Origin of the sequence: Methylobacterium hispanicum (assembly GCF_022179285.1) — a bacterium.
Lineage (GTDB): Bacteria > Pseudomonadota > Alphaproteobacteria > Rhizobiales > Beijerinckiaceae > Methylobacterium > Methylobacterium hispanicum.
The window spans coordinates 1-52,552 of record NZ_BPQO01000018.1 but is presented as its reverse complement, the minus strand read 5'-3'; the positions used below and the strand labels follow the sequence as shown (position 1 = coordinate 52,552).

61 protein-coding genes, 1 tRNA gene and 1 pseudogene are annotated in these 52,552 nt (G+C 70.4%); 37 read left to right on the top strand and 26 right to left on the bottom strand.

Translation table 11 applies throughout. The features are described from left to right. Positions 1-570 precede the first annotated feature (570 nt). Positions 571-1,509: a pirin family protein gene (locus tag MFF56_RS19650; RefSeq protein ID WP_066926647.1), complete on the top strand. Its 939-nt coding sequence runs from the start codon at positions 571-573 to the stop codon at positions 1,507-1,509. A gap of 120 nt (positions 1,510-1,629) precedes the next feature. Beyond that, a complete protein-coding gene (locus MFF56_RS19645; RefSeq protein ID WP_066926601.1) occupies positions 1,630-3,393 on the top strand; it encodes a monovalent cation:proton antiporter-2 (CPA2) family protein in 1,764 nt (587 codons plus the stop codon). Positions 3,394-3,589: 196 nt separating this feature from the next. On the opposite strand, the gene MFF56_RS19640 is transcribed toward MFF56_RS19645, so the two are convergent. Both MFF56_RS19640 and MFF56_RS19635 read right to left on the bottom strand, forming a co-directional pair. Beyond that, on the bottom strand, positions 3,590-6,034 hold the full coding sequence (locus tag MFF56_RS19640) for a putative bifunctional diguanylate cyclase/phosphodiesterase (protein WP_066926599.1): 2,445 nt from the start codon (positions 6,032-6,034) through the stop codon (positions 3,590-3,592). Beyond that, positions 6,024-7,421 carry a cytochrome P450 gene (locus tag MFF56_RS19635; RefSeq protein WP_066926606.1) on the bottom strand — a complete coding sequence of 466 codons (1,398 nt, stop codon included), beginning with the start codon at positions 7,419-7,421 and terminating at the stop codon, positions 6,024-6,026. Before MFF56_RS19635 ends, MFF56_RS19640 begins: the two co-directional genes overlap by 11 nt. Here MFF56_RS19635 and MFF56_RS19630 point away from each other — a divergent pair. Then, complete coding sequence (locus MFF56_RS19630) at positions 7,420-7,812, top strand: hypothetical protein (protein WP_156453971.1); 393 nt, start codon at positions 7,420-7,422, stop codon at positions 7,810-7,812. The two genes, MFF56_RS19635 and MFF56_RS19630, sit on opposite strands and share 2 nt — an antisense overlap. Here the strand turns inward: MFF56_RS19630 and MFF56_RS19625 are convergent. Beyond that, positions 7,803-8,153, bottom strand: a complete 351-nt coding sequence (locus tag MFF56_RS19625; protein WP_238230624.1) for a hypothetical protein — start codon at positions 8,151-8,153, stop codon at positions 7,803-7,805. The two genes, MFF56_RS19630 and MFF56_RS19625, sit on opposite strands and share 10 nt — an antisense overlap. A 303-nt stretch (positions 8,154-8,456) precedes the next feature. Between MFF56_RS19625 and MFF56_RS19620 the strand changes: the two genes are divergently transcribed. Next, positions 8,457-9,125: a helix-turn-helix domain-containing protein gene (locus MFF56_RS19620; protein ID WP_156453972.1), complete on the top strand. Its 669-nt coding sequence runs from the start codon at positions 8,457-8,459 to the stop codon at positions 9,123-9,125. Between the two features lie 297 nt (positions 9,126-9,422). Here the strand turns inward: MFF56_RS19620 and MFF56_RS19615 are convergent, their stop codons facing one another. After that, the gene (locus MFF56_RS19615; protein ID WP_066926085.1) at positions 9,423-10,292 is read right to left on the bottom strand and encodes a universal stress protein; all 870 of its coding nucleotides are present in this window, start codon (positions 10,290-10,292) and stop codon (positions 9,423-9,425) included. A gap of 190 nt (positions 10,293-10,482) precedes the next feature. Between MFF56_RS19615 and MFF56_RS19610 the strand changes: the two genes are divergently transcribed. The 4 genes from MFF56_RS19610 (at position 10,483) to MFF56_RS19595 (ending at position 12,783) form a co-directional block, all read left to right on the top strand. Continuing rightward, positions 10,483-10,821, top strand: a complete 339-nt coding sequence (locus MFF56_RS19610) for a DUF1476 domain-containing protein (RefSeq protein ID WP_066926082.1) — start codon at positions 10,483-10,485, stop codon at positions 10,819-10,821. Between the two features lie 54 nt (positions 10,822-10,875). Beyond that, the gene (locus MFF56_RS19605; RefSeq protein WP_066926079.1) at positions 10,876-11,526 is read left to right on the top strand and encodes a BON domain-containing protein; all 651 of its coding nucleotides are present in this window, start codon (positions 10,876-10,878) and stop codon (positions 11,524-11,526) included. 11 nt (positions 11,527-11,537) lie between these two features. After that, a complete protein-coding gene (locus MFF56_RS19600; RefSeq protein WP_066926076.1) occupies positions 11,538-11,981 on the top strand; it encodes a hypothetical protein in 444 nt (147 codons plus the stop codon). 64 nt (positions 11,982-12,045) lie between these two features. Beyond that, positions 12,046-12,783, top strand: a complete 738-nt coding sequence (locus MFF56_RS19595) for a Crp/Fnr family transcriptional regulator (protein ID WP_066926073.1) — start codon at positions 12,046-12,048, stop codon at positions 12,781-12,783. Here MFF56_RS19595 and MFF56_RS19590 read toward each other — a convergent pair. Continuing rightward, the gene (locus MFF56_RS19590) at positions 12,725-15,301 is read right to left on the bottom strand and encodes a phosphoketolase family protein (RefSeq protein ID WP_082773286.1); all 2,577 of its coding nucleotides are present in this window, start codon (positions 15,299-15,301) and stop codon (positions 12,725-12,727) included. The two genes, MFF56_RS19595 and MFF56_RS19590, sit on opposite strands and share 59 nt — an antisense overlap. Positions 15,302-15,506: 205 nt before the next feature. Between MFF56_RS19590 and MFF56_RS19585 the strand changes: the two genes are divergently transcribed. From MFF56_RS19585 to MFF56_RS19560, 6 genes are all read left to right on the top strand, one after another. Further along, positions 15,507-15,707 carry a hypothetical protein gene (locus MFF56_RS19585; RefSeq protein ID WP_066926071.1) on the top strand — a complete coding sequence of 67 codons (201 nt, stop codon included), beginning with the start codon at positions 15,507-15,509 and terminating at the stop codon, positions 15,705-15,707. 123 nt (positions 15,708-15,830) lie between these two features. After that, the gene (locus MFF56_RS19580) at positions 15,831-16,475 is read left to right on the top strand and encodes a BON domain-containing protein (RefSeq protein WP_066926069.1); all 645 of its coding nucleotides are present in this window, start codon (positions 15,831-15,833) and stop codon (positions 16,473-16,475) included. A 19-nt stretch (positions 16,476-16,494) separates the two neighbouring features. After that, the gene (locus tag MFF56_RS19575; RefSeq protein ID WP_066926066.1) at positions 16,495-17,478 is read left to right on the top strand and encodes a zinc-binding alcohol dehydrogenase family protein; all 984 of its coding nucleotides are present in this window, start codon (positions 16,495-16,497) and stop codon (positions 17,476-17,478) included. A 139-nt stretch (positions 17,479-17,617) separates the two neighbouring features. After that, positions 17,618-18,427, top strand: coding sequence for a universal stress protein (locus tag MFF56_RS19570; protein ID WP_066926063.1), 810 nt, complete (start codon positions 17,618-17,620; stop codon positions 18,425-18,427). Then, positions 18,427-18,771, top strand: coding sequence for a c-type cytochrome (locus tag MFF56_RS19565; RefSeq protein WP_066926060.1), 345 nt, complete (start codon positions 18,427-18,429; stop codon positions 18,769-18,771). Before MFF56_RS19570 ends, MFF56_RS19565 begins: the two co-directional genes overlap by 1 nt. 15 nt (positions 18,772-18,786) lie before the next feature. Continuing rightward, positions 18,787-19,647: a universal stress protein gene (locus tag MFF56_RS19560; RefSeq protein WP_066926057.1), complete on the top strand. Its 861-nt coding sequence runs from the start codon at positions 18,787-18,789 to the stop codon at positions 19,645-19,647. Positions 19,648-19,973: 326 nt separating this feature from the next. Here the strand turns inward: MFF56_RS19560 and MFF56_RS19555 are convergent, their stop codons facing one another. The 8 genes from MFF56_RS19555 to MFF56_RS19520 form a co-directional block, all read right to left on the bottom strand. Continuing rightward, complete coding sequence (locus tag MFF56_RS19555) at positions 19,974-20,420, bottom strand: host attachment protein (RefSeq protein WP_066923911.1); 447 nt, start codon at positions 20,418-20,420, stop codon at positions 19,974-19,976. Between the two features lie 47 nt (positions 20,421-20,467). Beyond that, the gene (locus MFF56_RS19550) at positions 20,468-21,280 is read right to left on the bottom strand and encodes a universal stress protein (RefSeq protein ID WP_066923909.1); all 813 of its coding nucleotides are present in this window, start codon (positions 21,278-21,280) and stop codon (positions 20,468-20,470) included. Between the two features lie 39 nt (positions 21,281-21,319). Next, positions 21,320-21,967, bottom strand: a complete 648-nt coding sequence (locus MFF56_RS19545; protein WP_066923907.1) for a BON domain-containing protein — start codon at positions 21,965-21,967, stop codon at positions 21,320-21,322. 46 nt (positions 21,968-22,013) lie between these two features. After that, positions 22,014-22,406, bottom strand: a complete 393-nt coding sequence (locus tag MFF56_RS19540; protein WP_238230655.1) for a response regulator — start codon at positions 22,404-22,406, stop codon at positions 22,014-22,016. 136 nt (positions 22,407-22,542) lie between these two features. After that, complete coding sequence (locus MFF56_RS19535) at positions 22,543-23,871, bottom strand: NRAMP family divalent metal transporter (RefSeq protein ID WP_066923903.1); 1,329 nt, start codon at positions 23,869-23,871, stop codon at positions 22,543-22,545. Then, positions 23,868-24,140: a hypothetical protein gene (locus MFF56_RS19530; protein ID WP_066923900.1), complete on the bottom strand. Its 273-nt coding sequence runs from the start codon at positions 24,138-24,140 to the stop codon at positions 23,868-23,870. Before MFF56_RS19530 ends, MFF56_RS19535 begins: the two co-directional genes overlap by 4 nt. Positions 24,141-24,150: 10 nt before the next feature. Further along, positions 24,151-24,369 carry a hypothetical protein gene (locus tag MFF56_RS19525; protein ID WP_066923898.1) on the bottom strand — a complete coding sequence of 73 codons (219 nt, stop codon included), beginning with the start codon at positions 24,367-24,369 and terminating at the stop codon, positions 24,151-24,153. An 85-nt stretch (positions 24,370-24,454) separates the two neighbouring features. After that, the gene (locus MFF56_RS19520; RefSeq protein ID WP_066923896.1) at positions 24,455-24,973 is read right to left on the bottom strand and encodes an ion channel; all 519 of its coding nucleotides are present in this window, start codon (positions 24,971-24,973) and stop codon (positions 24,455-24,457) included. A 196-nt stretch (positions 24,974-25,169) separates the two neighbouring features. On the opposite strand from MFF56_RS19520, the gene MFF56_RS19515 reads away from it, so the two are divergent. Together MFF56_RS19515 and MFF56_RS19510 are read left to right on the top strand one after the other, a co-directional pair. Beyond that, positions 25,170-25,409, top strand: coding sequence for a biotin/lipoyl-containing protein (locus MFF56_RS19515; RefSeq protein WP_066923913.1), 240 nt, complete (start codon positions 25,170-25,172; stop codon positions 25,407-25,409). 30 nt (positions 25,410-25,439) lie between these two features. Continuing rightward, a complete protein-coding gene (locus MFF56_RS19510) occupies positions 25,440-25,817 on the top strand; it encodes an SPW repeat domain-containing protein (protein ID WP_066923894.1) in 378 nt (125 codons plus the stop codon). 125 nt (positions 25,818-25,942) lie between these two features. Here the strand turns inward: MFF56_RS19510 and MFF56_RS19505 are convergent, their stop codons facing one another. Beyond that, a complete protein-coding gene (locus MFF56_RS19505) occupies positions 25,943-27,772 on the bottom strand; it encodes a sigma 54-interacting transcriptional regulator (protein ID WP_238230653.1) in 1,830 nt (609 codons plus the stop codon). 351 nt (positions 27,773-28,123) lie between these two features. On the opposite strand from MFF56_RS19505, the gene cynS reads away from it, so the two are divergent. Further along, on the top strand, positions 28,124-28,612 hold the full coding sequence (gene cynS / locus MFF56_RS19500) for a cyanase (RefSeq protein ID WP_156453832.1): 489 nt from the start codon (positions 28,124-28,126) through the stop codon (positions 28,610-28,612). 738 nt (positions 28,613-29,350) lie between these two features. Here cynS and MFF56_RS19490 read toward each other — a convergent pair. The 3 genes from MFF56_RS19490 to MFF56_RS19480 all read right to left on the bottom strand — a co-directional run bounded on the left by MFF56_RS19490 (position 29,351) and on the right by MFF56_RS19480 (position 30,484). Next, positions 29,351-29,719 carry a hypothetical protein gene (locus MFF56_RS19490; RefSeq protein ID WP_082773134.1) on the bottom strand — a complete coding sequence of 123 codons (369 nt, stop codon included), beginning with the start codon at positions 29,717-29,719 and terminating at the stop codon, positions 29,351-29,353. A 141-nt stretch (positions 29,720-29,860) separates the two neighbouring features. Further along, on the bottom strand, positions 29,861-30,184 hold the full coding sequence (locus MFF56_RS19485) for a hypothetical protein (RefSeq protein WP_156453826.1): 324 nt from the start codon (positions 30,182-30,184) through the stop codon (positions 29,861-29,863). Positions 30,185-30,235: 51 nt separating this feature from the next. Then, positions 30,236-30,484 (bottom strand): DUF6522 family protein, encoded by a 249-nt coding sequence (locus MFF56_RS19480; RefSeq protein ID WP_238230622.1) that lies wholly within the window; start codon positions 30,482-30,484, stop codon positions 30,236-30,238. Between the two features lie 322 nt (positions 30,485-30,806). On the opposite strand from MFF56_RS19480, the gene MFF56_RS19475 reads away from it, so the two are divergent. Both MFF56_RS19475 and MFF56_RS19470 read left to right on the top strand, forming a co-directional pair. Further along, complete coding sequence (locus MFF56_RS19475; protein WP_066924069.1) at positions 30,807-31,004, top strand: hypothetical protein; 198 nt, start codon at positions 30,807-30,809, stop codon at positions 31,002-31,004. A gap of 147 nt (positions 31,005-31,151) precedes the next feature. After that, positions 31,152-31,409 carry a hypothetical protein gene (locus tag MFF56_RS19470; RefSeq protein WP_066924071.1) on the top strand — a complete coding sequence of 86 codons (258 nt, stop codon included), beginning with the start codon at positions 31,152-31,154 and terminating at the stop codon, positions 31,407-31,409. 81 nt (positions 31,410-31,490) lie between these two features. Here MFF56_RS19470 and MFF56_RS19465 read toward each other — a convergent pair whose 3' ends face one another. From MFF56_RS19465 to MFF56_RS19455, 3 genes are all read right to left on the bottom strand, one after another. Then, positions 31,491-31,805 carry a GCG_CRPN prefix-to-repeats domain-containing protein gene (locus MFF56_RS19465; RefSeq protein WP_082773135.1) on the bottom strand — a complete coding sequence of 105 codons (315 nt, stop codon included), beginning with the start codon at positions 31,803-31,805 and terminating at the stop codon, positions 31,491-31,493. Positions 31,806-31,937: 132 nt separating this feature from the next. Next, positions 31,938-32,171, bottom strand: a complete 234-nt coding sequence (locus MFF56_RS19460) for a hypothetical protein (protein WP_066924103.1) — start codon at positions 32,169-32,171, stop codon at positions 31,938-31,940. Positions 32,172-33,274: 1,103 nt separating this feature from the next. Further along, complete coding sequence (locus MFF56_RS19455) at positions 33,275-33,475, bottom strand: hypothetical protein (RefSeq protein ID WP_156453827.1); 201 nt, start codon at positions 33,473-33,475, stop codon at positions 33,275-33,277. 455 nt (positions 33,476-33,930) lie between these two features. Between MFF56_RS19455 and MFF56_RS19450 the strand changes: the two genes are divergently transcribed. From MFF56_RS19450 to MFF56_RS19415, 9 genes and pseudogenes are all read left to right on the top strand, one after another. Next, on the top strand, positions 33,931-34,209 hold the full coding sequence (locus tag MFF56_RS19450; protein WP_066924073.1) for a hypothetical protein: 279 nt from the start codon (positions 33,931-33,933) through the stop codon (positions 34,207-34,209). A gap of 43 nt (positions 34,210-34,252) precedes the next feature. After that, positions 34,253-34,384, top strand: a complete 132-nt coding sequence (locus MFF56_RS32145) for a hypothetical protein (protein WP_280949091.1) — start codon at positions 34,253-34,255, stop codon at positions 34,382-34,384. Between the two features lie 75 nt (positions 34,385-34,459). Continuing rightward, on the top strand, positions 34,460-34,660 hold the full coding sequence (locus MFF56_RS19445) for a hypothetical protein (RefSeq protein ID WP_238230619.1): 201 nt from the start codon (positions 34,460-34,462) through the stop codon (positions 34,658-34,660). A gap of 27 nt (positions 34,661-34,687) precedes the next feature. After that, a complete protein-coding gene (locus MFF56_RS19440) occupies positions 34,688-35,116 on the top strand; it encodes a hypothetical protein (protein ID WP_156453828.1) in 429 nt (142 codons plus the stop codon). After that, positions 35,073-35,582, top strand: a complete 510-nt coding sequence (locus MFF56_RS19435; protein WP_156453829.1) for a hypothetical protein — start codon at positions 35,073-35,075, stop codon at positions 35,580-35,582. The genes MFF56_RS19440 and MFF56_RS19435 overlap by 44 nt, the downstream gene beginning before the upstream one ends. Positions 35,583-36,854: 1,272 nt before the next feature. Then, positions 36,855-37,442 carry a hypothetical protein gene (locus MFF56_RS19430; RefSeq protein ID WP_066924077.1) on the top strand — a complete coding sequence of 196 codons (588 nt, stop codon included), beginning with the start codon at positions 36,855-36,857 and terminating at the stop codon, positions 37,440-37,442. A gap of 67 nt (positions 37,443-37,509) precedes the next feature. After that, on the top strand, positions 37,510-38,481 hold the full coding sequence (locus MFF56_RS19425) for an alpha/beta fold hydrolase (protein ID WP_066924079.1): 972 nt from the start codon (positions 37,510-37,512) through the stop codon (positions 38,479-38,481). 10 nt (positions 38,482-38,491) lie between these two features. Next, positions 38,492-38,824: pseudogene (locus MFF56_RS19420) on the top strand (HAD family hydrolase); the annotation flags it as partial. A gap of 7 nt (positions 38,825-38,831) precedes the next feature. Beyond that, on the top strand, positions 38,832-39,440 hold the full coding sequence (locus MFF56_RS19415; RefSeq protein WP_238230617.1) for a tyrosine-type recombinase/integrase: 609 nt from the start codon (positions 38,832-38,834) through the stop codon (positions 39,438-39,440). 22 nt (positions 39,441-39,462) lie between these two features. Here MFF56_RS19415 and MFF56_RS19410 read toward each other — a convergent pair. Then, a tRNA-Leu gene (locus MFF56_RS19410) sits at positions 39,463-39,547 on the bottom strand. A 334-nt stretch (positions 39,548-39,881) separates the two neighbouring features. Between MFF56_RS19410 and MFF56_RS19405 the strand changes: the two genes are divergently transcribed. The 3 genes from MFF56_RS19405 (at position 39,882) to MFF56_RS19395 (ending at position 42,716) form a co-directional block, all read left to right on the top strand. Continuing rightward, positions 39,882-40,403: an ankyrin repeat domain-containing protein gene (locus tag MFF56_RS19405; protein WP_066924083.1), complete on the top strand. Its 522-nt coding sequence runs from the start codon at positions 39,882-39,884 to the stop codon at positions 40,401-40,403. A 71-nt stretch (positions 40,404-40,474) separates the two neighbouring features. Further along, the gene (locus MFF56_RS19400; RefSeq protein ID WP_066924085.1) at positions 40,475-42,238 is read left to right on the top strand and encodes a pyrroloquinoline quinone-dependent dehydrogenase; all 1,764 of its coding nucleotides are present in this window, start codon (positions 40,475-40,477) and stop codon (positions 42,236-42,238) included. Between the two features lie 19 nt (positions 42,239-42,257). Beyond that, positions 42,258-42,716: an acyl-CoA thioesterase gene (locus MFF56_RS19395; protein WP_066924088.1), complete on the top strand. Its 459-nt coding sequence runs from the start codon at positions 42,258-42,260 to the stop codon at positions 42,714-42,716. On the opposite strand, the gene MFF56_RS19390 is transcribed toward MFF56_RS19395, so the two are convergent. Then, positions 42,717-43,622 (bottom strand): alpha/beta hydrolase, encoded by a 906-nt coding sequence (locus MFF56_RS19390; RefSeq protein WP_238230614.1) that lies wholly within the window; start codon positions 43,620-43,622, stop codon positions 42,717-42,719. A gap of 107 nt (positions 43,623-43,729) precedes the next feature. Next, positions 43,730-44,650, bottom strand: coding sequence for a lytic transglycosylase domain-containing protein (locus tag MFF56_RS19385; RefSeq protein WP_238230612.1), 921 nt, complete (start codon positions 44,648-44,650; stop codon positions 43,730-43,732). Between the two features lie 177 nt (positions 44,651-44,827). Between MFF56_RS19385 and MFF56_RS19380 the strand changes: the two genes are divergently transcribed. The 3 genes from MFF56_RS19380 to MFF56_RS19370 are packed head-to-tail and all read left to right on the top strand — an operon-like array spanning position 44,828 to position 47,874. After that, on the top strand, positions 44,828-46,444 hold the full coding sequence (locus tag MFF56_RS19380) for an ABC transporter ATP-binding protein (protein ID WP_066924094.1): 1,617 nt from the start codon (positions 44,828-44,830) through the stop codon (positions 46,442-46,444). Position 46,445: 1 nt separating this feature from the next. Beyond that, positions 46,446-47,660 (top strand): phosphopentomutase, encoded by a 1,215-nt coding sequence (locus tag MFF56_RS19375; protein ID WP_066924096.1) that lies wholly within the window; start codon positions 46,446-46,448, stop codon positions 47,658-47,660. Between the two features lie 25 nt (positions 47,661-47,685). Continuing rightward, positions 47,686-47,874: a DUF1192 domain-containing protein gene (locus MFF56_RS19370; protein WP_066924098.1), complete on the top strand. Its 189-nt coding sequence runs from the start codon at positions 47,686-47,688 to the stop codon at positions 47,872-47,874. Between the two features lie 138 nt (positions 47,875-48,012). On the opposite strand, the gene MFF56_RS19365 is transcribed toward MFF56_RS19370, so the two are convergent. The 3 genes from MFF56_RS19365 to MFF56_RS19355 form a co-directional block, all read right to left on the bottom strand. Continuing rightward, the gene (locus tag MFF56_RS19365; RefSeq protein ID WP_066924099.1) at positions 48,013-48,402 is read right to left on the bottom strand and encodes a thioredoxin family protein; all 390 of its coding nucleotides are present in this window, start codon (positions 48,400-48,402) and stop codon (positions 48,013-48,015) included. 87 nt (positions 48,403-48,489) lie between these two features. Continuing rightward, positions 48,490-49,566, bottom strand: a complete 1,077-nt coding sequence (locus MFF56_RS19360) for an HD-GYP domain-containing protein (protein ID WP_373324136.1) — start codon at positions 49,564-49,566, stop codon at positions 48,490-48,492. A gap of 301 nt (positions 49,567-49,867) precedes the next feature. Next, complete coding sequence (locus MFF56_RS19355; RefSeq protein WP_238230611.1) at positions 49,868-50,170, bottom strand: hypothetical protein; 303 nt, start codon at positions 50,168-50,170, stop codon at positions 49,868-49,870. A 203-nt stretch (positions 50,171-50,373) separates the two neighbouring features. Here MFF56_RS19355 and MFF56_RS19350 point away from each other — a divergent pair, with 203 nt between their 5' ends. The 3 genes from MFF56_RS19350 to upp all read left to right on the top strand — a co-directional run bounded on the left by MFF56_RS19350 (position 50,374) and on the right by upp (position 52,309). After that, positions 50,374-50,997: a TetR/AcrR family transcriptional regulator gene (locus MFF56_RS19350; RefSeq protein ID WP_066918692.1), complete on the top strand. Its 624-nt coding sequence runs from the start codon at positions 50,374-50,376 to the stop codon at positions 50,995-50,997. An 86-nt stretch (positions 50,998-51,083) separates the two neighbouring features. Then, entirely contained in the window at positions 51,084-51,539 is a 456-nt protein-coding gene (locus MFF56_RS19345; RefSeq protein WP_066918694.1) for a DUF2852 domain-containing protein, read from the top strand. Positions 51,540-51,676: 137 nt separating this feature from the next. Further along, on the top strand, positions 51,677-52,309 hold the full coding sequence (upp, locus tag MFF56_RS19340) for a uracil phosphoribosyltransferase (RefSeq protein WP_066918696.1): 633 nt from the start codon (positions 51,677-51,679) through the stop codon (positions 52,307-52,309). Positions 52,310-52,552: the final 243 nt, after the last annotated feature.

Here is a 52,552-nt window from a genome sequence, read left to right as displayed (position 1 = left end):
CATCGCCTGATCGGACGAGGGACCGCGGCGTTCGGGCGCGACCCGCGCCGGGGCCGTCGACCGGCCCATGCCCCGTCCCCGCGGCCGCAGGGTAATCGCATATGCCGAGCGAGCCTTGAGCCGGATCCGGCGCGGGTCCCCTCTCCCGTGCGGGAGAGGTCTGCTCTCGCAGAGAGCCGGGTGAGGGATGAGAACTGTCCGGAAGGGGCTGGCCCTGGCCGTGGCGGCGCTGTGTCTTCTCCGTGGAGTTCTCATCCCTCACCCCAACCCTCTCCCGCACGGGAGAGGGAGCGCGGCGCGGTTCTGGCGCGGTTCGAGGGAGGGGCCCCGCCATATGCGATCGCCCTGCCGCGGCCGCACCCGTCAGGGTCGGGGTTGCCGGCGCCTCCGGCTCCGGCACGCGGACGCGTTCTCGGAAACGATGGTTTTCCGTCGTTTCCATTTTCAGATTTCTCGAAATGGACGAGATTGGCGCGAGCGATGCAACCCTGGGGTAGCATCATGCAGGGCCGGACCGCGCGCCCCAGGCTTCACGCGCGGCCGGCCCCGGCGAAAGAGGGAGCGAGAGCGATGAGCTGGCACGGCGCGGACGACCCGATCCCGGGCGATCACTTCAGCTGCGACGCGATCCGGACCCTGATCGTGCCGCGCTCGCGCGATCTCGGGTCCTTCGCGGTGCGCCGCGCCCTGCCCTCGACCGAGTGCCGGATGGTGGGCCCGTTCATCTTCTTCGACCAGATGGGCCCCTCCGAGTTCCTGCTCGGCGCCGGCATGGACGTGCGCCCCCACCCGCATATCGGGCTGTCCACCGTCACCTACCTGTTCGACGGCGAGATCATGCACCGCGACAGCCTCGGCACGGAGCTGCCGATCCGGCCGGGCGAGCTGAACTGGATGACCGCGGGCCGCGGCATCACCCACTCGGAGCGCACCGCCCCGGCACTTCGGCAGACCGGATCGCGGCTGTTCGGCATCCAGAGCTGGGTCGCCCTCTCGGCGCAGGACGAGGAGCGCGCGCCGGCCTTCGAGCACTACGACGCGGCGGCCCTGCCGGTGCTGACCGGCGAGGGCAAGAGCGTGCGCCTGATCGCCGGGGAGGCCTTCGGGGCGCGCTCGCCGGTGCGCACCTCCAGCCCGATGGTCTACGCGGACGTGGCGCTGGAGGCCGGCGCCGTGCTGCCGCTCGACCCGACCTACGACGAGCGGGCGCTCTACACGGTGTCGGGCGCGATCGAGATCGCGGGCGACGGCTTCGGGCCCGGCCAGCTCCTCGTGTTCCGCCCCGGCGACCGCATCAGCGTGCGCGCCACCGAGGCCGCCCGCTTCATGGTGCTGGGCGGCGAGCCGATGGACGGCCCGCGCCACCTCTGGTGGAACTTCGTCTCTTCGCGGCCCGACCGGATCGCGCAGGCCAAGGAGGATTGGCGCCAGGGCCGGTTCGACACCGTCCCGAACGACGCCGAGTTCATTCCCCTGCCCGAGGACCCGCCGCCCGTCCGCTACCCGTGAGCCGGCGCGCCCGCGCCCGGACCCCGCCCGCGCGCCCGGACTCCTCCCGGGCGGCCCCTCCCGGCACCCCTGCCCGGCACCCCTGCCCGGCACCCCTGCCCTCAGAGAATGGACCACGCCATGGCCGTCGAAGCCTCCGGTACCGCGAGCGATCTCGTCCAGGTCGTGTCCCTGCTGGCCGCGGGCGTGATCGCGGTTCCGCTGTTCAAGCGGCTCGGGCTCGGCTCGGTGCTGGGCTACCTCCTGGCCGGGCTGGCCATCGGCCCCTTCGGCCTCGGCCTGTTCACCGACGCCCACGCGATCCTCCACGTCGCCGAACTCGGCGTCGTGATGTTCCTCTTCATCATCGGCCTGGAGATGGAGCCGTCCCGCCTCTGGGGTATGCGCCGCGCGATCTTCGGCCTCGGCCTCGTCCAGGTCGGCGCCTGCATCGCGGCCCTGACGCTGGTGGGCGTCGCGATGGGCTTCCAGCCCGCCGTGGCCTTCGTGGCCGGCACCGGCTTCGTGCTGACCTCCACCGCGATCGTGATGCAGCTCCTCGAGGAGCGGGGGACGCTCTCGACCCCGAAGGGCCAGCGCATCGTCGCGATCCTGCTGCTTGAGGATCTCGCGATCGTGCCGCTCCTCGCCGCGGTGGCGCTGCTGGCGCCGGGCGGCGGCGAGACGAGCGGCGCGGAGCGCGCCTGGGGTATCGGGATCGCGCTGCTCTCGGTCGCCGCGCTCGTGGCCGCGGGCCGCTGGCTGCTCAACCCGATGTTCCGCCTGCTCGCCGCCGCGAAGGCGCGGGAGGTGATGACGGCGGCCGCCCTCCTGGTCGTGCTGGGCGCGGCGCTCGCCATGCAGCTCGGCGGCCTCTCGATGGCGATGGGGGCGTTCCTGGCCGGGGTGCTGCTCTCGGAATCGAGCTTCCGCCACCAGCTCGAGGCCGATGTCGAGCCCTTCCGCGGCATCCTGCTCGGCCTGTTCTTCCTCGGCGTCGGCATGTCCCTCGACCTCGCGGTGATCGCCGCCAACCTGGGCCTGATCCTCGCGAGCGTGGCCGCCTACATGCTGGTGAAGAGCCTCGCCATCTACGGGATCGCCCGGGCGCTCCGGGCCTCGCACGCCGAGGGGCTGGAGCGCGCGGCCCTGATGGCGCAGGGCGGCGAGTTCGCCTTCGTGCTCTACGCGGCCGCGGCGGGGGCGGGCATCATCGACGGCACCACCAACGCGATCCTGACCGCGACGATCATCCTGTCGATGGCGATGACGCCCCTGATGGTCATCGCCTTCGATCGCCTCGGGCCCAAGGCATCCCCCTCGACGGAGGGCGTGGAGGCGCCCGAGGATCTCGTCGGGAGCGCCCTGGTCGTCGGCTTCGGCCGCTTCGGCCAGATCGCCAGCCAGCCGCTGATCGCGCAGGGCTGCCCGGTCTCGATCATCGACACGAGCGCCGAGAACATCCGCCTCGCCGAGGGGTTCGGCTTCAAGGTCTATTACGGCGACGGCACGCGGCTGGACATCCTGCGCGCGGCGGGCGCGGCGACGGCGCGGGCCATCCTCGTCTGCATCGACGACCGCGCGATGGCCAACCGCGTCGCGGAGATCGCGCGGGCCGAGTTCCCGCTGGTCCCGGTCCTGGCGCGGGCCCGCGACCGGGAGCACGCGGTCGAGCTGATCCAGGCCGGGGTGGCCTACCAGGTCCGCGAGACCGTGGAATCGGCCCTGGCGCTGGGCGAGCGGGCGCTGCTCACGGTCGGGGCCGAGCCGGAGGCGGCCGAGGCGATCATGGCCGAGGTCCGCCGCCGCGACGCCGAGCGCCTCGAACTCGAGACCGTCGGCGGCATCTACGCGGGGCTCGATCTGATCCGGGGCAACGCGGCCGCCCTGCACAAGGCCGGCTAGAGCGCTCTTGCGCCGAAGCGGACGCCGGTTCGGCGCAAGAGAGCGCGTCAAGACAAGAGGTTCGAGAGGTTAGAGCCGTTCCCGATTGCAACGCGATCGGGAACGGCTCTGGCCCACCTCCCGGGGACGGCCGCCGTCTCGGATCCGGCGACGGCGCGCGGCCGGCCCCCGGGGCGGGACCAGGCGGCTCGGCCCCTCAGCCGGCCGCCTGAAGCACGCGCCGGCCGCGCTCGAACGATCGCGGTATGCGCTCGATCAACCGGCTCACCTCGCGCGGCGGGCAGGCCGGGCTGTACAGGAATCCCTGCGCCGAGTTGCAGCGCCGCGCACGCAGCAACTCCGCCTGCTGGTCCGTCTCGACGCCCTCGACCGTGACGTCGATCCCGAGGTCGCTCGCGATGACCATGATCGCCTTGATCACCGTCAGGCATTCCGGGCGGCTGCTCAGGTCGCGCACGAAGGCCCGGTCGATCTTGATCTTGTCGACGGGGAACTGGGTCAGGTACCGCAGCGAGGAGTAGCCCGTCCCGAAGTCGTCGAGCGCGATGCGCACGCCGAGCGCCCGAAGCGCGCGGAGATTGCCGAGGACGTGCGGGGTGTTGTCGAGGAAGATCGACTCGGTGATCTCGATCTCGAGGCGCTCCGGGGCGAGACCGGTCTCGCCGAGCACGGCCTCGACGTCCCCGAAGAAGTCGGGCAGGCGGAAGTGGACCGACGAGATGTTGACCGCCACCCGCATGGCGGCGGGCCACCCGAGCGCCTCGGCGCAGGCCCGCCGCAGGGCCCAGCGTCCGATCGTGATGACGAAGCCCGTGCTCTCGGCGATCGGGATGATCTCGCCGGGCGAGACGGGACCGTGGCCGGGGCGCGTCCAGCGCAGCAGCGCCTCGCAGCCGATCACCGCGCCGTCGTCTAGGCGCACGAGCGGCTGGTAGTGCAGCTCCATCTCGCCGTTGGCGAGCCCGGCCCGCATGGCCCCGTCGAGCTCGCGCCAGCGCTGGACGCGCATCTCCAGGTTCCGGTCGAAGCGCCGCCAGCGGCCCTTGCCGGCCTCCTTGGCGCCGTAGAGCGCGAGGTCGGCCTTGCGCAGCAGGTCCTCCGGGTCCGTGGCGTCCTGGGGATGGCGCGCGATGCCGACGCTGACGCCGATCTCGGCGCGAACGCCCTCGATGAGATAGGGCTCGCCCAAAGCCGCCACGATCGTCCCGGCCAGGCGTTCCGCCTCCGCCTCGCCCCGGCCGCGATGCAGGACCGCGAACTCGTCGCCGCCGAGCCGGAACACGTGGCCCGCCTCCCCGGCCGCCGCCGCCAGCCGCTCGGCGACCTGGCACAGGAGCGCGTCGCCCGCCCCGTGGCCGACGGTGTCGTTGACCGTCTTGAACCCGTCGAGGTCGAGATAGAGCAGGCTGAGGTGCGGCCCGCCCGCCGCCGACCCGGGCTCCGTCGCCGGTCCCGGCACCGCGCAGGCCGCCGACGCCGCCTCGTGGAACATGACCCGGTTCGAGAGGCCGGTCAGGGAATCCCGCGTGGCCAGCCGCGCGATGTGCGCCTCCGCCTCGCGGCTCTGCGTGATGTCCGACCCCACCCCGCGGAAGCCCGCCAAGCCGCCGCGCGGGTCGAGGAACGGCTTGCCGGTCAACCGGAGCCAGCGCGGGCCGGCCGCCGTCCGGATCGCGACAGGACATTCCCGGAAGGGTCTGCCGAGCCGCAGGTGCTCGAGCAGGTCGGCGGCCCGGTCCGCGTCGGCCCGCGCGCCCGCCTGCGTCGCGAGCAGGATCTCGAACGAGCTCTGCTGCAGCACCTCGATCGTGCAGCCGAGAGCCTCCGCCATCCGCCCGGAGACGTGCTGGAACCGGCCCGCCTCGTCCGTCTCCCAGAGCCAGTCGCTCGCGTTCTCCTCGAACTCGTTGAGCAGCAGGCCGATGGTCTCGCTCTGATCCTCCACGCGCACGCGGTCGAGGATGCGCCTGCGGGACAGACGGCTCATCCGGCTCACGCTGAGCCCGACGAAGCACGCGTAGACGAGGAGCACGAGGGCGATGCTCAGCGCGATCGGCTCGCCGCTGCGCGCCAGCCCCGCGAAGCAGCCGACGATGAGCGGCACGGCGAACAGGTAGGAGACCGACAGGAGCGGGCCGACGACGTAGGCATCCGAGATCAGGCCGGCCGAGATGCCGACGACGAGCAGGCGCTCGTCGCTGGTGGCGGGCGCGAACAGCACGATCGGCATGGTCGCCCAGGCGAGGCCCAGCGCGAGGGACAGGATCCCGGCGACCCTGTAGCCGCGCGTGACGCCGGCCTCCGAGCCCGCCTCGGCGTAGGTGCGCTGATAGAGCCGGTTCGTGTAGATCGTCGCCGCGATCACGACGGCGACGAAGGCGAGCAGGCCGAGGAGATAGGCCCGCGGCGCCGAGTCCCAGAAGAAGCCGGTCACCGCGACCGCGATGATCAGGTGCGTGACGGCCGAGTAGTTCGCGAGCTTCAGCGTCTCGTCGAGCAGGCCGGACAGGACCTGAAGCCTGTAGCGGCCCGGCAGCTCGTCCAGGGCGTCGAGATTGCGGATGCGGCGGAGCAGCGAACGCGACCGGCCATCGGACGACGCGGCCGGCGGCTCCCGCTCAGGGATGGGATCAGCGGACATCGCGCGGGACGACCTTCATCTTCATGCCGCCCTTCGGTCGAAGCGTCACGCGGAACTGGTTGGCCGGCATCCCGGGGCGCGTCGGCACGAAGCGGAAGGCCGGCAGCAGCGTCGCGAGGACGACGAGGCATTCCGTCAGGGCGAGGCCCATGCCGATGCAGACGCGCGGGCCCGCCCCGAACGGCAGGTAGGCGTAGCGGTCGCGGCTCGCGGCCCGCTCCGGCGCGAAGCGGTCGGGATCGAAGACCTCCGGCTCGTCCCAGATCCGCCGGTGCCGATGCAGGGCGTAGACCGGGACGTGCACGGATTGACCGGCCGGAACGATCCGGTCGCCGAGCCGGATGTCGGCCGCCGCCCGCCGGACGATCAGGGGAGCGGGCGGATACAGGCGCATCGCCTCCATCACGACCTGGCGCGTGTAGGCGAGGCGATCGACGGCCTCGGGGTCGGCGGCCGGATCCGTGCCCAGGCCGCGGGCCTCCGCGACGACGCGCCGCTCGACCTCCGGGTGTTCCGCGAGGAGGCGCAGCGTCCAGGTCAGGGCGAGCGCCGTGGTCTCGTGGCCGGCCGCCACGAAGGTCAGCAGGTTGTCCACGAGGCTCTCGTCGGGCAGGGGCCGGCCGGTCTCCGGATCCTCCGCCTGCAGCAGCAGGCCGAGGAGGTCGGCCCCCGGCTCGCCGCGCGCGCGGCGCCGCGCCACCGTGCGGGCGACCTCGGCCCGCAGGTAGCCCGCCGCCCGGGCGCCGGCCCGCGCGCCCGGATGGGGGATCCGGGCCGGGGCGCCCAGCATCGAGAGCGCGATCTTCCAGCTGGTCTGACCCAGATAGGCGTCGATGGCGCGACCGAACGGCTCGACCTCGAGCTGGCTGTCGCCCGACACCATCGTGGCCACGATGATGTCGAAGGTCGTGCGCATCATCTCCGGAAGGATGTCGCGCACCCCGTCCGGCGGGCCGGCGCGGAGCCAGCGCGACCGCGTCGCCTGCGCGGCCCGGGCCATCGCGGGCACGAAGCCCCGCACGCGATCCGGGCGGAACATCGGGGCCGCCGTCCTGCGCTGGCCGCGCCAGTGCGACCCGTCCGCCGTCAGGATGCCGGAGCCGAGCGCGGGCGCGAGGGCGCGCAGCATGAAGGGCTCGCGCTCCAGCGCCTCGGCCTGATCGACCAGCAGGCTGCGGATGCTCGCCGGGTCGCAGACGTAGGTGGTGCGCTGGCCGAGGAAGCGCGTCGTCACGAGCGGTCGGTCGTAGACCTCCGGCGGCCACGCCTCGATCAGGTTGCGCAGCATCGTGGCGAGGAGCGAGGGCAGCGCGACGGCGTCCGCCACGGCATCCCGGAACGGGGCCTTGCCCGGCTCGCAGATTCGAAATGTCTCGACGAACGGCATGCCGGCCACCTCCCGGGTCGATCCTTCGCCGCCGCCGTTAAGTTTCTATCTATCGACCGATATCGAACGCTGCGATGCCGGAAGATCCGTATCGCTGATGAGCGAATCCTTTACAAAACCGGCGCGCGAACTGATCTATGTTGCCTTGCGCGGGCGCAATCCGGCGATCGATCCGGCGATCGTCTCGGGTCGAGCCGCCAACCCATCGGGCAAGCTGCCGCCGTCGCGCGGTCCCGGCACGCCGCCCCGCGCGGCGAGCAGCCCGCCGCAGGACTTCGCGGGCGCGGCGGCTTGCGCGGAATGGCCCAGGGCGCGGCGCGTGGGGCACGGCGCGCGCTTTCCCCATCCCGGCTGCCCCGATGCTGGGAGAGGCGGTCCCGCTCAGCTTTGATCTGGCGCAAGCCGGCGGGGGCCCTCCCGCGTCCAGTGCCGGAAATCCGCCCGCGCCAGCGTCTCGCAGGGATGGTGGAAGAGGTAGTAGCCGAACGCCGCCGTGGCCTCCCGCGCCGGGACGGGCTGGAAACCGATGGGCAGGCTGTCGCCCTCGCGCACGCGCGCACCGAAATCCCAGGCGCCCGGGCGGACGAAGTACGGGATCAGCATGGCCTCGCGGACGGCGCAGCACAGCCCCGGCTCGCGCCGGTGCTGGAAGATCCGATACGTGTCCGGAGGTCTCTCGGCCGGCATCGTGCCCGTCCCGTCGCTGTCCCGTTGCTGTCCCGTCGTCGGCATCGAGCCCGATCCGGGAGCGGGGGCCTTGCGGCAGATCAACGCCGCGGCGTGCGCGAGCCGGATGCTTCGGACCTGCCGCGTCCGACGTGGCCGCGTCCGACATGGCCGCGTCCGACATGGCCGCGTCCGACATGGCCGCGTCCGACATGGCAACGACGGGCCCGCCGCGCAGCTACGTAACAACCCTTACGCGAACCTGCTTAGGGGAGCGTCCGGAATTTCGCGGCCTCCGCGGGGCGGCCACTCTCCCCCCATCCCCGATGGGTGAGGAGCGCCGCCATGACCACCGAGTTCACGCCGCCGATGCCTGCACCGGCGTCCGCGCACGCCGCCGGCCTGCACGCCCCCGCCCACGGCTGCGCCCTGTTCGCGGGCTGCCCGGACATCATCGGAACGCCGTTCTCATACGCGCGCGAGGAGGAGGTCTACGGCGAGGGCGAGGAGGCCGAGTTCGTCTACAGAGTGATCGAGGGCGCGGTGCGCACGCACAAGGTTCTGAGCGACGGCCGCCGCCAGATCACCGGCTTCCATCTCCCGGGCGACCTGTTCGGCTTCGAGCAGGGCCTGGCGCACCGTCACACGGCCGAGGCCCTCGCGGAGACGAAGGTGCTGATCTTCCGGCGGCGGCAGGTCGAGCTGGCGGCGGCCCGCAGCGCCGAGGTGGCGTGCCGCCTCTGGGACCTGGCGACGAACGACCTGCGGCTCGCCCAGGACCTCACGCTGCTGCTCGGACGCCGCTCGGCCCTGGAGCGCGTCGCCGCGTTCCTGATGGAGGTCGACGAGCGCCTGGGCGGAACCGGGACCTTCGCGCTGCCGATGACCCGGCGCGACATCGCCGATCATCTCGGCCTCACCATCGAGACCGTCTCGCGCACCCTCTCGCAGCTCGAGGAGGACGGGGCGCTCGTGCGCGGCGGCGGCCGGCAGGTCGGCCTGCGCCGGGGCCGGCTCCGGCGGATGGTCGAGGACTGAGCGGGGGCGGGACGCCGCGGGCGCCCGGAGCCTCTCATATCGTTTCCGGTTGATGGGTTCGGTTTGAGGCATCGTCTCAGGACGAAGCGCGGGTCCCCTCTCCCATAGGGAGAGGTCTGCTTTCGCAGAAAGCCGGGTGAGGGGTATGACCTCACAGGATATTGCTCGGCATCGACACGCGTCGATGCAGCGCTCGATTTTGAAGCGTCATACCCCTCACCCGAACCCTCTCCCTATGGGAGATGGGGAAGGGCGCGGTTCCCCTCACGCGGCCGAAACCATCGACCGGGAACGGTATCAGTGGGCGAGGAACAGCGGCACGGGACTGCGCAGGAGGAGCGAGCGCGTCACGCCGCCGAGGAGCCACTCCCGGAAGCGCGCGCGCCGGTAGGCCCCCATCACCAGCATGTCCGCACGGAACAGCCCCGCCTGGATCCTGAGCGTCTCGGCGACGTCCCCGACGACGGGCAGGTCGTTGACCGACACCGCGACCCCGTGGCGGGTCAGGTGCGGCGCGAACTCGGCGCCGGCGACAGAGGCCGACAGGTCCTTCTCGCCGACCACCGACACGATCTCGACCGCCTCCGCGAGGCGCAGGAACGGCAGGGCGTCGTTGGCGGCCCGCGCGGCCTGCGGACCGCCGTCCCAAGCGACGACGACGCGCCGCGCGCCGAACGTCCGGCAGCCCGGCGGAACCACCACGACGGGCCGTCCGCTTCCGAAGAGCGCGGCGTCGATGAGGTCGCGCTCAATGTCGATCTCGCGGGTGCCGGCCTCGAGGACGGTCAGGTCGGCCAGGCGCGCGCGCGCCGTGAGACGGGCGATCAGGTCCGGATAGGCCAGAGCCGACGCCTCGGTCGTGCAGGTGATGCCGAGGCCGGCCGCGTCCGCGGCGGCGCGCCCGGCGGCGGCCTGCGCGAGGGCGCGCAGCCGCCCGTTCTCGGACGCGACGAGTTCCTGGACGACGCCCCAGGCCGCCCCGGCGACCACGGTCAGGCGCCGGGCCGCGGACTGCACGGTGAGGTGCGCGCCGGCCGTGCCCGCGAGCGCGAGCGCGTAGGCGAGCGCGCTCTCGGGCCCGTCGTCGCGGCCCTCCTCGGCGATGCCCACGAGGACGTCGCGGATGCCCGGAATGGTGCCCCGGCCGGCGGCGTGCGGCTCCGACATCTTCGGCTCTCCCGTCGTTCCCGTCGGCGGAACCCTGCCGCGCCGCCCCCGCGGACGCGTTGATCCAGCGCAAGCCCGGCGCCCGCCCGTGCGAAGCGGCCCAGGCCCCGCGCCGGGCCTTGATCTGCCTCAAGGTCCCCGGCCCGTCCGGCCGCAGAATATCCGGACTGCCCCGAGGCGGAGCCGTCCCATGACCACGTTCGACGCGCGCGAGCGGGCTTTCGAACGCCGTTTCGTCCAGGAGGAGGACGCGCGCTTCCGCGCCCGCACCCGGCGCAACCTGCTCCTGGCGGCCTGGGCCTGCGAGCGGATGCGCCTGGGCGCAGAGGCGGCCGACCGGTTCGTCGAGACCTTCACCGACGCGGGCGTCGTCACGGGCGACGGGCCGCTGCTGTCGCGGCTGCAGGCGGATCTCAGGGCCGCCGGCGTCGAGGAGACCCTGCCGGCGCTGCGGCGGGAGCTGGATCGGTGCGCCGCGCTCGCCCGCGCCGAGCGGCGCGCCGGCCCGCCGCCGGACCCGACCGCCTGACGAACCCGCCGGCTCCGCCGACGGGCCCCCGCCCCAACCATCGGGAGAGACGCCATGACCGACAAGGACCTGCGCCGCGCCGTGCTCGACGAACTCGACTTCGATCCCAGCCTCGATGCCGCCGACATCGGCGTCGCGGTCTCGGACGGGGTGGTGACCCTGACGGGCCATGTCGGCAGCTACGCCGAGAAGGTCGAGGCCGAGAACGCGGTGCGCCGCGTGAAGGGCGTGCGCGCCGTCGCGCAGGAGATCCGGGTCCGCTACCCGGCGGCGAAGCAGATCGAGGACGACCAGATCGCCGCGCGCGCCCTCGCCATCATCGACTGGTCCGTCCACCTCCCGAAGGAGGCCATCCAGGTCGGGGTGAGCAAGGGCTGGATCACCCTGACCGGCACGGTACCCTGGCAGTACCAGGCAATGGGGGCGGAGGCGGCCGTGCGCAAGCTGTCGGGCGTCGTCGGCGTGTCGAACCTCATCCGGGTCAGGCCGGAGGTCCACCCGACCGCGGTCAAGGACAAGATCCTGGAGGCGTTCCGGCGCAGCGCGATGTTCGAGGCGGACGGGATCAAGGTGAGCGTCGCGGGCGACACGGTCACGCTCGAGGGTGCGGTGACGGCCTGGGCGGAGCGCGAGGCCGCCGAGCGGGCGGCCTGGTCGGTGCCGGGCGTCCGCGCCGTCGAGGACCGCATCGTCGCCCTGAGCTGAGGAGGACGGCCATGTCCCGCGGATCGGAGGTGCTGGCCCCGGCCCGGCTGCGCCGGGTGACCCTGACGCTGGCGCGCTGTCCCGAGCATCCGGAGGGGAGTGCCGGGCGCGGCTACGAGATCGTGGCGCCGCTCGGCCCGGAGGGCCGCCTCGACGCGGCGCTCTGGCAGGAGACGCGCGACCATTGCCGCGTGCGCCGCTTCTGGACCGGCGAGCGCGACCGCCACGGCCGGCTCGTGCACCGGGCCGGGGGCGAGGGAGGCGCGACCTGGCTGATCGACTACGACGACCGGACGACGGACGACGACGAGGCCGGCTACCGCCTCGGCACCCACGCCTTCCTCGAGGGCGCGTACGTCTCGATCCGCGGGGCGGACGACGCGGCCTACCACACCTTCCGGGTGGATCGGGTCGGCCCTGCCCGGCCGGCCGCAGCCTCGGCAGGCTCCGGTTGATTCAGGACAACCTGAGGGCGTCGCCTCCCCTGTAGCCTGTCCGGTCTACGCGGGGGGCCAAGGCATGCCGGACCATCTCATCCGCAAGCTCGAGCACTTCACCCGACTCTCGGCGGCGGACCGGCTGGCCCTGCACGGGCTGGCCCGGAGCGTGCGCGCGGTCGGGCGCCATCAGGACCTGCTGCGGGACGGCGACAGCCCGCGGCACGTCAGCCTGGTCCTGGAGGGCTGGGCCTGCCGCTACAAGCAGCTGGAGGACGGCCGTCGGCAGATCGTGGCTCATGTCCTGCCGGGCGATTTCTGCGACGGCTACCTGCTCGTCCTGCGCGCGCTCGACCACGCGGTCGGCACGCTCACCCCGGTGCGCGTGGCCGAGATCCCGAGCACCGCGCTGATGGAGGTGCTGGATCAGCATCCCCGGATCATGCAGGCGCTCTGGTGGGAGACGCTGGTCGCGGCCGCGATCCAGCGGGAATGGACGGTCAGCCTCGGCCAGCGCACCGCCCTGGAGCGCGTCGCCCACCTGTTCTGCGAGCTGTTCTGGCGCCTGCGCATGATCGGCCTCACGGAGGGGGACACCTGCCCGCTGCCGCTCACCCAGGTCGAGATCGCCGACACGCTCGGCCTCACCAACGTGCACGTGAACCGCATGCTCCACCAGATGCGCGGGGCCGGGCTGATCGTCCTGAAGTCGAAGCGGCTGACGATTCTGGACCTCCCCGCCCTGCAGGACATCGCGCTGTTCAACGCCGGCTACCTGCACCTGGGGCGGGAGGGATCCCATCTCGACGCCGAGGGGTGAGGCGGGCCGGCGGCCTGCGGAGGGACTCGGCGCCCGGCCAAGTCCAGTCCCGCACCTCCGGCAGGTCGTCCCCGGTGCGGCGGACGTGCTCGCCGTGGGCGGCCAGCGCCTCGCGGAACGCCTGCTCGGCGTGGTCGCGCCGCGCACCCAGCCGCGGCACCGCCTGGAGCGCGGCGAGCGCCAGGTGGAAGCGGTCGATCCGGTTCAGCACGCACATGTCGAAGGGGGTGGTCGTGGTCCCCTCCTCGATGAAGCCGTGCACGTGGAAGTTCTCGTGGTTCGTCCGCTTGTAGGTCAGCCGGTGGATGAGCCAGGGATAGCCGTGATAGGCGAACACCACCGGCCGGTCGCGCGTGAACAGGCTGTCGAAGGTCGGGTCGTCGAGCCCGTGCGGGTGCATCGCGCGCGACGGCAGCGTCATCAGGTCGACGACGTTGACCACCCGCACCCGCAGGTCCGGGAGGTGACGGCGCAGCCAGTCCACCGCGGCGAGCGTCTCCTGGGTCGGCACGTCGCCCGCACACGCCATCACCACGTCGGGCTCCTCCTCGCCCTCGTTCGAGGCGAAGTCCCAGATGCCCGCGCCCGCCGCGCAGTGCCGGGCGGCCTCGTCAAGGCCGAGCCATTGCGGCGCGGGCTGCTTGCCCGCCACCACGACGTTGATGCGGTCGTAGGTGCGCAGGCAGTGGTCGGTGACGCAGAGGAGGCAGTTCGCGTCCGGCGGCAGGTAGATCCGGGCGGTGTCGCCGCGCTTGTTGGCCACGAAGTCGATGAAGCCCGGATCCTGGTGGCTGAAGCCGTTGTGGTCCTGCCGCCAGACATGGGACGAGAGCAGGATGTTGAGCGAGGGCACCGGCCGGCGCCAGGGCAGCTCGCGGGAGGCCTTCAGCCACTTGGCGTGCTGGTTCACCATCGAGTCGACCACGTGCACGAAGGCCTCGTAGGTCGCGAACAGGCCGTGGCGGCCGGTCAGCACGTAGCCTTCCAGCCAGCCCTCGCAGAGGTGCTCGCTCAGCACCTCCATGACCCGCCCGTCGGGAGCGAGGTGGTCGTCGCCCGGCAGGATCGCCTCCTGCCACGCGCGGTCCGTGACCTCGAAGACCGCGTCGAGCCGGTTCGAGGCCGTCTCGTCCGGCCCCATGATGCGGAAGTTGCGCGCCTTCCGGTTCAGGGCGAGGACGTCGCGCAGGTAGGCCCCGAGCGCGCGCGTCGCCTCGGCCCGGGCGCCGCCGGGCTCCGGCACGGCGACGGCGAAGGACCGGAGGTCCGGAAGGCGCAGGGGGTGGCTCCTGTGGGCGTTGGCGTGCGGGTTCGCCGAGAGGCGCCGCGCCCCCTGCGGCGGCAGCGCGGCGAGGTCGGGGACGAGCGCGCCGTCGGGCCCGAACAGCTCCTCCGGCCGGTAGGCGCGCATCCAGTCCTCCAGGATCCTGCGGTGCTCCGGGTTCTCGCGCACGGCGGCGACCGGCACCTGATGGGCGCGCCACGTGCCCTCGACGGGCTTGCCGTCCACGACCTTCGGCCCGGTCCAGCCCTTGGAGCTGCGCAGCACGATCATCGGCCGGCGCGGCCGCTCGCGCCGGCCGTGCGTGGCGGCCGCCCGGATCTCGGCGAGCCCGTCGAGGGCGGCGTCGAGGGCGGCGGCCATCGCCTGGTGCATCGGCCCCGGTGCGTCGCCCGCGACGAAGGCCGGCTCGTAGCCGTAGCCGACGAGGAGGCTGCGCAGCTCGTCCTCCGGCATGCGCGCGAGGATGGTCGGGTTGGCGATCTTGTAGCCGTTGAGGTGCAGGATCGGCAGGACGGCGCCGTCCGCGCGCGGGTCCAGGAACTTGTTTCCATGCCACGAGGCGGCCAGCGGCCCCGTCTCGGCCTCGCCGTCCCCGATCACGCAGGCGACCGTCAAGCCGGGATTGTCCAGCGCGGCCCCGAAGGCGTGGGCCAGGGCGTAGCCGAGTTCCCCGCCCTCGTGGATGGAACCCGGCAGCTCGGGCGAGGCGTGGCTCGGGATGCCGCCGGGGAACGAGAACTGCCGGAACAGGCGGGCCATGCCCTCCGCATCCTGCGCCACGTCCGGGTAGATCTCGCCGTAGGTGCCCTCCAGCCAGGCGTTGGCGACGAGGCCGGGCGCGCCGTGGCCCGGTCCCCAGACCGCCATCATGTCGAGGTCGCGCTGGCGGATGACGCGGTTGAGGTGGGCGTAGATGAAGTTGAGGCCCGGCGTCGTGCCCCAGTGCCCGAGGAGGCGCGGCTTGACGTGCTCGGGGCGCAGCGGCTCGCGCAGCAGCGGGTTGGCCATCAGGTAGATCTGCCCGACCGACAGGTAGTTGGCGGCGCGCCAGTAGGCATCGATCCGCGCGAGGCTGTCCGGCCCGAGCGGCCCGGGCACGAAGGGCGGCCCCGGCCGCTCCGAAGCCGGTTCCCAAGCCGGCTCCCGAGCCGGTTCCCCCGGCCGCGCGCCGCCCTTCGAAACCGCTTTCGAGCCGCCACTCGACCGATCCTCCGGCCCGTGCCTCGCGTCCATGTCGGCCTCCCGGCGGCTGTTGATCCCCGCGGCTGATCCTTCGGGCGACCGTGCCGGCTGGCGGGACCGCGGGCGTTGAGCTGGATCAAGGCGGCGTGCGCGCCCACCGGCAGGATGCCCGCGTCGGCAAGAGCGCCGGCAAGAGTGCCGGCAAGAGTGCCGGGACGGCGCCGCGATGGGGCGGCGGGACGGACGGGAGCGAACGATGACGCTGGTTCTTCGATCCACCGCGATCGGCGCGGTGCGCCGGGCACGGGTGACGGTCCGCCTCGAGCCGCGCAACGACGTCGGCGCCCGGGTCGTCGCCGACGCGGCGCGCTACCGCAGCATCGGCAGCCTTCAGGCGCTGGCCCTGGCGGCGGCGGCCTCGCTGGCGACGACCGCCCTGCTCTGGCTCGCCCTCTAGGATCGCTCCCGACCCGCGGTGCGACCGGAACCGGCCCTCGTCGCGACGCGCTCTCCCGCGCCGGGCCGGCGTCCCACCGACGGAGAGCGCTCCCGGCCCGGCGACCGAACGGAGGACAGGGCGATGGACGACATCACCGTGCGCCAGCGCGTGCTCGACGAGCTGGAATACGCCCCCATGGTCGATGCCGCACGCATCGGCGTCATCGTCGAGAAGGGGATCGTCACGCTCTCGGGCCATGTCCGGAGCTACGCCGAGAAGACCATCGCCGAGCGCGTCGCGCTCCGGGTGCGCGGGGTGCGCGCGGTGGTCGAGGAGATCGAGGTCCGCTACCCGCAGAACCCACGCATCGGCGACGAGGCGCTCGCCGAGCGCTGTGCCCAGGTGCTGGAATGGGACGTGCGGATCCCGGACCGCGCGGTCTCGATCAAGGTCGAGCACGGCTGCGTCACGCTCCAGGGCAGCGTGCCCCACTATCACCAGAAGGCGGCCGTCGACGCGGCCCTGCGCCGCCTCGCGGGCGTCACCGACATCGTCAACCTGATCGCGGTGAAGCCGCCGGCCGAGGCCCAGGAGGTCCGGTCCCGCATCCGCGCCGCCCTCAAGCGCAGCGCCCGGGACCCGGACACGATCCGCGTGCGCGTGGAGGGCGACCGGGTGATCCTCGACGGGTGCGTCGACGTCTGGCGGGAGCGGGAGCTCGCCGAGCGGGCCGCGTGGTCGGCGCCCGGCGTGCGCGCCGTCGAGGACCACCTGACCCTCTCGTAGGCGCGGCGGGAGCGGCCCGATGCTGGCGATGGTCCTGCGGGCGGTCGGCGCCTCCCTGGTGCCCGAGGAGCGGCCGGACCCGGAGCCCGGTCCCGGCGAGGTCCGGGTCCGGGTCGAGGCCTGCGCGGTCTGCCGGACCGACCTGCACCTCATCGACGGCGAACTGCCCCAGGCGGTCTACCCCGTCGTGCCGGGGCACGAGGTCGTCGGGACCGTTGAGGCGGCGGGCGCGGGCGTGGCCGCGCCGCGGCCCGGCGCGCGGGTCGGCGTGCCCTGGCTCGGGCATGCCTGCGGCGCCTGTCCCTACTGCAAGGGCGGCCGCGAGAACCTCTGCGACGCGGCGGGCTTCACCGGCTGCACGCGCGACGGCGGCTTCGCGAGCCATCTCCTGGCCGAGGCCGCCTTCACGGTCCCGCTCGATCCCGCGCTCGATCCGGTGGCGACCGCGCCCCTCCTCTGCGCCGGGCTGATCGGCTGGCGCACCCTTCGGATGGCGGGCGAGGCCGGGACGGTCGGCCTCTACGGCTTCGGCGCGGCGGCCCACATCGTCGCCCAGATCTGCCGCTGGGAGGGGCGGCGCGTGCTCGCGCTCACCCGGCCCGGCGACCGCGCGGCCCAGGATTTCGCCCGCGCGCTCGGGGCGGAATGGGCGGGCGGCTCGGACGAGGCGCCCCCCGTCCCGCTCGACGCCGCCCTGATCTTCGCGCCCGACGGGGCGCTGGTGCCGGCCGCGCTCGCGGCCGTCGCCAAGGGCGGGCGGGTGGTCTGCGGCGGGATCCACATGAGCGACATCCCGGCCTTCCCCTACGCGCGGCTCTGGGGCGAGCGCGCGCTGCTCTCGGTGGCCAACCTGACCCGCGCGGACGCGCACGGCTTCTTCGCGATGGCGCCGCGGGCCGGCATCCGCACCCGCACGCGCACCTATCCGCTGATCCGGGCCAACGAGGCCGTGGCCGACCACCGCGCCGGAATCCTGACGGGCGCCGCCGTGCTGGTGCCCTGAGCCTGGTGCCCTGAGCGCGCGCCCGACTCCGCGTCGCACGGAACCCGTTGACTTGAATCAAGGTCCGGCCCGGGGCGCCGGAGGAGGATGCCCCATCGAACCTGCGATCCCGGTCTGGGGAAGCAGCGGGGAGGCGGGGATGCGGATCTCGAACATCATGGTCTCGGTCGATCCCATGGGCGCGGACCGCGTCCGGCTCGCAGCCGGGCTCGCGGAGCGGCTCAGGGCGCGGCTCACCGGCGTCGCCGCGCGCCAGGTCCCGAGCCTGATGCCGGTCGGCGACATGCTGGAGGTCGAACGGGTCTACGAGGACGAGGAGCGCTGGGCGCGCGAGCAGCTCGACGAGGCCAAGGCCCTGTTCGAGCGCGAGGCCGGCGCGGCGCCCAAGACCGCCTGGCGCTCCGCGCTGGCCGATCCCCTGCTCCACCTCCTCGATCAGGCACGCACCGCCGACCTCGTGGTCGTGGGCCGCCAGGGCGCGGCGGACGGCGATCCGGGCCTGCTCGCCGTCCCGACCGGCGCCGTCCTGATGGAGGTCGGCCGCCCGGTGCTCGTCGTGCCGCCCGGCATCGAGCGCCTCGCGGCCCGGCGCGTCGTCGTCGGCTGGAAGGACACGCGCGAGGCGCGCCGGGCGATCCACGACGCCCTGCCCTTTCTCGGCCATCCCGAGCGGACCTGCGTGGTGGCGGTGGGGCCGGGCGCGCGGAACGAGGGCGCGGAGGGCGCGGCCGAGTACCTCGCGGGGCACGGCATCGCGGCCACCACACACCTGCTGCCGAGCCCGGTCATCGGCCCCGCGGACGAGCTGATGCGGTTCGCCCGGGCCGAGGAGGCGGATCTCATCGTGATGGGCGCCTACGGCCATTCGCGCCTGCGCGAGTGGATCTTCGGCGGCGTCACCCGCGACGTCATGCGGGCGACGCCCGTCTGCTGCCTGATGAGCCACTGATGCGCGCCCCGACCGTCATGGCGGCCCTCGCGGCGGCCGGTCTCCTCGCGCTGCCGCCGCTCCCCTTCGCCGCCCCGGCGGCCGCCTGGGACCGCCGGGTGCAGCAGGGCGAGACGCTGGCGCGGACGAACTGCGCCCGCTGCCACGCGGTCGGGCGCGTCGGCGCGAGCCCGCTCGGCGAGGCGCCTCCCTTCCGCGACCTGCACACGCGCTACCCCGTCGAGGATCTCGGCGAATCCCTCGCCGAGGGCATCCGCACCGGGCATCCCGGCATGCCCGAGTTCCGGTTCGACCCGGACCAGGCGGAGGCCCTGATCGCCTACCTGAAGACCCTGGAGCGCTGAGCGAGGAGCGTCCCGATGTACCTGCGCTGCCTTCTCGTTCCGACCGGACCCGGGATCGACGCCGCGCGCCGGCTCGACGCGGCGCTCCGCCTGAGCCGGCGCCTCCGCGCGCATATCGGCGTCGCCTTCGTGGCGCCCGGACCCGAGCACGTCATGGCCGCCATGGCGGGCCTCGCGCCCATGGACTGGACCTCCGTCGCGGCCATCGAGCAGGGTGCGCGCGAGGCCGCGGCCGAGGGCAAGGCGGCCCTCCGGGCTTGGTGCGGGCGCGAACGGGTGCCGTTCATGCCGCCGGACGGCCCCCTCGACGCCACCTTCGCGACCTGGACCGAACACGCGGGCGAGATCGAGCCGGTCCTGACGCTCGCGGGCCGCGTGAACGATCTGGTGGTGGTGGACCGCCCGGACCCGGCCGTGCCGTTCACGGGCCGCGCGCTCGACACCGCCCTGTTCTCGGTCGGGCGCCCCACCCTGATGGTCGGCGAGGACGTGCCCCACGACCTGCTCGCCCACGTGATGGTCGCCTGGAACGGCAGCCTGGAGGCGACCCGCCTCGTCGGCCAGTCCATCGCGCTGCTGCGCGAGGCGGCCCGGGTCACGGTCGTGCACGCCCGGACCGAGCGCTTCGAGGAGGCGCGCGCCGCCGACCTGTGCGGCTATCTGCGCTGGCACGGCATCGTGGCGGAGGCCGTCACGCTCGGGATGGAGGAGCCGCTCCCGGTCGGCACGGCGATCCTGGCCGAGGCGGAGCGGCGGGGCGCCTCGATGCTGGCGCTCGGCGCCTACACCCACAGCCGGGTGCGCGAGTTCCTGCTCGGGGGCGTCACCCGCACGGTGATCGAGAACGCGCGCCTGCCGGTGCTGATGGCCCACTGAGCGCGTGTCCGCCGGCGCCGTGGGCGACCGGATGCGGGCGCGGCGGGACAAGGCCCGGCCGTCCGATCGCGGCACGACCCGGACAGGAACCTGTCCTCATACCACCGCGCGGTGCCCCCTCTCCCATAGGAAGAGGGTTGGGGTGAGGGGTATGACGTTCCCGACCTGAGCGTGCCATCGACGCGCGTTCAGCTCAGCGCTTTTACTGGAAGCCTCATACCCCTCACCCGGCTTTCTGCGAAAGCAGACCTCTCCCTACAGGAGAGGGGACCCGCGCCTCGTCCTCAGACGATGCGTTGGACCGAACCCATCGACCGGGAACGGTATCAGACGGCATGGAGGTGCCGCCGGATCTCGTCCACGGGATGCTTCGTCAGGTCCTTGTCGATCTCCGCGACGATCACCTGGCGCAGTCGCTCCGGCAGCGCCTGCCGCAGCTCAGCCAGCGCTCGCGGCGGGGCGACGACGACGAGGGCGGCGAGCGGGTCGATCGCGCCGAGGGCCTGGGCGACGGCGTCCGCGAACTGGCGCTCGGCCAGCGCGTGCCAGTCGGTCTGCGCGATGGCGCTGCGCCGGTCGCCGAGCCTGACCCGCGGCGGCCTGTCCGTTCCCTGCAGATGCGTCGGCGGGTTCGGGGGCGCCTCGAGCACCCGCTGGACCTGAAGGTCCGGTCGGAGCGGGTGCCCGGCATTCCGAAGCACCAGGGCCTTGCGGCCGTCGCAGACGACGACGTAGCCCTCGTGCGGGATCGTGAGGTTCGGCCGGTCGTTCATGATGCGGCTCCGGTCCCGGGCGCGCCGCGCCCTCGGCGGCGCGTCGGTCAGTGGCTCATCAGGCAGCAGATGGGGGAGGCTGCCAGCAGGTGGCGGGTGACGCCGCCCAAAGCCCACTCGCGCAGGCGCGAATGGCCGTAGGCCCCCGTGACGATCAGGTCCGCGGCCTGCTCGGAGGCGGCATCGATCAGCGTCTCGGACGGCTCGGCGCCGCGCGCGTCCCGGTGGAGCGCCGTCACGGCGATGTCGTGGGCCTGCAGGAACCCGACGATGTTGCGGGTGTCGGCCGCACCCCGTCCGTCGTCGACGGCGACGACCACGGTATGGGAGGCGCGCCGCAGGAAGGGCAGCGCGTCCCGCACCGCGCGGCGCGCCTCGCGGGAATCCTTCCACCCGACGGCGACCCGCCGGCCGTCGAGGTGGTCGATCCCCGGCGGCACGATCAGGACCGGCCGCCCGAGATGCATGACGAGGTCTCCCGGATCGACCGAGAACAGGGCCGGGCCGGTCTCCGCCCGGCGCCCGACCACGACGAGGTCGGCGGCCGCGGCCTGGGCCATCAGGAACGGCAGCGGCAGGTCGATGTTCGAGCGCCACTCGACGCGGCTGCGCCCGGCGGAGGCCTCCTCGAAGGCCGCGTGGGCCTGTCGCAGGTCGTCCAGCACGCTCTCGTTCGAGGCGGTCAGCGCGTAGGAACTCGCGGGCGTCGGCCCCACCGGCGGGACGGCGTAGGCCGCCCGCTCCGCGGCGACGCCGATCAGCCGGGCGCGGAAGTCGTCGGCGAGGTGGCCGGCGAGACGGACGCGCTCCCGCGCCTGCGGGGCGAGATCGACGGCCACCATGATGCTGGCGAAGGTCATCGGGGAACTCCGGGTGGCGGGGGCGCGGCCGCGCGGGGCTCAGCCCAGCGTGAGGTGGTCCTCGACGGCGCGCACGCCGGGGGCCGACCAGGCGGCGTTCTCGGCAAGCTCCCGCTCGTACCAGGCGTTGACCTTGCCCTCGAGGACGACCTTCGCGTCCTTGACCGTCACCGTGATCGCATCCGCCTCCAGTTCCGCGTTCCGCTTGAGGGCCGCCACGATCTTCGCGCGCACGTCGGGCACGCTCGCCCGCGGCGCCACCTCGATCGTGTTCATGATGCCGGCGACGCCGGCCAAGCGCCGGATCGCCCGGTAGGCCTCCTCCTTCTGGTACTGCCAATCGACCTTGCCGGAGAGCGTCACCCAGCCGTTCTGGACCTTCACCTGCACGGCGTCCTTCGGCACGGTGACCGACCAGTCGAGCATCTGCACCGCGCGCTGGGCGATGTCCTCGTCGCGTGGCGGGGTCTCGCCGCCGAAGCGGACCTTGATCTCCTCGACCACGCCGCGCACGCCGCGCACCTTCTGGGCGGCCTTATCGGCGGCGACGCGCTCGGTGTAGCTGGCGACATGCCCCGTGAGCGTGACGATACCGTTCTCCACGGCGACGCCGATATGGGCCGCGTCGATGCTCGGGTCGAAGTCCAGCTCGTCGATGACGTTCTGGCGAATCATCTTGTCGCTCATCTGAGGTCTCCTTGGTGTCCAGGGCGGGCCCGGAGGGGGCCGACGCTTACGCCCGGCAGGCGAGCGGACATTGATCCAGCGCAAGGGGCTCACCCGCCGCGATCCGCGATTGCATCGGGCACGCCCGCGCGCCGCTGCCGCGCTTCCCGCGACGAGCAGCCACCTCGGAGACCATGTCCCGGGCATCGAACAGCCGTTCGAACAGCGGCACATCCGAGAAGGCCGCGGGGATGCGCGCGCTGCCCGCGATCAGCGCGAAGGGGATGCCCCGCCGACGCAGGGTGCAGGCGAGCGGGAAACAGGAACCCTGGTTCAGATCGACGCTGACGATCGCGAAGTCCGGCGGCGCCCCGTCGAGGCTCAGGGCCGCATCCGCACAGGTCGCGTACGGACCGCTGACCGCGCATCCGGCTTCCTGCAGCCGATCCTCCAGCCACATGCCCGGCAGCGCCTGCGGCTCGGCGACGAGCACGGTCGGGCCGCCTTCCCCTCTACATTCGTGCATCACGCATTTCCTGTACCCGGTTGCGGCAGGGCGAGGATGGCGTGGGCGGCCCGCTCCGCCTTGCGCTGGATCAAGGGAGCGCGGCGGTGGCCGACATGGCCAGGACGGCGAGCAGCATGCAGGCGGTGGCGACCCATCCGAGCAGCCTGAGAGGCCCGCGCACCGCGAAGGCGCCCATGATGTCGGCGCGGGCGGCGGCCAGCATCGTCACGGTCATGACCGGCACGGCGATGACGCCGTTGACGACCGCGCTCCAGTAGAGCGCCCGGATCGGATCGACCGCACCCAGGCTGATGATCATGCCGACGAGGGTCGCGAGCGCGACCGTGCCGTAGAAGGCGCGCGCCTCCAGGATCCTGCGGCCGAAGCCCACCGGCCACCGCCGCGCCTCGCCGACGGCGTAGGCCGCCGATCCGGCCAGAACCGGCACCGCCAGCAGGCCGGTGCCGACGATGCCGAGCGCGAAGACCGCCGCCGAGAACGGTCCTGCCAGGGGGCGCAGGGCCTCGGCGGCCTGCGCCGAGGTCCGGATGTCGGTGATGCCGTGCGGGTGCAGCACGGAGGCGGTGGTGACCATGATGGCGAGCGCGGCGAGGTTCGAGAAGGCCATGCCGACGAGCGTGTCGACCTCGATCCGGCGGAGCGCCTCGGGGCCCTGCTCGGGCGCGTGCAGGAGGTCGCGCCGGTTCGGGAAGGTGCGCAGGTCCTCTGCCTCCTCCGCCGCCTGCCAGAAGAAGAGGTAGGGACTGATCGTGGTCCCGAAGAGCGCCACGAGCGTCGTCAGGCCGCCGTTGCTGAGGTCGATCCGGGGGATCGCCACGGCGCGTCCGAGGTCGGCCCACGCCACGTGGGCGAAGATCACCACGCCCAGATAGGCGAACAGGCTGAGCGTCAGCCATTTCAGGACGGCGACGTAGCGCGTGTACTGCAGGACGAGCTGCATGAAGACGCAGATGCCCGAGAAGAGGACGACGTAGAGCCAGTTCGGCCCCGGTAGCAGCAGGTTGAGGGCATCCGCCATGGCGCCGAGATCGGCGCCGAGATTTAGGATGTTGGCGGCCAGCAGCAGGAGTACCACGGCCTGGAGCAGGCCATTCGGATAGTGCTCGCGCAGGACGCCCGCGATGCCGCGCCCGGTGGTGCGTCCGATTCGAGCCGAGACCATCTGCACCGCCGCCATGAGGGGCAGGGTGTACAGCATGGTCCAGCACAGACCGAAGCCGAGCTGGGCCCCGGCCTGGCTGTAGGTGGCGATGCCGCTCGGGTCGTCGTCCGAAGCGCCCGCGATCAGGCCGGGGCCCAGCACGCGCAGCAGGCGCGGCTTCGACGGCCCGACGGACGGGCTCGGCACTTCCGGGTCGTCGGCCTCTGCGACCGCGGCAACGGGTCCGGCGCTCATGCGGGCGCGCTCGACCCCGCGGGTCCCGGCCGCGCGCCCACCCCGCCGGACCGGACGGCGCGGGCCACCCGCAGCGCCGCGGCCAAGTCGTCGCGGTCGGTCCCGTAGCGGCGGCAGAGATCCTGCAGCCAGCGCGGCTGGCCGTTCGCGGCCTCGGGGATCTCGGCGTAGGGGACGTGGTACATCCCGTCGAGCGCCTCGATGCCGTAGCCGGTGACGGCCCATTGGCGGCCCTGCCAGTGCACCGGCTGCGTCAGGTCATGGCTCATGGGGTCCTCCTCAGGCGCTCCGCTCGGTCAGCTCCACCACCTCGCAGGTGTCGGCCCGCAGCCGCCAATCGACGACCCCGACCGCCTCGCGGAACATCGCCTTGGCCGCGTAGGCCGCGGAGACGTCGGACCGGGCGCGGACGACCGCCTGCTGTTGCAGGACGCGATGATCATGGCCGGTGTCGTCCGGAACGACCTTGTGGAAGCTGACGAGATAGGCACGCTGCATGGCTCAACTCCGCGATCGAAGCGGCGAGCAACCTGAGCCCGTGAGGATCCGAAGGCCTTGATCCAACGCAAGGGCGCGGGCCCGCTCAGGTGCCGGCCGTGGGCGGGAAGAGGCGTTCGCGGCCCGCCTTGCCGCTGGACTGGGACTGGGACGTCGCGGCGCGGTGCGCACGGGCCTTGCCGTGCATCGGCCAGTAGCGCTCCATCGCCAGGTAGGTGAAGGATGCCGACCATCCGATCAGGAGCAGGCCGTTGAGCGCCTCGACGCCGGTGAGCAACCGGGCGTGGCCGAGGGGGACATGGTCCCCGTAGCCGAGCGAGCTGTAGGCGACCACGGAGACGAAGAGACAATCCTCGAAGGTCTCGATGGGAACCCCCGAGAAGGCGCCAAGCCCCAGCCGCAGGACGAGCAGCCAGTAGGCGCCGGCATAGACCCAGACCGCGACCGTGTGGCCCGCGAAGGCGGCGAGCACGACGACAATGATGCGCCAGCGCGGCGGCACCGGCAGTTCGGCGAGGTGCTCCGAGGTCAGGCGCAGCGTCTCGTAGAGAACAAGGATCGTCACCACGACGAGGACGACGCTGGCAACCAGCACGACGAGCATGGATCCGGTCCGTAGGAGATGCCCCGCGGAGGCTGCCCATCAGGGTTCGACGGCGCATTGACCTGTCTCAACGATCGCTCCGGGAATGCCGTGATCCAGATCAACGCGGGCCGGGATCCCGTGCGGTCCACTGCTTGCCGGCGTGCTGGGCGGGCGTCCGCGCCAGGAGGCGAACATAACGCGCCAGGAGGCGATCATGGCGGACATCCGCGTGGCCGAGGAACTCTGGTCGGCGGGCATGCTGCCCGCGGGCGTCTTGGAACGCTGGCTCGTCTCGAGCGGCGCACGCGTGCGGGCCGGCGAGGCCGTGGCCGCCGTACGGATCGGCGAGGCCCTGCACGACATCCTCTCGCCTGCGAGCGGGCGCCTGGAGGTACTCGCGCCGGCCCATGAGGTGATCGATCCCGGCCGCGTCATCGCCGCGGTCCAGGGCTGAGGAATCCGACGACACCGGCGGAGATAGGTCATGTCGCCCTTCAAGACGTCGGCCGCCCCCTTCCGGCCGGGCTGGCGAACGGACGAGCTCCTCGTGGGCGCCGCGCAGCACATCGCCGGGACGGCCCTGGTGCTGGCGGCCTGGCTCCTGGTCTTCACCGGCCACGACGCCGCCGCCGCCTCGGCGCTGCTGCCCGGCCTGGTGATCCTCGCGCTCACGGCAGCCAACCAGATCCGCCATCGGGCGGCCGGCGAGCGGGCGGTCGCCATCGCCGGGGCTTGGACGGTTCTGGCGCCCTGGCTGCTCGGATTCGCGGCGAACGACGCGGCAACCTGGGCGCATCTCGCGTTCGGGGGCATGGCCCTGGCCTGCGCCATCACGTGGCTCAGGATCGCGCGGCCGTCATAGAGGCGCTCGCGCGCGGCGCCGTACGCGCCTCCGTCCGACTGCCCGCGCGGGCCCGCAGGTCCCGCGCAAGATGGCGACGGCCGGACCGAGGCGTCCTCACCGGAGCCGCGCGCGATTTCGACCCGTCATGCCCTCCTGATCCCGTACGCCTTCATGCGGGAAGCCAGTGTCGTGGGCCGCAGGCCGAGCAGCTCGGCGGCGCCCCCCGGGCCGAAGATCTTGCCGCCGCACAGGGCCAGGGCCTCCACGATCTCGGCCCGGTCATGGGCGCGCCGCTCGGTCTCGCTCCGCGGGCGCTGTCCCGGGACGGCGCCCGCGTGGCCGTGCCGGGCGATGGTCGCGCTCGGTGCGGCTTCCCCGGCCTCCGGCAGATCGAGGCGCAGGCGGCCGCGCTGGGCCAGGATGACGCCGCGCTCGATGGCGTTCTCCAGCTCGCGCACGTTTCCCGGCCAGTCGTAGCGGGTGAGGCGGCGGACGTCGCCCTCCGTCAGGCGGGGTTCGGGCACGCCGAGGCGATGGGCGGCCCCGGTGAGCATGTGCTGGGCGATCAGCGGGATGTCCTCCGGCCGCTCGCGCAAGGGGGTCGCGCCGATCGGGAAAACGTTGAGGCGGAAGTAGAGGTCGCCGCGGAAGCGGCCCCGTCGCACCTCCTCCTTCAGGTCGCGGTTCGTCGCGGCCACGAGACGCACATCGACGGCGCGGGTGCGCTCCTCACCCACCCGCTCGAAGGAACGCTCCTGCAGCACCCGGAGGAGCTTGCCCTGGAGGTCGAGCGGGATCTCGCCGACCTCGTCGAGGAATAGCGTGCCGCCGTCGGCCAGCTCGAAGCGCCCGACACGGTCGCGCAGCGCCCCCGTGAAGGCGCCGCGGGCGTGGCCGAAGAACTCGCTCTCGAACAGGTCACGCGGCACCGCCGCGCAGTTGACGCGGATGAGCGGGCGCTCGCGGCGACGGCTCGCCTCGTGGATCGCGCGGGCGATCAGCTCCTTGCCGGTACCGGACTCGCCCGTCACCAGCACCGTGGCGTCGGTGCCGGCCACGAGGTCGATCTGGCGGCGGATCGCCTCGATGGCCGGGCTGCGGCCGATGATGCCCTGGTGGTGGCTCCCGGCCCGGATCTCCTCCTTCAGGTAGGCGTTCTCCAGCTCCAGGCGCTCGCGCAGGGTGACGACCTCGGCCAGCGCCTGCCGCAGGCGCTCGTCCGCCTCCCGCCGCTGGCTGACGTCGCGGAACACGATGACGGCGCCCACCAGGGCACCGCGGTCGCGGATCGGCGTCGAGGTGTACTCGACCGGGAAGGACGTGCCGTCGCGGCGCCAGAACACCTCGTCGTCGACCTGATGCACGGCGCCGTCGCGGAAGGCGGCGTAGATCGGACAATCGCGATGGGGATAGGGGCAGCCGTCCGGATGGGTGTGGTGCACGGCCGCGTGCATGTCGCGGCCGACGAGGTCGGCGGCGGCCCAGCCGAGCATGCGCTCGGCGGCCGGGTTCACGAAGGTCGTCATCCCGTCGGCGTTGACCCCGTAGATCCCCTCGCCCGCCGCGCGCAGGATCAGCTGGTTCTCGCGCTCGATGTCGCGAAAGATCCGCTCCATGCGCTGCCACTCGGAGAGGCCGGCGCGCATGTGGCGGTCGGCCTCGCGGTCGATCTGGCGCCGGCGGCGCTCGTCGAGGTCGAACAGGGTGACGAGGACGAGGCCGCCGGGCAGTGCGGTGCCGACGGCCTCGAGCTCGAGGACCCGTCCAGCTCCGTGCCGGGGCGAGAGCGTGTGGGTCCACCAGCGGCCCTCGGCCTGAACGGCCTGCGTGAACACGATCAGCGCCGGACGCTGACCCGGATGCAGCCCGCTCGCCGCCATGCCCCGCAGCGCGGCCCGTGGATGGCCGAGGAGGCGTGCGGCGGCCGCGTTGGCATCGATGATCCGGTCGGCCTCCGGATCGAGCACCAGCATGGCCTCGGCACCCGCCTCGAAGACGAGGCCGAAATCGCGCTCGCGGCCGGGATCCGCAGGCTTTCCGCTCGACGCTTGGGACATCACGAAATCTCGTCGGCGCGCTACGGAGATTCGTTATACACGAGATTCCGTGGCAACCTACTGTGTCCATAACCGTCTGAAACGAATTACGCTTTTCTGATTTCTGCGATTGGCACACGCTTTGCCGACCGCCCCATGTCGCGAGACGCACGAGGCTTGCGACCTGCGCCACGCAACTATCGTCCGCGCCCAGCGCGGCCGAGCCGCTCGCTGCCGACCCTCGACACGCGCCGCCCCGCCGAGGCCGGCCCCATCCGGAGAGACCCGATGAAGCGCGAAGACCTGACCGAGAAGCTCCTCGACATCAAGCGGGAGAAGGGCTGGACCTGGCGGTACATCCAGGAGGAGATCGGCGGAATCTCACCGATCCTGATCACCGCCGCCTGCATGGGCCAGATGAAGCTGCCCAAGGCCCAGGCGAAGAAGGCGGCCGAGCTGTTCGGCCTCAGCCAGGCCGAGGAGCGGATGCTCAACGAGGCGCCCTATCGCGGCTCGATCCCGCAGATGCCGCCGACCGACCCACTGATCTACCGCTTCTACGAGCTGGTGATGGTCTACGGCACCACGTGGAAGGAGCTGATCCAGGAGGAGTTCGGCGACGGCATCATGTCGGCGATCGACTTCAACATGACCATGGAGCGCGAACCCAACAACAAGGGTGACCGCGTGAAGATGAACCTCTCCGGCAAGTTCCTCCCGTACAAGTACTACGGCAACGAGGAGGGGGTGCCCGAGTACGGCTTCAAGGAACCGTAGGACGGGACCGGCCGGCGCCGCCGAGCCGGCAGCGCTTCGGCGTCCGGGTGCCGTTCCCTATCGGCGAGGATTCGGCCATGAGCATCGCCCGCGCCTACGGCATGCTGCCGGCGGGTGCGGCGTCGAGCGCGAGGGTGTCTGCCTGCTCGGCGGCGCCACCTTGTTCGGGGTCGGCTGGGGCTCGCCGGGTTCTGCCCCAGCCCCGCCCTGGCCGGCCTGACCCTCGCCCTGTAGCAGGTCACACTGTTTGTGGCGGCGATGGCCGGGGGAATGCTGCTCCACCGGTTCGCCGGGAAGCAACCGGCGCATCCCTGATACGGAAAGATTTGCCCCGTGATGGGGCAGGCGCCTGCCCATCCTCCCAGGCGGTCGCCTTGTCGGCCCGTCGCAGCTTGGCCACCTCCCTCGCAAACCTTGAGCATGGCCGTCCAGCAGATCAGGGCGATATCCATCCCGTTGAGAGTTACGCCGCGCGGACACCGCACTCCGCCTAGAATCAGCGAAGCCTTCGACCATCCGGCGGCTGGGAAGGTTGCAGCTTTATGTCATTCGCCCATCGCTGGCCGACGAAGAATATGCGCGGGCCAGCGATGAGGACGGATGTGAGGCCGCCAATGGCCCTGCCGCTTCCTTACAATGGAAGAGTTACCTCCCGATCCCGGTCTCATAGCTCGACGCGAGCCGCAACTCCTCACGGTTCTCCGCACAGCCCCGCATCGCTGTGGCTTGCGTCGTCTTCTAAATACCGACGCTCGCCGCCCCGGCTTCCGCGGCTTCATGGACCGTAGCGCCGTTACGAAGAGCCTGAGCTATCGCCGCCGATACCATATCGATAGCGTTGGCGCGTTCTTCTCCGTGATCGTAGGCGTTGTTACCCTGGCTTCCGAGCCGCGCGTGGTAGCTGTCGGGATAGTTTTTGTTCATCCGCTCCTTCAGCAGGGCGGACGCGGCGTTGTAGTTCTGCTCGAAGCCACGACCTGGATAAGCGCCTCGACCCGGTGAGGCGCCGTTCTCCACGGCGTCCGCCATCTTACGGCTGGATTGCTCAGCTCGCGTTCCAGATAAAAGCCAGTTCAGCTTGGCCTTGAGCAGCGTGAGAAAGGACATTTGCGTACCGGTTCGGGCATCGTCAAAGGACGGCTTTCCAGTTTGGTAGCATGCCTCGAACTAGGCACGCTCATTCTTAACTGAAGACGGTTTCGTATCCGGCCTCGTCGGTAGCTGAGGCTGGAGCAGCGGCCGCCAAGTTCAGCGTTTGCTCTGACGTGCGGCAGGGATCCCCTTCCGTGCAGCCTCGCCGCCGCTCGGATCGAACGGTACGACCGGTCCACCGCAGCCGACGCACACGGATTTCGTCAGCCGCTCCGTGCGCTCTTGGCGGTTTCTGTCTGCGGCCTCTCGCTGGTCAGCCTCCAGCTTGAGCCGCTTCTTCACCCCGTCCGCCATAGGCGTTCTGGAAGCGGCGCCCTTGGTTGCGGATGTCACAGTCTCGGCCGATTTCGCCCCGTTTAGAAACGATCCGGCGACAAGCGTGCCGACCGTAAGAAGGACGAGGGCGATCGTCAGGCGCATGGGTTGGCATCCTGCGTTGCGGTATTGCTCAGTGGAAAAACTTCCGCCGGGTCAGTCGTTATCGGAGCGCTCGCTTATCAGCGTGCCCTTCGGACAGAAGACGCCTTGCCAGACAGCCTCACGGCTCTGGACCGTGATGCGGGAGCGGCCGGCATCGCTCTGACGGCCGCTCTCGACCCGGGTTCGAACAAGGCCAAGCCCCTGCTCTTCTAAGAGGCGCGGGAGCGAGATGCCCAGCTTGTCCGCGAGCTCACTGGGATCGACCAGCCACTCGCCGCGGGCATTGCAATCGAAGCGCATGGGGGAGACCCTCCATCAGCTCGGCAGCAGATGCGGGGCTGAGTGCGACCTTAACACACTTCCGGTTGCGGCCTACCGACCGGGACCGGACTTTCTCCAGCCAGAAGCGCTCGTCCGTCGATCGACCGCCTTTTGCGGATCAGGCTTATCGGCCACGAGACGCTTCACGCGCTCGTTGAAGTCCTCGGTCGAGACGGACGTCGCTCTGCCGTTGGTAGGGGTACGGGCCATCATGAGCCTCCGCATCGTTGCCCAGAGCACGGAATTGCGCGGGGGGTAATTCCGAGATGGCTACGCTCAGGCCCGATTACGAGGGCATTCGGTGTCCGCTCTGACCTTCACCGGCGACGGCCTGCTCGCCCGCTTCGCCAGCCAGCTCGCGGTGCTCGGAGCTAATGCCCCAATCGCCTTGTCCCGCGCCCTCAACCACATCGGCGTCAGCCCTCCTACCCAGGTCATCCGCAACCTGACGAAGCAAACCGGGCTCAAGCGCTCGGTGATCGTGAAGGGGTCAGGTTAATCGGGCGACGGCCGCAGCCGAGCAGTTCGGGTACGGCGGGCGCCTCACCTACACGCTGAGCACAAAGCGCGGCGACATCAGCCTGAAGTTTTTCGACCCGAAGGTGGTCAAGGGCGGCGTCTCGGCCAACCCCGCGGTCGGCGTCAAATGTTCGCCGGCACCTTCACTCACGGCGGCCGCTTCTCGAAGCGCGTCGGCCCCGTGATGGGCGGGCACGTCTGCAGGAACATCGACCCGAACCACGGGTGGCGGGGCAAGGCCGACCTGCAGAACTCCGGCGTCTACATCCCAGACGAGATGCTGCAGGGCGCGACCGAGGCGGCGCTCATGCAGGTCATGGGCGAGGAGCTCAAGGCACACGTCACTCACGAGATTGAGCACCTGATGGGGATGCCCGGGCTCTGAGGGGCCTTCACAACGCAGTGGGGCGATCGGGAGTATCCCCGGACCGCCTCATACTCATCCGCCCAGCTGTTGCCTGGGGTCTCAGTACCCGTCATAGAATCGGCGCGGTCGATCATAGCCACCGCGGCCGTAGCCATAGCCATCGCCCCGATAGACCGGCCGATCGCCGTAGTCGCCGCGCGGCCCACCGTACCCGTACCCAGGGCCACGGTCGTTCGGACGGCAGTCACCAAATCGGTTCGGGTGCCGACCCGGACCACAGCCGCCGGCCACAGTCTCGATCAACTCTTTGCCCTGGATCGGACCAACACTTATAGGCGCAGCGTTGGCCGCCGTTGCGATGCCAAGGCCGCCGGCAACTGCGGCGGCCAACCCAAGCACTTTCGCACGCATCATCGTAGAATCCTTTGGAACTCGTCGGGCTTGGCAGAACGGCCCATTTAGTGAGAGCTTGGGCTAGGGCTCCTGAACCGTGGCTGAGGGATGCTGTCACGCTCGTGACAGGTGGCCCCCCACACAATCTTGGCGCTAGTCCTCATCATCGTCGTCGGGATCGACAGATCTGTCCCGCCGGTCGCGCGGCACCTCGTCACGTCGCATGTCACGGCGCATTTCCCGCCGTTCGATGTCCCGCTCCCGCTGACCGCGTGAGCGCATGTCGACCGAGGGGCCATCGGGGCCGATCTCAAGACGCTGGCCGGACGCTGGGTCAGTGGCGAGAACACCAACGGTGAGCAGCGAGGATGCTAGTAGGACCTTCATGATCGCCTCCTCGTATCGATGGAGGACCAACCGGAGGTGAGCGGCAGCGTTCCGCTTGATGCTCTGTGGCCCGAGCACTCGGCTGGATGGCTCAGAGATCATCCGCCGCCGGCTCGCCGTTCACGATGACGGGGACGCCGTTGGTGTCCCGCACTGGGCAGAGGACGGTTGCTGGATCGCAGCCTGATGCTCAGGATCCTACGCGCCGTGTTGCAGGAAGGCTCCCAATTCGATGTGAGTTAGGTGACCGCCAGAGGGCCCGTTCGGCTGATGGATCACGAAGGCACGGCCGTTTTCAGGCTCGCGTCCGAGAAACCAACAATCCCCGTTCGGACTACGGTACCGATCTCGTCTGTTGGTTATGGACACGAGCTCCCCTGCTTGGCGCCAAGCATACGCCGGCGCGGTGGATCATGCGAGGGTACGAGGGAGGAAGGCTGGACGGCCCGAACTGGGTTCAAAGTCGAAACTAAGACACGGCCAGCATTTGCACTGCCAAATCTCCGGATGTTCGCGCCACCTCTACCTGAACCTCCATCCTGGCGAAAAATATAGAGCGCGACATTGTCATTTATGTCAGATTTTTTGCGAAAAAGCAGCAACTAGTACGATTGTTGCGCAGATTTTTTGGACTGCGGCCCGGGATTTTTCATGCCCATACCTCCAAGGATGTACGAAGAGATATTAAACTGTCTCTGTCCGATATGTGAGGCCGATCACAAACGCAAAGGTATTTGGTTCAATTCAATATCGAGATACAACTTGGCCTCATGCAAAAATGCAATTATTAGCCATGGTGAGAAATTGCAGCTCTTTGCCGTCATCTACAGCTACTAAGAGTCTTCTTGTAGCATAGGCGTGAGCGCAGTGGGCAGACATACAGAACGAGTTCTGCTCCCGGAGATAGCAGCACTCTCTGCCTTTGAAGGTGATCCGGCCCTCAGCCGCGGTCATGTGCTGATATCAGCAGGCATGGGCGTGCTCCAACTGTGAGGTGCACCAACCGTTCACGGCGCCGTGAGTTGCCGGTCAGCGCAGCGCTCACACGGTTCGTGACGCATCCTGTTCGAGCATTGCTTGAGCGCGCTCAAACGTGCCTCGCGTCACCCTCGAAAGTTGCTGTGCGGACCCGAAGCGCCGCGAGCTGATCCTCGATCTTTTTTTAGCACAGTCTTGGCCGCGGCGGTGTTCAGCCCCTGTTCCGTCAAAGCCGCGATGACCGAGACATAAGCATCCTGCTTTTCCTTCAGGTCTGTGATCTCCCTATTCAGGGCGTCGAGCCGCTCTTCCGCCGATCCTGCCATGATCTACCAGTTCCTCAGCCTCTCTGGCGTCGATGTCTACAGAGACCGTAAGGCTGCAGTTCCGCAAAGTCGTTTCAGCGAACGTTCGTCGCTCCCGGGTCGAATGGCCCTTCTGGGTGAGCAGCGAAGCTTGGCTTGCCGCCCGCAAGCAGACATTCCGCCTTGAACTCATCTCGGTATGGAGTCCGTTGCCACCCAGGGTCGTTACGGACGCGGAACTTCGCCTTTCGAGAGCACACTATTCAGATTCGTCCTCCGCCGGCTCCGACGCGCAGTCCAGCAATCGCTCGTTGAACGAGAAGGCCGGAAGTTCGGGACGGGCGAGAGGAAAACCCCTCGCCGTTGGGGGTATCTTTGTCGTCCGAGAAGGCGCACAGTACCCGCATCACCGAATGGATTGATCCAGGCTTCGGTGGCTGAGGGCCTGTGCCCCCGCCTGCGACGGACAGGCAGGCATGGCCGATCTTCTCAAGTTCCCCGCCAACTCACGCCCGCGGCACGTGCGCCGAGCCTATCAGGTGCATCGGTTCGTCAAGAGCGGCGGCGTGTTAACGTCCTGCATCATCACGGCCCGCGACGACAGTGACGCCAAGCGGCAGGCGGCAGGCTTGACCGCGGGGAACCGTACTGAACTCTGGGCCAGTGACCGCCTCGTTGCCGTATTCGGCGCGTTCGAGAACCCGATTGCGAGCGCGATCCGGTTGCATGCGGAACGACCGCCGACCGAACAGTGAGGACGACTCTGTCCGGCCTCACGACATTCCCAGGAGCGAGACCATGGCGACGGAAAAGAAGCGCGGCAATCGCGAGACGAAGAAGCCGAAGAAGCCCGTGCCTAAGAGCAATGCCGCAGCGCCTTCAACGAAAGGCACCGTCGTACCTGCCATGAAGACCGCTGGTCGAGGCTGAGCCGGTGTTCAATCTCCATGGCGCTTCTGCATGATAGAGCCAAGCCGACCGCGAATATGCCCGGTGATGCAGAAAATGATCACACTGATTGTTCAAAGGTCGCAGGTTCCTGGCCTTCTGGCGCGGGGACAACTCATCGATCAACTTACGGATCTTGAAGCTGAGGGCATCGCTCAGGATGCGCCGTGGCGGACACTTGAGGCGATCCGGGCAGCCCGGATGAAGCTACGCGTCGAAGGCCTGATGGCCGGAACGCCGCTTTCGCGCGGTCAATGATGGACTGGACCATGCCCGGAGACGCGCATGCTCGAAGTAGCTCTTCGCAGTCGACAACGATCCGTGGGGCTTAGAGAACTGAAACGGGCGCTACCTCGCCTGATCGAAGGTATAACACTGCGCCTTTCAACGAAGAAGGACGCAAAAGTCAAATTTCGCTCCCGGCTGTTCGTAGCGTGCGATGGAACAAATCGAGGCTCGAGGTCGTTTTTCCAAATTAGCCTGGAGGCACATTCGATGCGTGCCGTTAAAATGTCCTTTGCATTCTTCGGGCTCATGATTGCCCCTCTCGCGGCTCAAACTGCCGTCTCGCCACAGCACAGCCGTGCGCAGTCGCCGAACATGCCGCAAGCGCATGAAACCGTGCCAGAGCGTGTTCATCCACAGACACCGGTTGCAACCGAGACGGTGAATGAAAATGCCCAAGCGCGTGACGCAGCCAAGCAGCCCAACTAGGTCGGGGCTGTTGCCTTTTCCAAACTCGACCGCAGACTTGCCAATCGAGCAGCGGGCTGACGGATCGAATGCCGACGGCGATATGTTGCCGATTGTCGACTCCGCCGCACCGACACTGTCCGAGCAGGCCGACACGCAACGTGAGACAGTCACACGCGCGGATCATGCATTCAGCCTCGCGGACCGGGCCATTGCGGACGAGGTAGCCCGGCACACAGGAGAGGCGATGGATTACAGCACGAGCCACGCATGTCCCGGTGCTCGGCAGCGCCGACGCGTCCGCATCGGTGCCGAGGTTTTCGACCGGATCGCTGCCATCGGCCGCCGTGAGAAGGTCAGTACAAGCACCCTGATTGAACGTATGCTTACAATCTGGGAGCGCCAGCGCCTTGAAGACGCTGAAGCTATTTCGCGGCGCCGAGCAGGGGCGGACAACGACACCCATATCGCGCGTGATTCGCGTTGAGAGCAGCGTATGACTAATCCGCGAATAGGAGCACGGCCTATGCCCTAAGACTACGAGGTGGCCGGCTTCACTGGGGCATATAGCCAGACTGCCTTTCGCTGTAGCCCTGCTTTCTTGCCATGAGCTCGCTCCCAGCATTCGCCAAAGCAGGCTGAGTCCGGCCGAAGCGGTCGATGAGCATGTGCGCTCGATCTGGCGAGATATGGTACTGATCCATGAGCCCGGTGATGATGCCTGCGAGCTCCTCGCGAGTGCCGCTTTGCTTCGACAAGCTAGCAACAAGTGTGTCAGCGGCCGACATCATTCTGAGATCCCGTTTAATCTCGGCCTTTGAGGGAAGCCGTGTGAGTCGTCCGAAGCGTGTTTCCCGTTGCATGACATGTCTCCAAACGGCGCCGGCCGCGAGAACTCGCAGCCGTATATTTCGGATTGTCCCCATGTTCGATTATGATACAAACATCTCTCGCTGAAAATCGTTCCTCTGCCGCCTGAAAAACATTATCTTATCTAAAAAATATGTTTTGATTGTTTTACGGCTTGCAAAAAGCGGCCGTCGAAGCGCTGAAATGATTTGAAAATCCGATTTCATGCTGCCTTTCGGTGCAGAGCCTAACGTTTATTTAGATAAGGAACGGCGTCCGCTCTGCTTTCGAGTTGCGCCGAAGGCGACGGTCGCAATTTCACCCATCCGAGTCGCGGGACATCGTCAACCAACGCGCCACCATGCGGACCTTTCTAGGCCCCGCATTGGGCCGGGACCCGGCGTCCAGCCAGCGACCGTGATGGGCGTCATCGTCCTTTCTGTCGGCTTCCACTGCCCGTGATGGATAATTGCGTTATGGCGTGATCGAGCCACCTTGTGATGGCCTTCAGTCTGCTCAAGGTGGTTGCGGCCGGGTCGAAGGCGTCTGCAAGAGTGTCGCTAGGAGCAACAAACGTTGCGATCCGATCGATTAGCCAAACAGAACCCGATTTATCCCAAGCGCTGGCACAAGATCGCGGTTCTGTGGAACAAATTGCGGCCTGCTCCCTTCCCTATAGGGTAGCGCAGCACGCGCCAGATGACGCTGCAGCGCGCGATCTCCGTCGTTACTTTTGGCGGAGCCAAATCCTGACCACGATGGCATAGCTCGTTCCTGCAGCAGTGATGCTGCCGATGCACGTGCTCGCATCCGACCCTTTGCCGTTTTGGATGCAGTGTAACGATCCCGTTCGCACCGCAGGGCCCACGGCAGTCTCGTGCTGCCGCCCCGTTTCGTCCGATCCGAGGAGATGACCATGCTGGTCGCGAGAATGCTGAGGCTGACCGTGTCGGTCTGCCTGCTCAGCCACGCAGCTGCAGCTCAACCATCCGATGTCTCGACGCCCGACACAGGGCGGCCGGCAAATCTCTGCCAGGAACTCGTCGCCTTCGTGCGTCAGCCCGCGGCCGGCACGCAGGCCACCGACACACCAGCGCGTCTTGCAACGGCCGTGTCGGCGAAGAACGCCGGCGACACGTCGGCAAAGCCCGCCGCGGAGGAGACCCCGCAGAACAGCTCCGGACAGAGCGGTCAGATCACTGCGTCCGGCCCAGGAGTCGCCGGCCCGCAGGGGCAATCGCAGAACGCGGCAGCACCTACGGGCTCCACCGCCACTGCCGCGGGATCGGAGCGGAGCGGTTCGTCCCAGCTGCCGGACACGTCGAAGCCCTCGGCGGAGAACGTGACGCAGATCGAAGCTGCTGCACAGGCTAACGATCTCTCGGCCTGTCGGGCGGCTGCGCAGACCATGCGCCGGGCCGGCGTCGTGATGCCCGGGCCGCTCCTGGCCCTCGCCGCGATGACGCCGAGGCTGCTGGAAGGTGCTCCCGCCCCGTAGCGGGCTCGCCCCCTCCGGTCCGCCATCTGATCGCCCGTGCCCTTCCGCTCACACAGGATCACGACTCATGACAGACCGCCCAAGAACTTCCTGGCTGATCCCAGCGCTCCTCGGCTCCGCTGCCGCGCTGGGCGCATCCGCACTCTATGCGGTCTCCCGAGCCCGGGAGGCCGAGCGCCGAACGCCCCCGATCGGAGACTTCATCACCGTGGATGGTGTGCGCCTGCACTACGTCGAGCGCGGTCAGGGCGAGGCCCTAGTGCTCATCCATGGTAACGGCACCATGATCCAGGATTTCCTGAGCAGCGGCATCGTCGAAGACCTCGCCCAACGCTTCCGCGTCATCCTCATCGATCGCCCCGGCTACGGGTACAGCGATCGGCCGCGCGGCGTCTGGACACCGCGTGCCCACGCAACGCTGTTCCAGAAGGCCCTTCAGCACCTCGGCGTCACCCAGGCCGTGGTGCTCGGCCACTCCTGGGGGGCGCTGGTGGCCGTCGCCCTTGCGCTGCAGGCGCCGCACCTCGTGCACAGCCTCGTTCTGGCTTCGGGCTACTACTACCCGACGCTGCGGGCGGACGTGGTTCTGGCGTCCCCGAGCGCGATCCCGATCCTCGGCGACCTCCTGCGCCACACCGTCTCGCCCATGGTCGGGCGCGCGCTCCTGCCTGCAATGATCAAGGGCATGTTTGCGCCAGCTGCCATTCCCGAGCGCTTCGACCGGGAGTTCCCGACGGACATGATGCTGCGGCCCCTGCAGCTGCGCGCGTCCGCCGAGGATGCGGCGATGATGACGCCGGTCACGGTTGAACTGCAGAGACACTATCGCGACCTGGACCTGCCCGTCGCGGTCGTCGTCGGCGGCGCTGACCAGATCGCCGACGTCGGACGACAGTCGCAGCGGCTGCACGATGAATTGCCGAACAGCACGCTCATCGTGGTTCCCGGCATGGGGCACATGATTCACCACCTTGCGCCCGCACGGGTCATCGAGGCTGTGGAGCTGGCCTCGAAGCAATCCCGGGCCGCGGCCGCATGAAGGGGCAGCGATGCGCGTCGAGACCTGGTTCCTGTTCGATCTGGACGGCACGCTCGTCGATAGCGTTCACCAGCATGTACTCGCCTGGAGCCAAGCGCTGGACGAGGAGGGGATCGCCTTGTCCGTCCGGCGGATCCACCGCAAGATTGGCATGAGCGGCGGCCTCTTCACAAACCACCTCCCGCGGGAAACGGGTCAGGACATCAGCGAGGACCGCATCGCGCGCCTCGGCCGCCTCCATGCCGAGGCGTACGGGCGGCTGTCCTCACAGATCCGTCCGTTGCCTGGGGCACAGGCTCTACTGGCCAATCTCACTGTTCGCCTGGGCTTTAGCGGCCGATTACGTGAAGGTGGATCCCACGCTCGGCATCAAGCTGCTGGCAGGCAAGAACGACGAAGCTGGCTTCCATGCCTGGACAGAGGAGGAGCTCGCGCGGTTCGAGGCCAAGCGGAAGCTCGGCACCCGTCAGCGCCTTGCCTTCGACCTCCTGCTCTACACAGGCCTCCGGCGCGGCGACGCCGTGCGCTTGGGACGGCCCCATGTGCGCACGGGCGAATTCACGATCCGCACCGAAAAGACCGGCATGCCGGTGATCGCACCCATCCTGCCGCAGCTGGCCGATTCGATCGCCGCAGCGCCGACCGGCGAATTGACTTTCATTGCCACCGAGCGGGGGACGCCCTTCACCAAGGAAAGCTTTGGGACATGGTTCGGGAAGGTCTGCCGTGAGGCCGATTGTCCCGGCTCAGCGCATGGATTGTGGAAGGCTGGCGCGCGCAGAGCAGCGGAAGCAGGCGCCAGCGAGGCGCAGCTGAATGCTCTGTTTGGATGGGCTGATGGGAGCCGGGAGACTGCGGCCTACACGCGGACCGCGAGCCGGGCGAAATTAGCCCGGGAGGCTTTCAGAACTCCCGTACCGGTGGCGATGGTAGGGGATCGAAAGCGGAAAACCAACTGATTACAGCAACTTGCATATCAGTTGGTGCCCAGGAAAGGACTCGAACCTTCACCTCTTGCGAGACTGGTACCTGAAACCAGCGCGTCTACCAATTCCGCCACCTGGGCAACCGTCCGTTTCCGGCGGTGTGGGGAGGCATTTAGGTGTGGAACGCGACCGCGTCAATCGGGATTCTGCAGCACCGCTCGCGGATTCGAGCAACAGCCGCAATCGGCACGGACCGCGCTTCAGCGCCACGGCGCGTCGGCTCGCGCTTCCCTTATCGTCGCAGGCCGCACTCGTCGCGTTGCCGGCGAGGTGTGGCAGCTCCCTCCCCGCATTCGGGAGGTGGAATCCGCCAAGGTCGTCCAAGCACAGTGTGCGAACGCCGGGACCCGCTGGACAGCGGACGGATCCGGCGCCAGATCCGCGGGCAGCCCCTGGTGATCCGCGAGTGTCCCGATGTCCGCCGACCATGAGCCGCCCACCCTCGACGACGCCACCCTGGCCTTCGCGGGGCGCGTCTTCCAGTACGCTCGCATGGGGCACGCCGCGGAACTCGCCGAGCTGTTCGGCCAGGGCCTGCCGGCGAACCTGCGCAACGACAAGGGCGACAGCCTCCTGATGCTCGCCGCCTATAACGGACAGCCCGAGACCGTTCGGGTGATCCTGGAGGCCGGCGGCGACCCGGAACTCGCCAACGACCGCGGCCAGACCCCGCTCGCGGGCGCCGCCTTCAAGGGCGAGATCGAGATCGCCCGGATGCTGCTCGACCACGGCGCCCAGGTGGACGGCACGGGCGAGGGCAGCCGCACCGCCCTGATGACGGCAGCGATGTTCGACCGCACCGAGATCATCGAACTCCTGCTCGCGCGCGGCGCCGACCCGGACCGGCGCGATGCAGGGGGCCAGACCGCCGCCGAGATGGCGCAGGCGATGGGCGCGCAGAACGCGCCGGGACAGCTGGCGAAGGCGCCGCGATAGCGCGTCGCTCTCCCTCCGGGGAGCGGGAGCGCGGCACGGGCGATGATCGAACGGGAATACCAGGAGGACCCATGCTGTCGCGACTGACCGCGCTCGCTCTCGTCGCCCTCGGGGCCCTTCCCGGACATGCCGCCGACGCGGAGTGGCCGGCTTTCGGGCGCGACGCCACGAACCGGAACTTCTCGCCTCTCGCCGCCATCGACCGTGGCAACGTCGCGCGGCTGCGCCCGGCCTGGCTCTTCCAGACGGGGGTGACAGGCTACTTCCAGGCCCAGCCGGTGATGGTCGACGGCGCCCTCTACGTCTCGACCACCGGCAACAACGTCGCGGCGCTCGATGCGCGCACCGGCCGCCCCCTCTGGACCTACACGCATCGGGCGCGCACGGAAAAGATCTTCGGGCCGCCCTCGAACCGCGGCGTCGCGGTGGCGGGCGGGCTCGTCTACCAAGCCACCATGGACGGCCGCGTCGTCGCGCTCGACCAGCGGACCGGCGCCCTGGTCTGGGACCACGAGGCGGTGCGGCCCGAGGAGGGCGAGAGCGAGACGGCGTCCGGCCTCGCCCAGACGCTCGGCGGCAAGCCGGTGCAGGGCTCGAGCCGGCTCGGCTTCAAGATGCCGCCGCTGGTGGCCGAGGGGCTGGTGATCGTGGGCGTCACCGGCGCGGGCTACGGCCTGCACGTCGAGGACGAGCGCGGCGGGCTCGATGGCGGCGCGGTCGTCGGTATCGAGGGCGGCTACGGACGGCGCGGCTGGCTCGCGGCCTACGATGCCAGGACCGGCGCAGAGCGCTGGCGCTGGTACGTCACCAAGGAGGACGGGTGGGAGGGCGGCTTCGTCGAGAAGACCGCCGACGGCGAGCCGCTCCACCGCGACGTCGCCGCCGAGCGGGCGGCGGCGCCCGCACACCGGGAGGCGTGGCGGGTGGGCGGCGGCTCGCTCTGGATGACGCCGGCCTACGATCCCGATCTCGGCCTGATCTTTCTCGGCACCGGCAACCCGGCGCCGCAGAATTTCGGCCTCTCGCGGCCTGGCGACAACCTCTACACGATGAGCCTCGTGGCCCTCGACATCCGAACGGGCACGCTGCGCTGGCACCACCAGCAGGTGCCGCACGAGGAGTGGGGCTACGACGTGGCGAGCCCGCCCGTGTTGCTCGACTGGCGCGGGGCCGACGGGCGGACCGTCAAGGCCGTGGCCTCGGCAAGCAAGACCGGCTGGGTCTACGTGCACGACCGGGCGACCGGCGCGCTGCTGCAGCGCTCCGAGCCCCTGATTACCCAGAAGAACCTCTACCGGCCGCCGAGCCCGGAGGGCACCGTGGTCAGCCCCGGCCCGCTCGGGGCGGTGTCCTGGCCGCCGACCGCCTATGACGCGGGCACGGGACGCGCCTACCTCCAGGTCCGGCACGGGGCCGCGACCTACACGGTCAAGACGGTTGCAGGCGGCCCCGGGCGCCCGGAGATCCGCTACACCGAGACGAGCGAGGCGAGGGGCGAGCCGAGCTTCAGCACGCTCACTGCTCTCGATCTCGGCGGGAGCGGGCGGATCCTCTGGTCGGTCCGCGCGGGAAGCCGCCTGTCGGGCGGAACGCTGGCGACGGCCGGCGGCCTCGTCTTCTCGGGCGAGGAGGACGGCCATCTCGACGCGCACGACGCCGAGACCGGCAGAATCCTCTGGCGCTTCCAGTGCGGTGCCGGGATCAGCGGGCCGGCGGTGACCTACGCGCTCGACGGACGGCAATACGTGGCGGTTGCCGCGGGCGGCGCCTCCTTCACCAAGGCGTCGGGCTTCGGCACGGGGGATGCTCTTCTGGTCTTCGCGCTCCCCGAGTAAGGGGATATCGGGAGATCCCATGAGCACAGATACCTTGCCAGCCGTCGCGCTGGATCCGTTACCGGCCGAGACCGTCCAGCCGCGGGACCGCGGCGCGCCCGTCATCCGCACCATCGCGATGCCGTCCGACACGAACCCGGCCGGCGACATCTTCGGCGGCTGGCTGATGGCGCAGATGGATCTCGCCGCCGGCAACGTCGCGGCCCGGCGGGCACGGGGGCGCTGCGCCACGATCTCGGTGGAGGCGATGACCTTCCACAGCCCGGTCTTCGTCGGCGACGAGGTCAGCCTCTACGCCCGCATCCTCAAGGTCGGCCGCACCTCGATCCGGATCCATGTCGAGGTATGGCGCCGCGAGCGCGAGGGTGAGGCCACCCGCAAGGTGACGGAGGGGACCTTCACCTTCGTGGCGATCGGGCCGGACCGCCGGCCGCGGCCGGTGCCGCCGGAGGGGGCGGCGCCGGTCGACGCGCGCTGATCAGCGCTGCCGGATCGTCACCTGCTGACGGCCGGCAGCCTGCCCCTTCAGGAAGGCCGCCATCTCGGCGAGTACCGGCGCCTTCGAGCGAAAGGTGATGGAAAGGGCCAGCAGGGTGTCGCTGTGGTCGAGGCCCGGATAGATCCGCTCCTGCACCGGCACGTGGGCGCGGCGCAGCCGCTCGGCGAGGCTGCGGGTGTTGCGCGGGCGGACCACGGTGTCGGCCTCGCCGCTCGCCAGGAAGGCCGGTGGCGCGTTCGGGCCCGCGAAGGTCACGGGCTGGGTCGCCGCCTTGTCGGGCGCGTCGCCGAAGACCCGGACCGAGGTCTCGTGGTCGAAGGGCAGGAAGTCGTAGGGGCCGGACAGCCCCGCCACCGCCCGGATCGTGCGGGGATCGACCCCGGCGCCGCGCAGGTAGCGCGGGTCGAGCGCCAGCATCAGCGCGTTGTAGGCGCCGGCCGAGTGGCCCGCCAGCACGATGCGGCGCGGGTCGCCGCCGTAGGCCGCGATGTTGTCGCGCACCCAGGCGATCGCGCGTGCGCCGTCCTCTAGGAAGGCCGGGAACGGCGCCTCCGGGTAGAGCCGATAGTCGGGCACCACCGTCACGAACCCCTGCGCGGCGAGCGCCTGGCCGACGAAGGCGTAGTCGCCCCGCTGCCTGCTCTGCCAGGAGCCGCCGTAGAAGAACACGAGGACCGGCGCGTGCTCGACGGTTTTGACCGGCACGTAGACGTCGAGGCCGCCGCGCGGGCCTTCCGCGAAGGGAAGGTCCTGCGCCGCCTGCCGTCCGCCGGTGTCGCGCGGGCCGATCGCGTCGAACAGGGCGAGCGGCGAGCAGGCGGAGAGACCGAGCGCGCCGAGCACGAGGCAGAGCAGGCTGACGAGTCCGGTGAGAACGCGAATCATGCGGTGATCGATGGCCCCTTTGGTGCCTCAAGACCCGCGGCAGCGGGCGGATTCATGGCCGGATCGGGTCGGGATCGGGCAGGTGGATCGCGGCCGGCTCGGGCGCGTCAGGTCTTCAGCACGAGGCAGGCGCCGCCGACGCCGCGGATCTTGGCGCAGAGGCCGTCCGCGGCCTGCCGGCTCTCGGCCGGTATGCGGACCCGGTAGAAGGCGCGTGTGCCGCGGTTGCGGAAGCGGGTGCCGATGATCATCGGGCGCACGTCGCCGATCACCTTCGCGTAGGCCGAGCGGGCCCGCGAGAAGCTCGCCAGCGCAAGCGACTTCGAGAAGTTGCCCGCGAGCTGGATGCCCCAGGGCGCCACCGGCCCCTCGCTCGGGCCCGTGGCGAAGCGGTCGCCGCGGGACGGGATCCGCAGCGCCGCCGTGGTCTGCAGGCAGGTCTGCTGCGTCTCGATGACGGGCTCCGGCTTCGGCTCGGTCTTGGCTTCGCGCTTCTCGGGCCTGCCCTCGGGAAACTCGATCGCGCCCCCGCCCGCGCCGTTACGAAAATCTTCCGCCGGGCTCCCGGTGATCCAGAGCACGTAGGCCCGGGTCTCGGCCGGCAGGCCGCCGGTGCCCGCGAGCCAGTTCGTCACGCGCTGGGGACCGCCGTTGTAGGCCGCCGCGGCGAGCCCGAGATTGCCGAACTGGCGCTTGAGGTCGGCGAGCAGGTGCGCGGCGTGGGGGATCGCCTGCTCGGGATCGAACGGATCGGCGAGCCCGCGCTCACGCGCGGTGCCGGGCATGAACTGCGCCACCCCTTGGGCGCCCGCCGGGCTCACCACGCCGACCTTGAAGCTGCTCTCGCGCCAGATCAGCCGGGTCAGGAACGGCACCGGCAGGCCGCGGGCCTTGGCCGAGCCCTCGATCAGCCGGCAGAGAGCCTGCTCGACGGTCTCGGTCGCGCCCTCGGAGGGCACGGCGCGCGCCGGGCCGGCGAGCAGGAGCGCGCCGAGCGCGGCGAGAATCCAGGGATGCAAGGATGTCACGCCGCGGGTTCTAGCGCTGCGGGCGGCGCGATCAATGCGCGCGGCGGCCTCCCGCCTTCGCGGAAGGGGGAGGCCGGGCCTCGAGCGGGAGCGAACCGCGTTCGCCCTCCCGGACCCGCCGCGCTATAATCCGCCGACGCGCGGCACCTTCCGCCGCGCCCCGAACCCGCAGGCGCGATGCCGGACCCGCTGCTCTCCGTCGAGGATCTCTCGGTCACCTTCCCCGGCGGCACCCGGGCGGTCGATCGCGTCGGCTTCACCATCGCGCCGGGCGAGACCGTGGCTTTGGTCGGTGAGTCGGGTTCCGGCAAGTCTGTCACCGCGCTCTCGATCCTGCGCCTCGTCGACGGTGCGGCGGAGCTCTCGGGGACCATCCGCTTCAAGGACCAGGACCTGCTGGCGCTGCCCGAGCGCCGGATGCGGGCGGTGCGCGGCGCCGACATCACCATGGTGTTCCAGGAGCCGATGACCTCGCTCAACCCGCTTCACACGATCGAGCGGCAGATCGGCGAGGTGCTCTCCCTCCACCGCGGCCTCCGGGGGCGACAGGCCCGCGCCCGCATCCTCGAGCTGCTCGACCTCGTGGGCCTGCGCGACGCGGAGCGCCGCATGGGCGCCTACCCGCACGAGCTCTCCGGCGGCCAGCGCCAGCGCGTGATGATCGCGATGGCGCTGGCCTGCGAGCCGGACCTGCTCGTCGCCGACGAGCCGACGACGGCGCTCGACGTCACCGTGCAGGCGCAGATCCTCTCGCTACTGGCCGACCTACAGCGGCGGCTCGGCATGGCAATGCTGTTCATCACCCACGATCTTGGCATCGTCGAGCGCATCGCCGCGCGGGTCTGCGTGATGCTGAAAGGCCGGATCGTCGAGGCAGGGCCGACCGCGGATGTGTTCGGATCGCCGCAGCACGACTATACCCGCCGCCTGATCGCCTCCGAGCCGAAGGGCCGGGCCAACCCGGTGCCGGCCGACGCTCCGGTCCTGCTCCAGGCGGGGCCGCTGAAGGTCTGGTTCCCGCTGAAGGAGGGCCTGCTGCGGCGGACCACCGGCCACGTCCGGGCCGTAGACGGCGTCTCCCTCACCGTGCGGGCCGGGGAGACGGTCGGGATCGTGGGCGAGTCGGGCTCGGGCAAGACCACGCTCGGCCTCGCCCTGCTGCGCCTGATCGGCTCGGAGGGTCCGATCGTCTTCATGGGCCGCCCGATCGACGGGCTCTCCGTCGCGCAGATGCGGCCGCTCCGGCGCGACATGCAGGTGGTGTTCCAGGATCCCTACGGTTCGCTCTCGCCGCGGATGTCGGTGGCCGACATCGTGGCCGAGGGGCTGGTGGTGCAGGGCGAGCTTCGCTCCTCCACGGAGCGCCGGGCCGTGGTGGCGCGGGCGCTGCACGATGTCGGGCTCGACCCCGCCGTGATGGACCGCTACCCGCACGAGTTCTCGGGCGGCCAGCGCCAGCGCATCGCCATCGCGCGGGCGATCGTCCTGAGGCCCCGCTTCGTCGTGCTGGACGAGCCGACCTCGGCCCTCGACCGCTCGGTCCAGGCCCAGATCGTCGCGCTGCTGCGCGACCTCCAGCGCGAGCGCGGCCTCGCCTACCTGTTCATCAGCCACGACCTGAAGGTGGTGCGCGCGCTCGCCAACCACGTTCTCGTCATGCAGAACGGGCAGGTCGTTGAGGAGGGGCCGGCGGAAGCGATCTTCGCGGCGCCCCGGACCGCCTACACCCGCACCCTGTTCGCGGCCGCCTTCAACCTGAAGAGCGAGGCGATCGCCGAGCTGGAGCCGGCCTGACATGGCCCGCGCCCTCCTCATCGTGCTCGATTCCGTCGGCATCGGCGGCGCGCCCGACGCCGCCGCCTACGGCGATGCGGGCGCCGACACGCTCGGGCACATCGCGGAGGGCTGCGCCGGGGGCGCGGGCGACCGTGCGGGCCTTCGGAGCGGCCGCCTACGCCTGCCGCACCTCGCCACCCTCGGTCTCGGTCTCGCTGCGGCGGGCGCGAGCGGTCGCGTGCCGCCGGGCCTGGAGATCGCGGGTCCGGCGCGAGGGGCGTGGGGCCACGCCGTCGAGACCGCCGCCGGCAAGGACACGCCGTCGGGCCACTGGGAGATCGCCGGCCTGCCGATGCGTGAGCCCTGGGGCCACTTTCCCGACACGCGCCCCGCCTTCCCGGAGGCGCTGACCCGCGCGCTGATCGAGCGCGGCGGTATCCCCGGCATCCTCGGCGACTGCCACGCGGCGGGCGCGGCGATCGTGGCGCGGCTCGGGGCCGAGCACCTGCGGACGGGCCGGCCGATCTGCTACACCTCCGCCGACAGCGTGTTCCAGATCGCGGCCCACGAGGAGGCCTTCGGGTTGGAGCGCCTGTACGACCTCTGCCGCACCGCCCGCGCGCTCTGCGACGATTACCGGATCGGCCGCGTCATCGCGCGTCCCTTTCTGGGCGACGCGGAAACGGGGTTCCGGCGCACCGGGAACCGCCGGGATTTCGCCGTCGCGCCGCCCGGCGAGACCCTGCTCGACCTGGCGAGCGGCCGCGCCGTGGTCAGCGTCGGCAAGATCGGCGACATCTTCGCCCACCGCTCGACCGGCCGCGAGGTGAAGGCCGCCGGTAATCGGGCCGGCCTCGACGCGGCGCTCGCGGCGTTTCACGATCTGCCCGAGGGCGGCCTCGTCTTCCTGAACCTCGTCGATTTCGACACCGAGTATGGGCACCCGCGCGATCTGCCGGGCTACGCCGCCGCGCTGGAGGCGTTCGACGCGCGCATCCCCGAGATCGATGCGATTCTGCGGCCGGGCGACCTCTGCCTGATCACAGCCGATCACGGCAACGACCCGACCTGGACCGGCACCGACCACACCCGCGAGCAGGTTCCGGTCCTGGCCTTCGGCCCCGGCATTCCTGCGGGGCCCGTCGGGCGCCGGGCGAGCCTTTCGGATATCGGCGCGACGGTGGCGCGCCATCTCGGCCTTCCGAAGCTCGCGGCGGGCCACGCATGGTGGTGAGTGTTCGTTAGCCAGGGAGGACGGGGTGCGGGAGGACGAGGATCGGGTGCGCAAGGCGCCCACGCACGAGGTCGGCCAAGCGCTCGACGCGCTCTCGGTCGATGATCTCGCCGAGCGGATCGACCTGCTGCGTCGGGAGATCGCGCGGCTCGAGGCAGCCCGCGCCGCCAAGGAGAGTGCGCGCGGCGCGGCAGACGCATTCTTCAAGCGCTGAGGGCATTCCATGCGCCCTCGCCGGCCACGGCACTCCCTCCCCCCTCCGAGGGGAAGGGAGTGCGGTGGCATCGGCCGATGCACACGACCTTAAACGGTTCCGTATACGGGGACCCACCGCGCTCGACGGGCAGCGGCTCTACAGCGTCTTCTCCACCAGCCCCTCGATCCACTCCACCTGCGTCTCGCCGACCGAGCGGCCGGTCTCGGCGGCGCCCTTGAAGGCGATCAGGGTGCTCTGCATCCGGGCATCGAAACGGCGCAGCAGATCCTTCTGCGTATCGAAATCGATCGTGAAGACGCGCAGATCACGGAACCGCGGCTCGGCCGCCAGCCGCGCCAGGATCGGCTTCTGCGCCTTGCAGATCGGGCACCAGGGCGCCGAGACCGCCACGAGGATCGGCGCTCCCGCCCGCTGGGCGACCGCGAAAGCCTCCGCCTCGAAGGGCACGACCTCGCCGGCCCGGGCGGGAGCGGCGATCACGGTGAGGAGCGCAGCGAGCGCAACGATCCGGCGACGGGTGAGCATGGCGTGTCCTCGCGGGCTCCGGGGCCCTGTCCGATTCCTGTTCGCCGCGGGCCGCGGCGGGTTACGCAGCCGCCTCACGCGCCGGATTCAAGCTGCGCCGCGCATCTGTCCGGCGCGGTGACTGTCGAGGAACGCTTGGACCGCCGGCCAGCGCCCGAGGAAGGCCGAGACGATGGCCGGGTCGAAGTGCTGGCCCGCGGCCTCGACGAGGTACTGGCGGGCGCGCTCGGGCGGCCAAGCCTGCTTGTAGGGGCGCTCGGTGGTCAGCGCGTCGAAAACGTCCGCCACGGCCACGACCCGGCCGGAGAGCGGGATGGCCTCGCCGGCCAGGCGGTGCGGGTAGCCGGTGCCGTCCCAGCGCTCGTGGTGGCTCAGCGCGATCTCGGCCGCCAGTCGCATCACCGGCGAGGCGCTGCCGCCCAGGATGCGCCAGCCCCGCTCGGCGTGCCGCTCCATCTCGCGGCGCTCCTCCACCGTGAGCAGGCCGGGCTTGAGCAGGATGGCGTCCGGCACGCCGATCTTGCCGACATCGTGCATGGTCGCGGCAAGGCACAACTGACGCCGCTCCGTCGGCGGCAGATGCAAGGCCTCGGCGATGAGGCCGACATAGGCCGAGACGCGGGCGATGTGGTCGCCCGTGTCGGTGTCCCGGTTCTCGGCCGCGCGCATCAGCGTGGAGACGATCTCGCGCTCGCGCTCCTCCACCAGGGCGACCGCGGCGGCGACCTCCCGGGCGAGTTCGGCGGCGTGGTCGCGCTGCACCATGTGCGCCCGCGCGAGGGCGAGGAGGTTCGATACGCGCGCCCGGATCTCGACCGGGTCCGCCGGCTTGCCGAGGAAGTCGGTGGCGCCAGCCTCCAGCGCCTCACGGCGGAGCGAGCGCTGATCGTAGCTCGTCACCATGACGATCGGCAGACTCGCGAGGCCGGGCACCCGCCGCACCGCTCGGATGACCTCGAGCCCGTTCATGCCGGGCATCTCGTAGTCGGTGATGAACACGCCGATCTCGGGCGCGCGCGCAGCCGCGAAGGCGATCGCCTCGGCGGGCGCGGTGAAGTCGTGGGCCACGCAGCCTGCGATCGGTTGCAGCGCGGTGACGGTGAGGAGGTTGTTCATCTCGCCGTCGTCGAGCACCACGGCCCGCAGGACGCGTTCGTCCGGCATTCCCAACTCCGATCGCCCGATCGCCTCCGTCGATCTGAGCGGGAAATGGTGCACAAACCGTGACGGCCGGCAGCATTTCGCGCCGCCGGGCCCATGAAAATCCCGGATATCCTGCTCGATACGGTGACCGGTCGTCTCACGAGATCGCACCCCGATGCGCATCCCGCCCTCCATGACTGTCGATCCCGGCAGAATTGAATGGCATGGAAGTAGGACGACTGTGAGTTGCGAGCCCCGAACGAGATCGGAGCTCGCCGCCCGGCATCCCGAGCCGGGAACGAGATCGCCTCCCCATCCCGACTTAAGGCTCACCCGCCTCCCGCCGCTGCCGCTCCTCGGCGACGAGCGCGGCCCTGTCCTCAGGCGTCACCGCCTCCAGGGTTCGGCGGATGCGCAGCCCCCGCGTCGGCTCCCCCTCCCGCATCACCAGCACGATCGTCTCAAGATCGGGACAGCCGGGATCCGCGCAGGCGATCTCGTTGACGGTGAGCGCATCGCACGGTCCGAGACCGAGAGCGTCTCGCAGGTCCTGCTTGAGGCGGGATGCCAGCGTCGCCCGCTCCGCCGAGCGGGTCCGCCACGCTTTCAGACTGACGAAGGCCATGAAATCTCCGCCAGCGATGAGCCGGCTGCTCGGGTTGGCGTGGAGTGCAACAATGTTGCAGCAAGTCCCGCCCGTCCTGTCAAGTTTTCCCGGCCCCATGCCGGGGCGCGTCACAAAGGCATCGAAACGCTCCACAAACCTGCTAGAGCCTGCCGGAAGCCTTCGGCACCCCGTCGCCACGGGGCGAGGACGGGAGATCTCTGTTGCGACCCTGGCGGGACGGACCGGGCGACCGGCGCGGCTACCACCACGGCAACCTCAAGGAAGCCCTGATCGAGGCGGCGCGCCGCTTCATCGCCGAGCGGGGCATCGCGGGCTTCACCCTGGTCGATGCCGCGCGCCTCGTCGGCGTGACGCCGGCCGCGCTCTACCGCCACTTTCGCGGTCGCGAGGCGCTGCTGGAGGAACTGGCCGGGCGCGGATTTGCCGACCTCGCCGAGCGCCTCGCCCGGGCGCTCACCTCCCGCGGCACCGCACTGGAGCGCTTCACCCGGATGGGCGAAGCGTATCTGGCCTTCGCCGAGGAGGAGCCGGCCTACTACGCGGCGATCTTCGAGACGCGGGGCCTCCACGTCAGCATCGACTCTCCGGCTCGGCCGAGCCCGTTCGACATGTTGGTCGAGGCGCTGCGGACGACCTTCCCGGAGGGGTTCGGCGGCGTGACCCCGCGCTTCATCGCGTTGGAGGTCTGGGCGCTGGCGCACGGCCTCGCCACACTTTCGGCCGCGGGCCACCTGCCGAAGGGGCCGGGCCTGCCCGACAAGTACGAGCTCCTGCGCGCGGGTGTGCTCGCTCTCGTTCACGGCGCGGGTACCGGACGGCCCTGACCGTCGCGCCCGCGCGTGCCCGCCCCTTGAAACGCTCACGGCGACCCCGCATGTTAACGTCGTTCACATGAACGCGGAGCCCACCCGTGAGCACAACCTCATCCAACCCCTGGGCCAACGGCAGGGTCTGCCGCTCGGGCCCCTTCCCGCGCCGCTCGATCGAGATCGGTGCGATCGTCCTGGCCTTCATCTACTGGTGGCCGATCGGTCTCGCCCTCGTCGCCTGGAAGGTGGCTGGCTATCCGGCGCTGTCCGAGTTGCGCGGTCTCGGCGAGCGTCTTCGGGATGGCGGCCGGCCGGTCTCGCGCTTCGCCCAGGCCTTCGAGGCTGCCAACCGCGGCTCCTCCGGCAATGCGGCCTTCGACGATTACCGCCGGGCCGAGCTCGACCGTCTGGAGGCCCAGCGCCGCGCACTCCAGGAGGAGAGCCGCGCCTTCGCGGCCTTCGTGGAGGAACTGAAACGGGCCAAGGACCGCGAGCAGTTCGACGCCTTCATGGCCAAGCGCCGCGCCGAGGGCGGTGAGGGTTCTCGCAGCGTCTGACCCGATCCGCCGAACGCCATCCGGGCTCCCCGCTTCCCGCGGGGGGCCCTTTTTCATACGCCGAACCTCCCGCGGGTTGTTGCATGGCCGCCGCCAGTTCGGCACACCGTCACCGCGGGTAGGCAACGGGGAACGACATGGCGGCGTCCGTCACGGTGGTGGACCATCCTCTGGTGCAGCACAAGCTGACGCTGCTGCGCGACCGCGAGCGCTCGACACAGGGATTTCGCAATCTCCTCAATGAGATCGGGATGCTGCTGGCGTACGAGGTGACGCGCGACCTGCCCCTCGAACCGGTGATGATCGAGACCCCGATCCAGACGATGGAGGGGCGGCAAATCCAGGGCAAGAAGCTTGTGCTCGCCCCGATCCTTCGCGCGGGCGTGGGCTTTCTGGACGGCATGCTCTCGTTGTTGCCCTCCGCGCGCGTCGCCCATATCGGCCTCTATCGAGATCCAGACACGCTCGAGGCGGTCGAGTACTATTTCAAGGCGCCATCCGACCTCGCTGACCGCACCGTTCTGGTTCTGGATCCGATGCTGGCGACCGCGAATTCCGCCGTCGCCGCGCTGCAGCGGTTGAAGCAGCGTGGCGCGCAGGATCTGCGCTTCGTCTGCCTGCTAGCCGCGCCCGAGGGCATCGCCCGCTTCCAGGCAGCCCATCCTGACGTGCCAATCTGGACCGCCGCGATCGACAGCCATCTCGACGATCACGGCTACATCGTGCCGGGCCTCGGTGATGCGGGGGACCGCATGTACGGCACCCGCTGATCCCGGCCTCTACGGCCGCGCCGCCGGCGGGCGGCGCCGTCCGGCCCCTCCCCTATCGGGACCGTCGTGAATGGGGTGCGACCGTCCCGTGGTATCACCGGTCGGGAGAGGGTTGTCCGATAACCCAGATGCGCGAACGGCCCGCCCTCTGGAGAGGACGGGCCGTTCGGATTTGGTTGCGGGGGTTGGATTTGAACCAACGACCTTCAGGTTATGAGCCTGACGAGCTACCGGGCTGCTCCA

Coding starts and splice junctions, on each gene's coding strand:
- MFF56_RS19650 (WP_066926647.1), top strand. CDS start 571: ATGAGCTGGCACGGCGCGGACGACCCGATCCCGGGCGATCACTTCAGC.
- MFF56_RS19645 (WP_066926601.1), top strand. CDS start 1,630: ATGGCCGTCGAAGCCTCCGGTACCGCGAGCGATCTCGTCCAGGTCGTG.
- MFF56_RS19640 (WP_066926599.1), bottom strand. CDS start 6,034: ATGTCCGCTGATCCCATCCCTGAGCGGGAGCCGCCGGCCGCGTCGTCC.
- MFF56_RS19630 (WP_156453971.1), top strand. CDS start 7,420: ATGCCGGCCACCTCCCGGGTCGATCCTTCGCCGCCGCCGTTAAGTTTC.
- MFF56_RS19635 (WP_066926606.1), bottom strand. CDS start 7,421: ATGCCGTTCGTCGAGACATTTCGAATCTGCGAGCCGGGCAAGGCCCCG.
- MFF56_RS19625 (WP_238230624.1), bottom strand. CDS start 8,153: ATGCCGACGACGGGACAGCAACGGGACAGCGACGGGACGGGCACGATG.
- MFF56_RS19620 (WP_156453972.1), top strand. CDS start 8,457: ATGCCTGCACCGGCGTCCGCGCACGCCGCCGGCCTGCACGCCCCCGCC.
- MFF56_RS19615 (WP_066926085.1), bottom strand. CDS start 10,292: ATGTCGGAGCCGCACGCCGCCGGCCGGGGCACCATTCCGGGCATCCGC.
- MFF56_RS19610 (WP_066926082.1), top strand. CDS start 10,483: ATGACCACGTTCGACGCGCGCGAGCGGGCTTTCGAACGCCGTTTCGTC.
- MFF56_RS19605 (WP_066926079.1), top strand. CDS start 10,876: ATGACCGACAAGGACCTGCGCCGCGCCGTGCTCGACGAACTCGACTTC.
- MFF56_RS19600 (WP_066926076.1), top strand. CDS start 11,538: ATGTCCCGCGGATCGGAGGTGCTGGCCCCGGCCCGGCTGCGCCGGGTG.
- MFF56_RS19595 (WP_066926073.1), top strand. CDS start 12,046: ATGCCGGACCATCTCATCCGCAAGCTCGAGCACTTCACCCGACTCTCG.
- MFF56_RS19590 (WP_082773286.1), bottom strand. CDS start 15,301: ATGGACGCGAGGCACGGGCCGGAGGATCGGTCGAGTGGCGGCTCGAAA.
- MFF56_RS19585 (WP_066926071.1), top strand. CDS start 15,507: ATGACGCTGGTTCTTCGATCCACCGCGATCGGCGCGGTGCGCCGGGCA.
- MFF56_RS19580 (WP_066926069.1), top strand. CDS start 15,831: ATGGACGACATCACCGTGCGCCAGCGCGTGCTCGACGAGCTGGAATAC.
- MFF56_RS19575 (WP_066926066.1), top strand. CDS start 16,495: ATGCTGGCGATGGTCCTGCGGGCGGTCGGCGCCTCCCTGGTGCCCGAG.
- MFF56_RS19570 (WP_066926063.1), top strand. CDS start 17,618: ATGCGGATCTCGAACATCATGGTCTCGGTCGATCCCATGGGCGCGGAC.
- MFF56_RS19565 (WP_066926060.1), top strand. CDS start 18,427: ATGCGCGCCCCGACCGTCATGGCGGCCCTCGCGGCGGCCGGTCTCCTC.
- MFF56_RS19560 (WP_066926057.1), top strand. CDS start 18,787: ATGTACCTGCGCTGCCTTCTCGTTCCGACCGGACCCGGGATCGACGCC.
- MFF56_RS19555 (WP_066923911.1), bottom strand. CDS start 20,420: ATGAACGACCGGCCGAACCTCACGATCCCGCACGAGGGCTACGTCGTC.
- MFF56_RS19550 (WP_066923909.1), bottom strand. CDS start 21,280: ATGACCTTCGCCAGCATCATGGTGGCCGTCGATCTCGCCCCGCAGGCG.
- MFF56_RS19545 (WP_066923907.1), bottom strand. CDS start 21,967: ATGAGCGACAAGATGATTCGCCAGAACGTCATCGACGAGCTGGACTTC.
- MFF56_RS19540 (WP_238230655.1), bottom strand. CDS start 22,406: ATGTGGCTGGAGGATCGGCTGCAGGAAGCCGGATGCGCGGTCAGCGGT.
- MFF56_RS19535 (WP_066923903.1), bottom strand. CDS start 23,871: ATGAGCGCCGGACCCGTTGCCGCGGTCGCAGAGGCCGACGACCCGGAA.
- MFF56_RS19530 (WP_066923900.1), bottom strand. CDS start 24,140: ATGAGCCATGACCTGACGCAGCCGGTGCACTGGCAGGGCCGCCAATGG.
- MFF56_RS19525 (WP_066923898.1), bottom strand. CDS start 24,369: ATGCAGCGTGCCTATCTCGTCAGCTTCCACAAGGTCGTTCCGGACGAC.
- MFF56_RS19520 (WP_066923896.1), bottom strand. CDS start 24,973: ATGCTCGTCGTGCTGGTTGCCAGCGTCGTCCTCGTCGTGGTGACGATC.
- MFF56_RS19515 (WP_066923913.1), top strand. CDS start 25,170: ATGGCGGACATCCGCGTGGCCGAGGAACTCTGGTCGGCGGGCATGCTG.
- MFF56_RS19510 (WP_066923894.1), top strand. CDS start 25,440: ATGTCGCCCTTCAAGACGTCGGCCGCCCCCTTCCGGCCGGGCTGGCGA.
- MFF56_RS19505 (WP_238230653.1), bottom strand. CDS start 27,772: ATGCTGGTGCTCGATCCGGAGGCCGACCGGATCATCGATGCCAACGCG.
- cynS (WP_156453832.1), top strand. CDS start 28,124: ATGAAGCGCGAAGACCTGACCGAGAAGCTCCTCGACATCAAGCGGGAG.
- MFF56_RS19490 (WP_082773134.1), bottom strand. CDS start 29,719: ATGTCCTTTCTCACGCTGCTCAAGGCCAAGCTGAACTGGCTTTTATCT.
- MFF56_RS19485 (WP_156453826.1), bottom strand. CDS start 30,184: ATGCGCCTGACGATCGCCCTCGTCCTTCTTACGGTCGGCACGCTTGTC.
- MFF56_RS19480 (WP_238230622.1), bottom strand. CDS start 30,484: ATGCGCTTCGATTGCAATGCCCGCGGCGAGTGGCTGGTCGATCCCAGT.
- MFF56_RS19470 (WP_066924071.1), top strand. CDS start 31,152: ATGTTCGCCGGCACCTTCACTCACGGCGGCCGCTTCTCGAAGCGCGTC.
- MFF56_RS19465 (WP_082773135.1), bottom strand. CDS start 31,805: ATGATGCGTGCGAAAGTGCTTGGGTTGGCCGCCGCAGTTGCCGGCGGC.
- MFF56_RS19460 (WP_066924103.1), bottom strand. CDS start 32,171: ATGAAGGTCCTACTAGCATCCTCGCTGCTCACCGTTGGTGTTCTCGCC.
- MFF56_RS19455 (WP_156453827.1), bottom strand. CDS start 33,475: ATGGCAGGATCGGCGGAAGAGCGGCTCGACGCCCTGAATAGGGAGATC.
- MFF56_RS19450 (WP_066924073.1), top strand. CDS start 33,931: ATGGCCGATCTTCTCAAGTTCCCCGCCAACTCACGCCCGCGGCACGTG.
- MFF56_RS32145 (WP_280949091.1), top strand. CDS start 34,253: ATGGCGACGGAAAAGAAGCGCGGCAATCGCGAGACGAAGAAGCCGAAG.
- MFF56_RS19445 (WP_238230619.1), top strand. CDS start 34,460: ATGATCACACTGATTGTTCAAAGGTCGCAGGTTCCTGGCCTTCTGGCG.
- MFF56_RS19440 (WP_156453828.1), top strand. CDS start 34,688: ATGCTCGAAGTAGCTCTTCGCAGTCGACAACGATCCGTGGGGCTTAGA.
- MFF56_RS19435 (WP_156453829.1), top strand. CDS start 35,073: ATGAAAATGCCCAAGCGCGTGACGCAGCCAAGCAGCCCAACTAGGTCG.
- MFF56_RS19430 (WP_066924077.1), top strand. CDS start 36,855: ATGACCATGCTGGTCGCGAGAATGCTGAGGCTGACCGTGTCGGTCTGC.
- MFF56_RS19425 (WP_066924079.1), top strand. CDS start 37,510: ATGACAGACCGCCCAAGAACTTCCTGGCTGATCCCAGCGCTCCTCGGC.
- MFF56_RS19405 (WP_066924083.1), top strand. CDS start 39,882: ATGTCCGCCGACCATGAGCCGCCCACCCTCGACGACGCCACCCTGGCC.
- MFF56_RS19400 (WP_066924085.1), top strand. CDS start 40,475: ATGCTGTCGCGACTGACCGCGCTCGCTCTCGTCGCCCTCGGGGCCCTT.
- MFF56_RS19395 (WP_066924088.1), top strand. CDS start 42,258: ATGAGCACAGATACCTTGCCAGCCGTCGCGCTGGATCCGTTACCGGCC.
- MFF56_RS19390 (WP_238230614.1), bottom strand. CDS start 43,622: ATGATTCGCGTTCTCACCGGACTCGTCAGCCTGCTCTGCCTCGTGCTC.
- MFF56_RS19380 (WP_066924094.1), top strand. CDS start 44,828: ATGCCGGACCCGCTGCTCTCCGTCGAGGATCTCTCGGTCACCTTCCCC.
- MFF56_RS19375 (WP_066924096.1), top strand. CDS start 46,446: ATGGCCCGCGCCCTCCTCATCGTGCTCGATTCCGTCGGCATCGGCGGC.
- MFF56_RS19365 (WP_066924099.1), bottom strand. CDS start 48,402: ATGCTCACCCGTCGCCGGATCGTTGCGCTCGCTGCGCTCCTCACCGTG.
- MFF56_RS19360 (WP_373324136.1), bottom strand. CDS start 49,566: ATGCCGGACGAACGCGTCCTGCGGGCCGTGGTGCTCGACGACGGCGAG.
- MFF56_RS19355 (WP_238230611.1), bottom strand. CDS start 50,170: ATGGCCTTCGTCAGTCTGAAAGCGTGGCGGACCCGCTCGGCGGAGCGG.
- upp (WP_066918696.1), top strand. CDS start 51,677: ATGGCGGCGTCCGTCACGGTGGTGGACCATCCTCTGGTGCAGCACAAG.